A 56,768-nucleotide genomic window follows, 5' to 3' on the forward strand; every position below is an offset into this window, starting at 1 on the left:
TTATTGATTTTAAATACGTCTCTTAGTATTTGGATCAACACTTGGGAGCAGGTCAGGGCCAAAGTGTTTCCACATTTTTGAGAGAGTCTCTCAAAAATGAGAGACTCTTTAAGCGTTCCATCTTGAGACAAAATACAGAAAATTTCAAAAAATACCGATACATTTTCTATGAAATGGAGATTATTTCTTCTCTTTCCAATCGCCATTGCGCTTGGCTACGGTTGCGGCAAAACGACATCATCGTCAAATGTCGGCGAGGCCACGCAACTTGCATTCGTGAGTTCTGTTTTTTCAAATACGGTAACTGATTTCTCAGTCCAAGTATTTTATGAAACCGGAGCGGAACCATATACGGGCAATCTTGGATTAACCGGAAACCAAACGTGGGACATCACAAAATCCAGTTTTACTTCTCTTTTTAGCACGCACACGGGGCGAACTATAACAGTACCGTCAACCATAGCGCAAATGACTTTCATTGGGTCACAAAATCAAAGTTCCTGGAGTGGCCAGCAGCTTATAAGCCTTGGGCAAACATATTTACAATCTTCAAGCTCATCTCAAATCAAGGTCACTGTGATTTTTGTTAAAGGCCTTTACCAAGGCAATTCAAATATTCTGGGAGTTCATTTTACTGGATACCCTTTTGTCTTTGTTTTCAAAGATGTCGTAACTTCAGTAGGAGGAGATCCCGTCAGCCAGCGTTACATCGAACAGGCTACAGTTGTCCATGAAGTTGGCCACGCCATCGGATTAGTTAATCTAGGTCTTCCAATGGCGGCCAATCACGAAGACCAAAGCCACGCACATCACACTGTTAATTCGAATTGTGTGATGTATTGGGCCGTTGAATCCAAATCTAATATTTTAACTTCACTTGCTAACGTGATCACCGGAAACCAGTTAAATTTATTTGGAAGTGAATCTCTGAACGATGCACACGCGTATCATCCTTAATTTTCCACTCTAAATGTAATCGCTCATTCAAGACAGAGAACGGAAAATCCCTTAGATCAATATACCTAAATTGATTTACTCCCGATAATTTAAAGTGAGAGGCGGACTCGCTTGTTTTTTAAAATTGTTAAAAACCAATCAGGTTCTATTTTAAATGTTTTGCTGATTTCCGGAGTTATTATTTCGGGTGCTTTTGCCATTATGATGAATGGCGGGGAGGCACAAACGAAATTGATTCAAAAAGCTCGCTTAACATCGGCCATCACATTAACGGTGGCGCAGCTTAAAGTTTTATTACAAAATACCCAAAGCTACGATTGTCCTAATAAAGATATCAGTCAATGCAGACTTGCATCCAGCTTCCAACAATCTTTTCAAGCCATTGCAGACAATAATACAAAAAAATTATGCCCCCCCCCATTCAAAGTTGTTCTTTATCACTTAAAGACATTACTTTTAATACGGATAGCACTAATACGTTCAATGCCAAGTTATATTATTCAGGACGCATGGCCATGAAAGACGTTCAGATTACTTTTATGGTTCCTGAAAATGTTCTAAGTGCCAGTAAAATTCTTTGCAGCGAAACATCCCCGTTATTTTTAGGATTTGATAGCAATGGAAGAATAAAATGTGGCGACTTGCCACCAGGCTACGGCCCTGGAACTTACATTTCACAGATTAATGATAAAAATTTAAGTACGAGCTGTTCACCTATTGGTAGATTTGTGGACTGCACTGTGTTTACGCAGGCCCAAGCCCATTCCACCATCCGACGCCATTCGAATTATTTCCGAACTGCGATGGGCAGGAGCCGCAAATGTTACACACCAATGTAAAAATCGAGCCAATGCATTTACTTATTTTGCCTACACGCCAAATATTGCTTACCAAAACGCTCCTACACCGACATCTCCACCAGTAATACCGCCGATTACCAACAATCCCCCAACAAATCCGCCCATTGCAAGTAACCCGACACCCTCAACACCTAGTCAGCCGGCGCCAGAGGAAACAGAGTACATCCCCTCCAATAGGCGCGGCCCGTGTGCGGTTGTCCGCCGCCAGCGTCGGACTGGTCTTGTGTATCCAATTCTCCTACTTTGTCGGGAGCTTATTGGAAAAAAGGAACTCAATCGATGATATGCAATCAATAGGTAACAATATAAACGGTGCAAATATGATTACCAAATTAAAGAATCTACTATGCTAAAAAACAATCAAGGCCTTACATTATTTGAACTTTTGATTGCTCTGGGAATCAGTAGTATCGTAGGGTTTGTTGTTTCAACAGAGCTTGTACAGTCCAGACAGCAAGAAAAAAAGATAACAGTCATGATGGATTTAGATAGTATGCATTTGGCTTCGGTCGAACGTGCGCATTCGATAGATTTTTGGCGCACAGCTTTAAATATGTTATGGCATATAAAACTGAATTATTTTTATGAAAATCAATTCCGCAGTAGATTTTTACTTGTTGTGTGGAATATGTTTCATGCGCTGTCCTTCTTTCTTTGTGCCATTTGGTGAGCACGTTGAGCTTTATGCTCGTTGTTTTGTAGGGACTTGTAACAAAGTCGACTACGTTTGAAAAAAGACGGCACCTTCCATACCTCCAGAGAAAATGACAGGAGCTTAACTGACTATTTTGAGATTTCGGTTTATTCTCAGTTCGAGACTTGTTAAGTTATTGAAAAGGTTCAATGTTTTTTTAGACAAAAATTTAATTTTTTTTCGGCATTGATTTTTGCTTTTGTTTACTGAACGTAAACTGTGGGAATGGTGTATATGGCATGGCAACAGGCGGACAAAGATAACTGGTACAAAAAACAAACTCTTAAACGCTCGTATCAAGACGAAGTGGTCAGCCGTATTCAACAGTTACAGGCTGATTATGACGTCACTCAATATGGTGCTCTATCAGAAAATCCACAGCGTTACCCGCTTTATATTATTCGCTCGAAGAATTTTCTTCCGGATAAAAAAACTGTTTTAATTACCGGCGGCGTACACGGTTATGAAACCAGTGGAGTGCAGGGGGCGATTGCTTTTTTTAAATCCGCAGCTAAAAACTACGAGCATAAATTTAACTTTGTCTGTGCGCCATGCATCAGCCCGTGGTCTTATGAAACGATAAACCGCTGGAATCCCAAAGCTGTAGATCCTAACCGTTCATTTCGTGCGGACAGTCCATCTGAAGAGTGTGCTCTGTTTTTGCAAGCGACTGCTGGATTAAATCCGTATATCCATTTTGATCTTCACGAAACCACCGACACCGATAACACGGTATTTCGACCCGCCCTTGAACAGCGCGACGGGCAAGTGATTCCGTTTTCGCCGATTCCGGATGGTTTTTATTTAGTCGGCGATAGCGACAATCCGCAGCCGGCCTTTCAAAAAGCGGTGATCGAGGCGGTCAGCAAAGTAACCCATATTGCGCTGCCAGACGATAAAGGCGAGTTATTGGGTGATAAGTTAGTTCAACACGGGGTTATCAATTATCCGGTAAAAAAAATCTTTTTATGTGCGGGCGCATTTAGCCCGAAATATGTAACTACCACAGAAGTTTATCCGGATAGCCCGAGAGTGACGGCTCAGATCTGCATTGAGGCGCAAGTTGTTGCAGTTAAAGCCGGCTTAGATTTTGTGTTAAAAGAAACGTAGTAGCGGGGATTTGAATGAAAAGGCCTGCACGATTAGGAGTTTAAGTAATGACGGTCTTGTTGATAGCGCTGCGAATTTTAGTTTTTTTAGTCGTTGTTGCGGTGGCTCTGCTTTATTTTTTTCAGGCAAAGCTGTTGTTTTATCCTACTAAACTTGCAACGAACTTAGTTTTTAAGTTCGCCATTCCACACCAGGAAAAATTTATTGCCTACGACGGCGAGATTCTGCACACCTTACTTTTTAAAGCGTCAAATCCTAAGGCGAGGGTACTTTATTTTCACGGAAACGGTGGGGCCTTGGATACCTGGGGGCAGGTTGCCGTTGAGCTTGTCAAAAAACTTAATGTCGATGTGTTAATCGTGGATTACCCAGGCTACGGAAAATCAACCGGTGCATTGCCGAGCACAGAGCAGGCCATGTATAGAAGCGGAGAGGCCGCTTTTGCTGAATTGCTGAAAAGTACAGACGGGAATTTGCCGTTGATCGTTTATGGGCGAAGCCTTGGTTCAGCCGTGGCTTCACACTTGGCCGCGAAGCCTGAAGTGCGTGCTCTTATTTTAGAGACACCGTACACCAGCATGAAAGCCATGGCGAAAGTGGTGTTTCCGTACGTGCCATCGTTTTTGGTGCGCTATAACCTGGATAATGAAATAAATCTGCGCCAAGTGAATGTGCCGGTTTTAATCCTGCATGGCACGAATGATAATGTAGTGCCGTATTCGCAAGGAAAAGAACTACACTCGCAAAAAGCGACCTCGGATTTTATCTCGATCGACGGTGGCAGCCATAATAATTTATCAGATTACCCGCGCTATTGGGATACCGTTATAAACTTTGTCAGACAAATTTCAAACTGAGAAAAAACTCTACATCCATTCAAAAACAACGATTTCACAGCGGGTAAACCAGCGCATCGGCGGTCCCCAGTAGCCGGTGCCCTGATGGGCAAAGACCTTGATCCCTTTGATGGTTTTAAATCCGGTAACGACCGGATTAGCCAGTCTTGCAAATAAACCAAACGGAAAAATCTGGCCGCCGTGGGTATGGCCAGAAAGTATTAAATCACACTTCTGGTTTTTAAGATCAAAGACACTTCCGGGCTGATGGGCGAGTAAAATTTTATAATCAACTAGCCGATCAGTCGTTAGTGCCTGATCAGGATTTGATTCTAAGCTTCGGTGAAAGCCTCTGACCTGCCGGTCAGGCACACCGGCAATGAGTAAACTTGCGCCTTCACGGTGAATGACTTCGTGCGAGTTGTGTAAGGCATGAAAGCCGAGCTCGCGTAAGCGCTGCTCCCAGTCGCCACCACGGATATATTCGTGATTACCGGTCACATAAAATTTCGGAACCACGATCTGCGCCAGCGGGTTTAACAGCGGTGAGGCTTCTTCAAACGGGGCATCCGTTAAATCACCGGTCACCACAACCAGATCCGGTTTTGCCGAGTGCAGACGATCGACAACTTTTTTTTGTAACCACCGCTCACGTAATAACGGCATACCGACATGCAGATCAGAGATTTGTAATAGTCTTAAACCGCGCAAAGATTCCGGCCCCTGCATCTTATGGGTAATAATTTTCGGGCCGGTAAAAGTAATGCGTAACGACCAAAGTGAAATGATTAAAGTGGCCCATAAGATCCAGCTTGAATGCACGGGCAGCGAGAAAAGAGAAAAAATTAATTGCACACAGGCAAAGAAAAACGCAATGGTAAAAACGCCCATCCAGACATAGCCGGCCAGAGTAATAATCTTTAACCGCTTACGCATGGACGTCATAGTAATAATCATCGCCAGCGGCATCAAAGCTACGCCAGCACCTATCAACGCGGCTAACAACAGCGGTGGTTGCGCAAAACTCTGCGCAGCCATCGTATAGATGAACCAATTGATCAGGCCAAGTAGAGCCGTGATAATTAATAACGGAAGTATGTAACGTCGCAAAGCAGTACCTCTCAAGACCTATTACAACATAAAAAAGCGCGTCTGCGCAAACGGGGGATGTTTGAACAGACGCGCTTTAGGCAGAACTAGTCTAGACTAGGCGATGCCGAAAAAGTCTTCGTTAATATCCTGGACATTTCGAAGCCGTTCTTTTCGGTGCGCGCGTTTTTTCCATTTATCTAATTGTTTGTGTAACTGATGATTGATTTTTTGGGTGACCTCACGCAGTTTTTTTCCGCTGGCCACGGCAAAAAATTTTCCGGCCGGTGAAAAAATAGTAACGACGGCTTTGAAAGCGCGGTCACGACGGGAGAACCTAGCCTCCATACGGGCGCCGTGCGGAGCCTCTTCTTGTAAAGTTGTCATTTTTTCTTCGAGATAGTTAAGAGTAAAATCAGACGGGTGAAACCCTTGAAATTTCATTTCCATAATACAGTATCCTTTTCATGTGCTTGTGTTGCATGAATCTTAAGTTGAACGATGAGCTAGAACTATGACCTAATAGACGACGCTGAATTTTATGGTGGTGCAATGTCTTGAAAAACTTGCATGTAGTCGGGGCTATTTAAATTTTTCATAAACAGTCCTCCCTTCTTTAACTTAAAGCTGAGTCTGAATTTAAAACCGTCAAGGTCCAGGTATTTATTTTGCTGATTTGAATGGGCTCTAAATAAGAAGGGATTAAATATGGATCAGCAATCAACGCAAGCCACACAAGCAACAAAACAGTTTTTTGATGTAGCGAAATACCCGGTAGTCGAACTAACCCGCGAATTTAACGCGCCGGTTGAAAGGTTGTGGCAAGCCTGGACGACGCCACAAATCATCAAGGAGTGGTGGGGGCCAGAAACCTATTCGTGCCCACAAGCCAAAATGGATGTGCGTGTGGGCGGAAAAAGTTTACTCGCCATGAAAGGACCAGATGGAAAAATTATTTACAGTGGCGGCACTTATGAAGTTATTGAAAAAAATCAGCGACTTGTAACAACGGATTCTTTTATGGATGCATCCGGAAACATTATTCGGGCTAAAGATATCGCCATGCCCGGCGACTGGCCAGAGGCTTGTCGTTTAACTATTAAATTCAGAAGTTTGGGCGAAGGTGCATCTGAAATTCAGATTAAACATGAAGGCATACCGAAAGAGATGCATGATGACTGCGTGTCTGGCTGGTCATCATCGATAGATAAATTAGAAAATATTGTTGAACAACAGTGACAGGATCTAGACCCCATTTTTTTCGAGCGCAATATCGTCGTTTAAAACCTGGGTTAGTTGTTCCGCACCCTGGCGGGAAACACTGATCATTTGTTTTTCGTCATGCTTAACGAGATGTTGTTCAATCAACATACTCTCGTCATGCAATTTAAATCTTTCGGTCAGGCGGCTGGCATGTTCGCGCTTATAGCCAAGTTCGACCAGCATTTCTTTTGATAAATCCAGTGCCGAATCGAAAGTTTCTCGTTTGATAAAGGTGATCCCCAGATCACGCAGTTTAAAAGCATGATCGCGGTTTCTGGCGCGGGCCAGAACTTTAAGTTTTGGAAAGTGTTCGGTAATAACCTTCGCGGTCGCAAGACTGGCTTCGGCATCGTCAATGGCCAGAATTAGCAGCTTGGCATCTGCCGCGCCGGCTTTTTCCAGCATATCTATGCGTGAGGCATCGCCATAATAAACTTTATTGCCGAACTTGCGCAGTAATTCGATCTGAGACGGATCTAATTCTAAAGCGGTAAACGAAATACCCAACGAGCGTAGAATACGGCCGCTGATCTGTCCGAAGCGGCCATAACCTGCGATGATGACGTGGTTGCTTTTACTTTCGATGTCATCAAACTGAATGTCTTTCTTTTTGCGGTTGTACAGGCCTGCCAGAATCTTTTCGTTAAACGCGAGGGCAATCGGGCTTGCGACCATCGATAGCGTTACAATGAGCACCAGCATCTCGGTTGTAGCGGCCGGCAGCAATTCAACTTTTAACGTCGAGGCAAAAATAACAAAAGCAAACTCACCGCCCTGAGTGATAGTTAAACTCATGCATTTTGCAGAGTGTGATTCTAATCCCATAACGCGGGCTGCAGCTAAGGTAAGTAATCCCTTAACCACCTGATAAAGAGCGGTCAGGGCCAGAATCAATAGCGGTGAGGCAATCAGGAGAGAAATATTTACCGCCATGCCGACCGAGATAAAAAATAAACCCATCAGTAAACCCTTAAACGGTTCAAGATCGGCTTCTAATTCGTGACGATATTCAGAATCGGCCAGTAGAACGCCGGCTAAAAATGCACCAAGGCCCATTGAAAGTCCTAAGTGATGCATCCACAGTGATACGCCCAGCACAATGGTTAAGGTAATTGCCGTAAAAATTTCGCGGTTACGGATTGATGCGACCACGCGTAAAAGCGGGCGGGTTAAGTAGCGGCTGATTAAAATTAAAACGATAACTGTGGCCAAAAACCACAGTGCTGTCCAGCGGTTAAGGCCAGAATCAGCAGCCACAGTTCCTAACAGCGGAATCAAAGCCAGTGCCGGAATTGCGACAATGTCCTGCATAAGTAATATCGCAAAAGCTTTTTGCCCTGGTTCGGTTTGCAGCTGTTTACGTTCGATCAGCGTCTGCATGGCAAAGGCCGTTGATGAAAGGGATAAAGCAAAACCGATCACCATCGCCTGCGACCACGAAAAATTAAAGAACTTGGCAATTATACCCAGACCCAAGGTACAGGCTAAGATTTGCAATCCGCCAAAGCCAACCAAGTCTTTACGCATGCTCCATAGTTTTTTAGGCTGTAGTTCTAGACCGATAATAAATAACAGAAAGACCACGCCAAATTCCGCAAATGCTGACACGCTGTTTACGTCTTTTACGACGCCGAGTGCATGCGGCCCAATAATAAAGCCTGCGGTTAAATAGCCAAGCACAGAGCCAAGTCCAAGTTTGTGAAAGATCGGAACCAACAATGCAGACAGCGAAAGGTAAATAAGGGCGGGAGTTAATAAATCCATGCGGGTAGTATAGAAAGAAATACTTTACTTGCACAGCAGAAATTTAAAGTAATACTATTTATTCATGCCAGTCACACGAGCTCCATTTTTTTCAGTTCCGTCAGTACGCTACTTTTTTATTTTACTATCCGGTTTTTTTTTAACTTATCTGGCTTTTACAGCGCTATGCTATGAAAAGCGCTACGATGTGAGTTTCGCACCAGGAATGACGCTTAAGTCAGCCGCCGGTGAAATTGTGCTGGAAGAAATTGATTTTACCCCAGAGCCCGGTGAATTTCCGAAATATCAGGAATATAACACCTTTATGGCAAGACAGAGTCAGATCACGGCAATCTTAAATTCGGGCCGGATAACTGTCACTCGAGCTGATACAACGACCGACGTCAGTGCTGTTAAAAAAGAATTGGCAGATTTGCCGGCGCTTTTTTGGATTCAGGTTATCGTCGCACTGGGCGCTTTGTATATTTCTGGCTGGATCTGGGTGCTTAAACCAAAAACTCTGACGACTCAGCTGTTTTTTTTAAGCGGTTTCGGTCTGGCCATGTCAGCACTGACTTCGGCGGTGTATACGAGCAGAGCTCTGGCCTTACCGGCAGAAATTTTTCGGCCTCTTTCGTATGCTAATGCCATTGGTGCCGGCATCTTTGCATGCGCGATGTACGCCTTGTTTTTAATTTACCCGCATGCAATTAAACATGCTAAAAAATGGATCGTCGCCGGAACGTTCGTATTCATGGGCAGTGTCTTTGGCTACTGCACGCAAACCCTACCGGAAGTTCTGCATTTAAATCTGGCCATCGTTATCATGATGCTGGGAATCTGCGGGCTTATTGCAGTACAGTACGTTATCACCAAGCATGATCCGAAGGCGCGGGCGATTCTGCTCTGGTTAGGTTTATCAGTCGTGTTAGGCGCCGGATTTTTTGTCGCCTTTAATACTCTGCCGTTGGTTTTGGGTACAACGCCGTTAGAGCAGGGCTGGGCGTTTCTTTCATTTTTGATTATTTATCTGGGGATAGCCCTTGGAATTAAACAGTTTCGCTTATTTGAAGTTGGTGACTGGGCTTACGGTTTTTTATTCTATGTAGCCGGCACTGTGATTTTTGTAGCACTTGATGTGGCGCTGGTGTTTGTGCTTGGGATCGATCGGTTTCCGGCATTGGGAATAGCTTTAGTTTTTGTCGGCATTTGTTACTTGCCGTTACGTGATTTTTTTTGGCGTATATTTAGCCGCAAAAAAGAATTGCCCTCACACGAGCTTTTAGGCGAAGCCCTACGTGTGGCGCTGGCTCCGACGGCGAGCCAGCGTTTACAGAGATGGGAGAGCTTGCTGAACCGTCTTTTTGAACCATTAGAAATGAAAACGCACGACCATAATTGTCATGATGTCGAAATCGAAGATGAAGGTGTGGTGCTTATCCTGCCGCCGATTGCCGACATTCCATCGCTGCGTTTGGCGTATCCGTGGTCGGGACGTGCGCTTTTTAGTCCGCGCGCAGTGCAAACTGCAAGACAAGTGGTTAGATTTATCGAAGAAGCCGAAAGCAGCCGTCAGGCCTATGACCGTGGAGTGAGCGAAGAGCGTATGCGCATTGCCCAGGATTTGCATGACGATGTCGGAGCACGTCTGTTAACGGGTTTGCACGGGGAGAATTCAGATTTACGCTCGACGATTCAAGGGGCGATGACGGATATTCGTACCATCATTAAAGGTATTGCCGGCGAGCGGGTGCCGTTATCAACACTGCTTGCCGATTTGCGAAGTGAAAGTCAGAAACGTTTGCAAGCGGTGGGTATAGACTTAGATTGGCAATTTAATGAAACAGAAAATTCCGATCCAACCATAGATTACCGTTTACATAAAACCATTGGCTCGGCGATTCGTGAAATTGTAAGTAATGCGATTAAACATTCGCTGGCAAAAAAACTCACGGTGCGCATATCTTTGAACCATGAACAAATCGAACTCAGTATTTCTGATGATGGCCAGGGTTTTTCAGATAATGTTCTGCGTGGTCAATTTGGATTTGGTCTTACGGGTCTGCATAAAAGAATTAAAGATTTACGGGGAACTCTGGCTTTAAAAAACCAGCCAAATGCATCAGTCGAGATCATCTTGCCTCTCACTTGAGTAATTTTGCCCCCTTAAATAGGGGGGTATTTTATCTCAAAAGTAAATAAAGATTGTCCTAAACTCGACAAGCTCGGTGAAGTTTGTTGAAATAGATTTTATGAACGGTAAATCCTGTCTCATCGTTGAAGACCAAATCGCGACGTCGAGTTACTTAAATAAAATTGTTACTATGGCGTTTCCGGGGATTGTGACCTTGCATGCTCTGGATTTAAAATCGGCGTTGTCGTTCATTAATAACCCGGCCACTTTTAAAGAAAAACCGCTAGGGCTTTGTATCGTGGATTTAGGTTTGCCTGACGGCTCGGGCGTTGATGTTATCCGAGCTGTAAAAGAAAAATATTCTGATGTGCCATCAGTGGTCGCGACAATTTATGATGACGATGGTTTTCTTTTTAAAGCTTTAGCTGCCGGTGCTTTTGGCTATTTACTGAAATCAGACGATGAAAATCAGTTGGTTGATTTGTTACGGCAAATTAAAAACGATAATCCGCCATTGTCGCCGGCGATCGCCCGCCGTCTGCTGCAACAACACTTTAAAGACACTAATGCGCCAACGGCAAACGACGTAAAGTTAAGTCCGCGTGAGCATGAAACACTGGTATTGATTGCCCGCGGCCTTACGGTGAGTGAAGTAGCTACAGAAATGAAACTAAGCGCACAGACCGTTTCTGGTTATGTTAAAATTATTTATCAGAAAATGCATGTCTCTAACCGCGTCGAATTAATCCGCGAAGCCACACGCCGGGGCTTAGTTTAAACCGAAAAAGAATCTTTAAGTTTAGCGACGATCGGATTTTCGATCTTACGTTGTGCCGTCACCAAGAATAATTCTTCATGCACACCTTTTAGCTGACCGATTTCGATCAACTCTCCGGTCGAAACGAGTTCTTTCAGTGAATTTGACACAGCCGGAAGCAGACCGATTTCGTTGCTGGCCAGTAACTTCTGTACTGAAATATCCTGGGTTTCAACAGTGATATTCATATCAATCTGATTTAGCTTGGCCCAGTGATCCAGATCCTGGCGTAATTTACTGTCGTAAGTCGGAAGAATCAACGGTGCGCCGGAAACAGATCGGGGAAAATCTTTTTTTAGATGTTTGAACTTGGGTGCGGCATAGAAGCCGACATTTTTTTTAGCGATAGCTTTCGGGTAAAGCCCCTTGGCGCTGATACCACTGGGCATAAAGTTAGTAACGATTAAATCCATGCGGTGGGCCGTAAGTTCGCGGTGAAGTTCATCAAAGCGCCCTTCCGAAAGGGTGATCTGGCAGGGAGAAATCTTTAATGCCTGCTTGGTCAGCTGGGTGACGATGTGCTTAGGCACGCCGTCGAGCGCCCCTAAATGCAGCGAAGGTTTTAAGGGTTTAAAGCGGTCATGCAGAACTTCGTACATTTCTGAACCGAGGCGAAAAATATTCTTGGCGTAATCTAAAGCGACTTTACCGTATTCGGTTAAGATCAGCTTTTTATGCTGGCGCTCAAACAGCTGCACCCCTAAGGCATCTTCAAATTGTTTAAGCTGCGCCGATAAGGTCGGTTGGCCGATGCGCAGCTTTTCTGCGGCTTTTGAAACGGTGCCCTCTTCGGCAATCACTTTAAAATAAAATAGATGATGATAATTTAACCAGGGGTTCATTGACTTTATATATCGCTAAAAGCGATACTAAACAAGGTTTTTATCTATTTGAGTGATGCAATGAAATCACCGATATATAAAAGAACCCACAAGGAGTATGTTGTGATTCTGTTTCCATTTGCTGATTATTGGTGGTTCTATGCCGGGTTTACCTTATTTGTGTTAGCGATGCTGGCACTGGATCTGGGTGTATTTCATAAAAAATCTCATGTTGTCAGTTTTAAAGAATCTGCAGCCTGGACCGCGGTGTGGATCAGTTTAGCCCTGGTGTTTAATGTAGTATTTTATTATTACGCCAAGCACCTGTTTTCGACCGATGCCAGATTCCTGGCGATTCCGGGGTTTGACGCTGCCGAACAGGCGAAGACGTCAGCCCTAGAGTTTTTAACAGGTTTCGTGATCGAAAAGTCTTTGGCGATCGATAATATTTTTGTCTTTGCGGTAGTGTTTGCCTACTTCGGTATACCTAAAATATATCAGCACCGTGTTTTATTCTGGGGTATTTTAGGTGCGTTAGTGTTCCGTGCGATTTTTATCGCAATGGGTTCGGTGTTAATGCAGTACCACTGGGTGATGTATTTCTTCGGCGGTCTATTGATTCTTACCGGTATTAAAATGTTTTTCGCAGGTACAGACGAGCAGGATTTGGAGAACAATTTTATTGTTCGCCAGTTAAAGAAAATTTTTCGTGTCCATCCGGCTATTGAGGGTCCGAAATTTTTCTTAAATAAAAATGGTCTTACGTATGTTACCCCTCTCTTCTTGGCTCTAGTCTTCCTTGAAATGAGTGACATTATCTTTGCTATCGATTCTGTACCTGCGATTTTTGCTTTAACCAAAGAGCCGTTAATCGTATTTACATCAAACATTTTTGCCATCATGGGCTTACGTTCGATGTACTTTATGTTGGCCGGGGTGATGGATAAATTCGCATATATTAAGTACGGCTTAGCAGCAGTACTTATTTTCGTCGGTCTTAAAATGACGTGGTTAAACAACGTTTTCGGTGGCAAATTCCCGATCACGTGGTCACTGGGTATTATCGCCGTCTTAATCGGCGGCTCGGTCGTGGCTTCGTTAGTGCTTGGCGATAAAAAAGAAAAAGCGAGCTAAAGCTCTTCGGCAAAAATCTTTTCGGTAATTTTCCAGTACTTGTCCTGTTTTCTGGCGATGATAAAGGATGGTCGTCTAAACAGGACCTGGTATTTAACGGCCTGGCTCGGGTGATCGAGCTCGACCGCAAGTTCTGGCCGGCGTAAATGTGAACGTAAAAAATTAATATTAAATTTTTTAATCGCCGTCGGATTATTGAAAAAATGCGCTTCGCTGATGTACTGGCCATCTAAATCGTAATAGCGGATCTCAAGGTAGGGGTTGCCATTTTTGTCTTTACGCTCATCAAAAACAACTTTATCAGGCGTCATCACATGTGCGTTTTTTGAAAGCCTTGCCTGTTTTAATTTGGCATCGGCATCAATCAGGACCGCTTTGCAGTTTTCGCAGGCTTTGGCGGTAATATCGTTTTCTTGCCCACATGAATGACAGATCTTCGATCTGAATCTGTAACCGCACGGTACAATCTCAAACGTTGTCGGGTGCTGTTTGGCGCCCCGGCATTTACGGCCAAAGTGTTCGTAGACAACACCGTCTTCATCGGCATAGCCCCAGAAATCGTTCACGTGTTCGCACACCGGGCAGGGCACCTGCACCGGCACAGAGTCTTTGGCTGGCCTGCGGTCGCTGATTTCTGGCGTGAAAATATCGTGTCCCATGCCGGCATAATCCAGGATATAACAATCTTTTTTTTCTGGTGATAGGCGCAGGCCGCGGCCGACGATCTGTTGGTATAAGCTGTTTGATTCGGTCGGGCGCATGATAGCAATCACGTCAACGTGAGGTGCATCAAAGCCGGTGGTTAATACCGAAACGTTAACCAGGTATTTAAATTTTTTCTTTTTAAAATCTTCGACAATGGCATCACGTTCTTTGATGTCGGTATCTCCGATGACGATACGGGCATCGCCTTCGGGTAAATGCGACATGATTTCTTCAGCATGTTTAATGGTGCTGGCAAAAATCATCACACCTTTGCGGTGGTAGCGCTCGGTAATATCAATAATGTTTTTTATAATCAGCGGTGTTAGGCGCTTTTGGCTTTTGATGATCTCTTCAACTTCAGCCATGGTGTAGGAGCGGTTACGGTCGGTAAGTTCTGAGAAATCATAGCAAGTGACCGGAATATCAACTTTTACCGGTGGGGTTAAAAACTGATTTTTAATCATGTATGACAGTGGTAACTCATACACACACTGTTTAAAAAATCTTGGCTGCTCGGTTTTAAGTTCGCCTAAATTTGAGTATTCATAGATCCAGCCTAAACCCATGCGGTACGGGGTGGCGGTTAAGCCCAAGATGCAGATTTCTGGATTTTTTTCTTTTAGTTTGGTGATGACATCCTGGTACTGGGTAGAACCCTCTTCCGCCACCCGGTGACATTCGTCGATCACCACCAGCGAGAAATTTTCGAAGAAGGCCTTTGGCGCACGCGCCACTGACTGAACGCTACCGAAGATGGCTTTCTGATCCCAGTCTTTTTTGCCTAAGCTGGCCGAAAAAATGCCGGCCTCTAAACCGTAACTTTTGTATTTTTCGTAGTTTTGCTCGACCAGTTCTTTTACGTGCGCAAGGACCAGCACGCGCCCTTTGGCAATCCGGGCAAGTTCGGCGATCACTAAACTTTTACCGGCACCAGTCGGAAGCACGATAACAGCCGGCACACGTTTTTTCTGAAAAAACTTAATCGTGTTATTAACAGCCTGTTGTTGGTAATCGCGCAGTTTGTACATTATAAAGGTTTTTCGATTTTATAGATGTAAGATTTTTTCGGCGGTCCGTATGAAATGCTGACTTCTTCAATGCCGGTATTTATCGCGCCGATTTTTTCCATCGCCTTTTGTGAGCGCCGGTTGTTAAGTCCGACCTGAAACAGGCAGGCCTTTACAAACTGTAGTGAATAATTAATCACTAATTTTTTTAAATCACGGTTATAGATTCCGCCCCAGTACGGTCGAGCGATAAAAGTATAGCCGATGGTGATCGTCGATTTGTTTTTGTCGTAATCGTAAAAACGGGTCGAACCGATAAGTTTTGCGGTTTTACGCTCAACGATTGCCATGCCGCCACCGGATTGAATGGCTTCGGCAAAAAACTTTTCGAACACTTCGGGTTTCCAGCGGTCAGATTGCGGGTGCTGTTCCCAGATCAACGGATCAGACGCCGCTTTTAAAAGATCTGTATAATCTTCAGGGGTAAGAGGTCTAACTTCTAAAAGCTCGCTTAATAGCGTAGGCTGGATATTCATGGCTTTCAAAATATTTGAACTTTACAGTTAATTCAAATACCTTTTTAGAAGCAGAGGTAAATCATGGACGAAAAAGACTTCGAAGGCACATTAGTTCTGGAAAAAATGGCAGAAATAAATAAAGTAGATGCTTTTATGGAGGCTATAGATACTGACGACTTCGGCAAGGCTCAGTCTTTGATGAAAAAAGCGGGTGTTGAACCTAAAACTATTGCTATCGTATTAAAGAAAATGCACGAAGCTTCAGGTGAACACTAAGTATCTCAAAATGCGAATCTCCGGAGAGACTGTCTAAGATCTATCTATTTACTGGGATAATTTTTTTACGATATTTCCCGTCTTCTCATTAATATTCACTTAATTGCAAAAATTAGATTTTTTTTCTGACCATTGTTATTCTTTAATCAAGTTAATGATCGACAGGAGGTCGGGTATGAAAAATCATTTACGGATGATAATGGTCATTTCAACAGCTGCCGCGGTGGTGGCGTGTTCAAGACAAGGTTCTATAGATACATCAGGTAATGCTTATTTAAGTAGTTACCCACAGGAAAAAACGGATAACTTGCGTGTGAGTATGACAGATGCTCCATCGAAAGATTTAAAAAGCGTTTTTGTAAATGTGGCTCACGCCGAATTATTGGTAAGTAACGGCGGCAAAAGCAGTCGTATAATCGTTGCCCAGAATTTAGGGTTAGTGGATTTACTGACATTGCGTAATGGCGTGTTGTTACCCATGCAAGATTATAGCCTTCCTGAGGGGGTCGAAATTACGGGCATCCGTTTGGTACTCAAAGGCGATGATAATCACGCGATCAAGAAAAACGACGAACGTTGTGAAATGCAAACGCCAAGCGGACAGCAATCAGGTATTAAGGTTCATTTAAGCGCACCTTTCGTCATTGAAGAAGGCAAAGACTATTCAATGATTATGGATTTTGATGCGGAAAAATCTGTTGTTATTAAGGGAAACGGTGAGTGTTTATTAAAGCCTGTTCTTAAAGTCTTAACAGTTACAAGCAAAGACAGCGATGATGACAGCAGCGAAGAAGCTAGCGAGCAGCCAATTACTGACGGCAATGACAGCAACACGAGTGATACTGCATCGGGTGGCAGTGATACGTCATCTGACGTTGTAAGCGGATCGACAACTGTTGATGCGACCAGTGATGGTATAGATAGCAGCGACGAACAAACTGGTTTCGAAGAGCCAATTGATGAATCGCAAGAACCCCCATTGTTAACCGAAGAAGAGTTCTTTCAGGTCGGATAAGCGAAAATAAAAAAAGGGTGAGCAGATTTCTCTACTCACCCTTAATCAGTTTTTAAAGCTATTTTTTAGCAACGATATTTAACGTTAATTCAAATTCGTCGTTGATAACTTTGTTAGCCGCTAAATCTTTGAATACGTTGCCAGAGTTGTATTTTAAACCCCACTTCGTACGGTCGATTTTAACAGTGCCTTTGCCGGTAGCCGTGCCGTTGGCAAAAGTTACAGTTGCAGGAAACTCGATCGGGTGCGTTTGGCCGATCATGGTGAAATCACCTTTGATGACGACTTCGTCTTTACCTTTACCTGGAGTAACCGAAGTTAATTTAAAAGTGGCCGTTGGGTTTTTAGTAACGTTGAAAAAATCTTCGCTAGATAGGTGGCCGACCAGATCTTTGTTTTTACCGGCATCTTTAAGATCGATGTTCGAGATGGTTTTCATATCCGCAACAACATTACCTGATTTAAGGGCGTTGTTTTCAACCATAAATTCACCGGATTGAACTTTAACGTTACCGTTATGGAAGCTGCCAAGCTTTTTGGTGCCTTTCCATTCAATGGTGCTGGCCGCGGTATCAACTTTGTAAGTTTCGGTTGCCGCCGCTGCCGCTGCTTTTTTATCGGTTTTCTTAGCGTCAGCTGCAAAAACGTTTACAGACAAAGCTAAGATGCTTAATGCGAGTGTGATTTTTTTCATGGGGTGATTCTCCTTAAAATGATGGTTACTTATCTTATTATTAAAATTTTATTTACGACAAATGTTTCTTCAACAAGGCCAACAATGGCTAGTTTAACAAACCGACCTTAGACGCGTAGAGCTTTGCCATGCTTTTCGTTTGGCGCAGCGCTATAATAACCGCATGAATGCCCAAGCTCTGGAAGCCCAACTTCACCAGGAAATTCCGCTCAGCAAATTTATGCAGGTTAAAGTCGTGCGTGCCGATGCCCAACAGATCGAACTTGAATGTGATCTGGCCCCGAATCATAACCATGTCGGCACCGCCTTTGGCGGATCGCTGGCGACGATGATGGTTTTAGCTGCGTATTGTCAACTTTTCGAAATTATTCATAAAACCGGGCATGTGCTGTTAAAAAATACCTCAATGAATTTTATTTACCCGGTCGAACAAAAGTTGCGGGCGGTATGTCGCGCTCCGGCTCCGGAGCAGGTCAAAAAATTTACCGAGGCTTACACAAAAAAAGGTAAAGCCCGTATAGAGCTAAAAAGTCAGATCGTTCTGGATGATGGCCGGGTGGCCTGCGAGATGACCGGCGAATTTGTAGGTGTGAGCTAAACTATGGAAAAAAAAGTGTTAATGGTGTGTTTAGGTAATATCTGCCGTTCGCCAACGGCAGAAGCGATCATGCGGCAAAAAGCCAAGCAGCTGAATTTAAGTATTTATGTCGATTCTGCCGGAACGGCAGGTTACCATATCGGCGAGCCCTCAGATTTACGTTCGATCAAACATGCCGAGCGCCGTGGTTATCAAATGACGCATTTAGCGCGTCAGTTAGCAGTTAAAGATTTTGAACTTTTTGATCATGTGATTGTCATGGATGATTCGAACTACACCAATGCTTCGGCGGTGTGCCCGCCGCATTTACTGCATAAATTAGAAAAGATGGCGCACTACGATCCGCGTAAAGTGATATCGCATATTCCGGACCCTTATTATTTCGGGCCCGAAGAATTTGAGCGGGTCATTGATTATCTGGAAACATGCATTGATGGTTTTTTACAAAAACATTTTTAAAGCCTGAACTCCTGTTCGATTTTACAGTTTTGCAAAAACACTTCGTCATGCGAAATGATGATCAACGCACTGTTAAACTCGCTCACCAGTTTTTCTAAGAATTTGATATTCTCGAGATCCAGATTGTTCGTAGGCTCATCAAGAATCAGCAACTCGGGTTTTTCGGTTTGCAATAATCCCAGTGCCAATGCAGCTCTTAATCGTTCGCCGCCGCTTAAGGTGCTGACACTTTTAAAAACATCGTCGTTAATAAAGAAAAACTTGGCTAAGTTAGATCTGATATCGCTGTCACTTAAGCTTGAGTTATCTCGGATATTGGCAAAGATGGATGTTGTTTCGTTTAAGATCTCACAGCGCTGGTCAAGGTAAAGGGTACGCAGGTTTCCCGAACGTAATTCACCCCGGCTGTGGTAGTTAGAGCCGCGCAAAGCTTTAAGCAGGGTAGATTTGCCAGAGCCGTTACCACCTTTGATAGCTAAACGGATGTTTCCGCGCCAAGAAAAATTCAGATCCTCTTTGTAAAGCCAGTCGCTGAAATAAATATTAAAGTTAACCGCTTCGGCCACCAGTTTCTGTGCCGGAATTTTTTCTCCGACCAGGTCGGCGTACATCACGGGACTTATTTTTAATTCAATTAAGGCCGTGTGCGCGGCAGTCACGGCCGCCTGCGCCCGCTGATAAGAGTCTTTGTCGATTTTTCCGGTTGAAACCTGGGCTTTGCGTTTTCTTGCGCCTATCAGAATTTTCGGCATACCGCCACGTTCGCCGGCTTTAACACCTGCACGGTTACGTTTCTCCTGCCGTTCGATTTTCGCCAGACGTTCATGATAAGCCTGTTCACGCTCTCTTTCGGCTATGTCTAGCTGGTGCTGTAGATTTAGCTGTTCAGCGGCTTTGGCTTTACTGTAGTCAGAAAAATTACCGCCGAATTTATTTAAACCTTTATTCGAAAGTTCATAAATTTCGTCACACAGGGCTAAAGCTTCGCGGTCATGTGAAATTAATAAAATGCCGCCGCTGCGTTTTTTTAAAAACTGCATGAGCATTTCGCGTCCATCGCGGTCTAAGTCATTAGTCGGTTCATCTAAAACCAGAAATTGATCATTTAACGTTTTGGCCAGGCGTACCCGCATCCATTGGCCGCCGCTTAAAGTGGTGCAAAGGCTGTCGCGGTTAATTTCGCTGAGTAAACGTTCGCCCAGGGCCGGCCATGTGTAATCTGGCCCGAGATAGTCGTGTACCGATTCTGGCGGTGGCACCTCCCGCTGTGGCAGATAGGTGACCGGACCGTTGGTTTTAACTGCGCCGCCGGACGGGGAATAGATTCCGGCGATCAGCTTTGCCAGGCAGGTTTTGCCAATGCCATTAGGGCCGACTAAACCTGTTACTCTCGAGCTCAGTGAAAAATTTAAATTGTTAAATAGCGGTTGTCCGTTCGGAAGTTCAAACGAAACCGCATTAAAGATTACGGTTGCAAGCATAAAATAACCTTACGCTTCTCAAGAAGCGCCTTAAGATAGGGGTGAAATTTAATGAAATAAAATAGGTTTTATTATGCTGTTCTCATAAGTCTCTGCTTCAGGGGCAGAGAAATAACAGATTATCAAAACATATTCAGTTGTGAAACAGGAAAATAGTCCGTACGATTTTTATATATGGAAAAAACGTACTACCATGCGCATGAATCGGCTTATCAACAAATAAAATCCAACGGTTACGTAGGCTGGGGTAACGCCAAATCGCTTAATGATTTAGGCGATGCTGTCACAAAGCAGTATCTGGTTGATACAGTCCAGCGTTTTTTTCCTGAAGCTGTGGGCAAAAAAGCCCTGGATCTTGGCTGTGGTACCGGGACGACCGCATTTATGCTGGCGCGTATGGGTATGGATGTGACCGGCGTCGATATCTCGGAGACGGCTCTCGAGATGGGCCGAGACTTAGCTATGCAGCAAAATTTGAAGATTCAGTTTACCAAAGCCGATGTGTTGCAGCTTGAAAAGCTTAAGCAAAAATTTGATCTGATCTACGATAGCCATTGCCTGCACTGTATTGTTTTTGAAGACGACCGCCAAAAAGTTTTAACAGGCGCAAAAAACGCCTTAACTCCGGGTGGTGTGTTTATCTTGGATACGATGGTGGTGCCGAACGAGCCACATAATCTGGTGCAGAGTTTTGAACCATTACGTTTTGATGAAGACTATATTCTTTGGCACAAAACCAAAGCCGCTGATTACAAAGGAACCATTGAGTTAAACGGTCAGGCCTGGTGTGCCCAGCGCCGTATTTATCCGTCACACGTGGTGATGGGTGAAGTGGCCAAAGCCGGTTTTGTGGTGATCTCTGACAGGCTTGATGCACAGCCTGGTCAGCCCTCGATGTTACGTCTGGTTCTGCGGTAAATTATCTTAATGCCGCATTTCTGTTGCGGTGTATTCGGTTCGTGAAGCCATACCTAAAAATCTTACCAGGGCCTTATTGACTTCTTCAGCGTGGCTGGCAAGTAAACCGTGCGGGCCGCCTTCGATTTCAAGGTACTGGCAGCCGGGTAATATTTCTTTAAGACGGGCACCACACACTTTAAGTGGCGTGATTTTATCGGCGCTACCGTGGATGACTAAACTCGGTACAGTTATTTTTTTGATATCTTCGCGAAAATCTTCTAACCATGAATCAATACACTCTACCGTGGCCAAGCTTGAAGCTTGCATGGCCAGGTTCCAGCTGAATCTGATCATCTCATCACTGACGGCTTTTCGGCCGGCGATGGCGTGGCTGTAAAAATCTTTTAAAAAGCCGGCGATAAAGGCTGGGCGATCTTCGATACACCGTCTGATCATTTCGTCAAAAACCGAACGATCGACACCTTCGGGATTGTTTTCGGCTTTTAACAGAGCCGGTAAAATGCCGGCGATAAAGACCGCTTTTTCGATTCGTTCAGTGCCGTAGTTAGCGATGTATCTGGCCACTTCGCCGGTGCCCATGGAAAATCCGACGAGTGTGATATCTTTTAAATTTAATTTTATAATAACCTGATGCAGATCTGCGGCAAAGGTGTCGTAGTCATATCCTTTTTCGGGTTTGCTTGATTCGCCGAAGCCTCTGCGGGTGTAAGCGATCACACGATAGCCACTAGAGAGTAAAACCGGAATCTGGGCTTCCCAAGATTGTTCGTTCAGCGGCCAGCCGTGCAATAATATGACTGGTTTTCCCGAGCCGTAATCTTGGTAATGTAAATCGATGCTTCCTGAATTGTCTTTACCGACTTCAATGTAATGCATAAAGCTCTCCTGCGCTTAAAAATTCAGAAGAGCTGCAAATATTATTCTTGAATAATCGGGGAGAGATGCCCCTAGCGGGCTAAGTACTCTTCCAACTTATCAAACGAGCCTGTCCAGCCCTGAGTCATGCCGCCACGTTCTTTGATAAAGGCCTGAAGTTCTTCTGGAGTGAATTTGCCTTCAATTTCCCACTGAATAGTTACACGTGTTTGATTTTCACCTTCAGAAGTAAACATCACAGTAGTTAACATAGACTCGGGCCAAATCGGTGCGCCCGGATGGCGAGAGATGTTTTCTTTTTCATCAGCAAATTGTTGTGAATACACAAGCTTAGTCGGGGAGATTTCTTTGTACTGAACAGTGCCGTACATAGTAAAACCCTGATCGTTAAACATTTTATAGAACGATTTGCCTCCGGGTTTAACTTCAGCGCGGATAAACTGCATATCAAAACCGGCCGGTGCTAACCATTTTGAAAAGTGCTCAGGCTCGGTCCAGACCTTAAACATCGTGTGGATATCTGTGTTGAAAGATCTGTTAATCACAAAGATTTCTTTTTTCGTTTGTTCTTTTTCTAAATATTCAGCGAAACGATCCCAGGTTGAGTTTCCGCCAGCGGCTTTAATGAATTTTGCAGTTTCTTTAGCAGCTTCTTCGGTGGCAAGAGCCATCGTCATTTCGAATTGAGTTTTGTTTTTGCCTAATTCTTTAAATTCAGCCGTGACACGAAATAAGGGAGGAGTGGTTTCCGTTGCGCCGTGATCATAGACTAACCGAGAGTATTTTTCGACCTCATGATAAGTAGCAATGTTTGGCCAGTCTTTTCCATCCGGCCCATGCATGGTGTAGACCCATTGTCCGCCAGGTTTTAAATCTTTTGATTTTGTCGTAAGCGTAAAACCACGTGGTCCCCACCAATGTGCCGCCTGATTTGGATCAGTGAAAGCATCCCACACCATTTTTAATGGAGCGTCGTAAACACGTGTTAAGTATAACTCATTGGGTTTATTTTTTGCGGCCATGGTTTTTTCCCTTCGCGATTTTTTTCTTTTTCGATTGTTTTTCTTTAGCGGTAACAGTTTTTAAATATTCACCTAAACGGTCTAAACTTTCTTCCCAGTAGATGCGGTATTGTTCGATCCAGTCGGTGGCATCTTTAAGTGGGGCGCCGTTGATCTTGCACGGGCGCCACTGCGCATCTTTGGACTTTGTCACCAGGCCGGCATTTTCCAAAACCTTCAAATGTTTGGTGATGGCCGGCAGACTCATCTCTTTTAAAAATGGTTTGGCTAAATCAGAAACATTAGTTTCACCTTGCGATAAACGCGCCAACATCGCCCGACGGGTCGGGTCAGATAGAGCATGAAATGTCTGCGACAGATGATCTTGCAACATATATTAAACCTTTTGGTTAATTAACCATTTAGTTAAATATCGGCTACTCGAGTGCCAAAGTCAATAGCAGTCGCGCCTACAATTGCAAGTACTTGAAATGTATAGATTATTTTGTCTTAAAACGAATACCTAAAGGTTAAGGCCATGCCATCGCCAGTGGGAATGGCCGTCATTTCGGTGTTGGTTTTTTTATTTTGGTAGCGCTGAGAAATACTGATGCCGTAACTTGCACCGATGGCGGCCCCTGCCACGACATCATGTACATAGTGGCGGTTATCATTCATGCGGCTGTAAGCAACAGCTGTGGCCAGAACGTAGGCCGGGATCCCCCAGGTTGAGCCATGTAATTCGTTAACCGTGGCGGCAAATGCAAATGCACGGGTTGAATGCCCTGAAGGGAAAGAAGTTTTATCGCCGGCATCATGTGGACGCGGTTCGCGCACGATGGGCTTGAGAGTCTCAGTCAGTAAACTTGAATATAACGTTGATTTAAGCATCACGACAGCAAACTCGTGGGCCTCGGGTGAATCGGCGAAATACGAGTAAGCTTCCATACCAAAATAATAAAGGGCGTTAGGTACTAACTGCCCTGAGATATCGCCATACTTGCTGTAACCACCCATCGGCTTTTTTCTGACCGTGTCTTCCTGCAGCGGATCGACCGTAAATTCGCGTGTTAACAGCAGACCGCCGGTAATGGCAAAACCGCCAAATAAAACTTTTTGCCCGGTGGGATTTACAAACGGTGAGATAAAATCGTTACCGACGTTTTGCCAAAATGAATCCTCTTTGCTGAGTTTGCTTTCGGTGTCTGCCAAACAAAGTTGAGGCAGAAGTAAAAATAGTAAAAAAATATGACGCATGAAGAACTAGTGTAGCAGTTAGCACGTAAAAATTATGATCTAGAAAAAGTACAGTCCGTGAAGTAATACTAATTTGTAAATTAAAACTGATATTGAAAATAGATGGCTAAACCATCAGAAGTTGGAATCGGCATCCAGCTTGGTTGCCACACATCTTTTTTGTGTTTTATATAGCTGGCGCGCGCCCAGAACACACCCAGAGTAATGCCGGCGGTGATATCACTAATCCAATGCGCGTTTTCAGCGATGCGCGACATGGAAATTCCGGTGGCGACAGCGTAAGCCGGCACACCAACCTTCCACCCGTAGGCGTACAGCAATGAGCCCGCCGAGGCAAAGGCCGATGAAGCATGCCCTGACGGGTATGACGACGGAAACGGTAAATAATCCCCGCGGTCATCGGGGCGGTTGCGCTGAAAAATATATGACAAGGTCACATGAGTTAAGGATGTGAAAGCTAAGGCCCGTGCATGCATTAAGCCGTTTTCCGCATCCCAGAACAATTGGCCAACGGCAATGCCTACACCCAAAAATCCGCTGCCGATTTTGGCAAAATCGGACGACGTTTTTCGGTCCATCAACAGATAGTGACCGCGCTGATTGTGTTGCATGACATCGTGATCGTAGTGGTGGGCCACGACGGTTGTCAGTGCGCCGACCCCTAAAATGGTGTACCCGGAAGAATCAAGACCGAGCTTAAGTGTGGGCTTAAACTGATCTTCCCACAGCCACGGTAAAAACGGCTTACCTTGGGTAGGATCTTCAAAAGAAAAACTTTTACCGCTGAAAATAAGCAGCGCAAAAAAAACAAAGCGGCTTAACACCACAGTTTTAGTGGCGCGCAGTTTGTTAATAAGATGATAAGCCAACCACGCTAAGATTGAACCTAGCAGTGCACCGGCAATAACATCACTTGGGTAATGCACACCACAGTAAATCCGTGAATACGCAGTAAGGCCCGCCAAAGTAAAAAACAGCCAGCGTAATCTGGGAAAATAAAAACCCAAGAACACGGCGATAAAAAAACCATCAGCGGCATGGCCTGAAGGAAACGACAACCCGCCTTGCGGATCACCGCGAAGAATCACGGTAAACGGCAGTTCCGCATTAAACGGACGCGGGCGGTTAAACGCCGGTTTTATTGCACGCACCAAATGATCTAAGCCGGTCGTAAAGACCACCGCAGCCAGCACCAAGAACACGCCTCTTAACCGCACTTGCCAATAGACATAAGCCAATAGTAACGGCGCAATGACATATAAAAATATTTTAAGTTTATGAAAGTTGGTCCACACCGGTAAAAAGGCATCAAACCACGCATTACTTAAAGTGGTATTGATTAAATAAAATAGTGAGTAATCAAACTCTAAAAATTTCTCAAGCATACTAAAATAATAAAATCCCCACTGTGGCCTGCAGGCTGTAAATAGTTGAATTATCTTTTACGGCCTGGCTGTTGATGGCGACCGGCGTCTCGCCGTCGACCATCACATCGTCCCGGTGTTTAATCCACTGGGCCGTGCCGTTTAATTCGGTGAACCACACTTTGCCTTTATTGGTGCGGTAGATTCGCCCAAAACCAAGGCCGGCGGCTGGCCCGTCCATGTGCAGGCGGGCCGTGTCTTTACTGAAAGTGGGTTCGGTTTGTCCGAGTTCAATGACCAAAACACCGGCGCCACCGAAGGCACGAAAGTAGTAATCTTCTAAGCGGTAGCGAAGCCCGAGCGTGAGCAGTGTATCCCAGATTAAATCTGAATTTAGGCGGTTAAATTTAACACTGGCACTGGATTCAATGGCCCAGTCATGGCTGAAAAACCAACCGACATCGGTTTTAAAATTTACACCCAAACCTAAATCGTCACGGCGTGAGTTGGATTGGTAGTTCGACGAATTTATGCCGAAGCCGGCAAAAATATGCAAACCTTCACTCCAATCATCGGTTAAAAATTCTTCGCCGGTTTCAAGCAGCTGCGCCTTGAGATGCAGCGGCAGAATAAAAATTAAAAGTAAAATTAACTTTTTCATTCAAACTCCCAGCCGATTTGTAAAGCGATGTAGTCCGAATGATATTCGACACTGCCGATGATTTCTGAAGTCGGCGGCAGTAGGGTAAACGGATTTAAAATATAACCGGTTAAATGTCCGAGCCAGGTTTCGCTATTGTGCAAAGCTTGTGATAATTTTTCTACGCCAACGCCTAAGACCGTACCGTAAACGGGTGTTTGGTACAAATCCTGATAGCTCGGACGTTCAGTGACGGTTTCAATGGTAAATTCAAAAGCAAAAGAAGAGATGGCCGACCAGATAAAGGCATTTTGTTCAGAGTAATCGCGTGAACGGTAGAATAAATAATAATACTGACCGGCCAGCGTGTGGCGGTAGAGATTATACTCGAAACTGTCGCGGTCGTAGTGTGGGTTACGCGGGTAATTTAGCCAGTTTCCAAATTCGCCGTATTTTTCGATTTCTTTTTTCTGAACCACCAAATAATACGTCCACTGCGCAGCGTAGACCATTAAGAAATTAGCGGTTTTTTCTTTCGTTGTGACATGCACCGGTAAATTCAATGAGTCATTCTGGGCATGCGCCAGGGCACAAAAGCAGGTGATCAGAATATAGAGGTATAAGCTTCTTCCCATATAGCCATCTGTTAGAACTTTGATCATGGTGCAATTAAACGGCCCAAATTTCTGCGATGGTCAAAAAAACTCTGAAGATGGTCTGAATTTCGCAGCTGCAGCTCTTTAGAAAGTGAGTTCTTTGGCGCGAGGTGACATTAGCAAGCCAAACCAAATCCTAATCAAAGGTCTAGGTTATGGGTCACCAAAGTTTTTCTAATTTCGTTTGCTGCGAAAAACTTGCTAGCGTCTAGACAACAGCTAAGTTCCACGGAAGGAATGTAAATGTTGAAAAACATTACCAGCGTTTTTTTAATATTGTTTTCAAGTCATCTGGTCTACGGCTGGGGAGCTAAAGGTCATCAGATCGTGGCTTACGTTGGCGCAAATCTCACCACGGACGGCGCACCTTTCTGGCAGGCCAATCTTGAACCACTCCGCAAATTAACGACTGTTCCCGACCGTGTATGGAAAGCACCCGCGACTAAAAATGAAGAAGCTAATACGCATTGGTTTCAGGTCGACGCCTACTACGAACCACAAGATTACAATCAGATCATCCGCTTTCCGAGCAGTTACTCAGACGCTGTCACCAAATATGGCCAGAACATGATCGCTATTAACGGCGTTGCCCCGTGGCGTATCCGTCAGTTGTATCAACTGGCTTTTTTAAGCTTTATCAATAATGACATGAAAAAAGCCCTCGAGTATGTCGGTGTCATGACCCATTACATCGGCGATCTGTCGCAGCCTTTACACGTCAGTGAAAATTACGATGGACAGCACACCGGCAACAAAGGAATTCATGCATATTTTGAAGCCAGTATAATTAAAGATGAAATAAAAATCCGTGCTGATGTGGAAAAACGTGCAAAAAACCTGTTGCGTGACCCGAATTTTTTAAGTCAGTTTAACGGTAACCTGATGGATGCCATTTTGCTTGAGATCGAACGCTCGGTCGAAAAACGTGATCAGGTCTTACAAAATGATGATAAATACGGTCGTAATAAAAACGGGGCAGCGATTCAGTTAGAACTAGCCAAAGAACGTATGGCCGATGCCGCAGCAACGACGGCGCTGATCTTAAATCAGCTATGGCGTGAGACCGGATTAATCGCAAATGCCACGCCGATGACGGTGCAGGATCCGAAATGGGTCAGACCTGATTTTAATAATCTTCCCGAAGAGCGCATGACGCCGCTACAAAAAAGATTTTTAACTGACGAAGAAGACTGCGCGTTGTAAGTTTGCTAATGATCGAGAGTGCTCTCAGGCAATGGCAGCGGTTGCGACTGCAGGCGTGGTTTTCCGTACTGAGTCCATAATTTCATTAAGCTGGCTTCGTTTAAAGTCTCGGTTTCCCGCAGGATTTTGACTGCCTCAAGAATAAAGGCCTTATTGCGGATTAAACAGTCTTTTGCGCGGGTAAAACTCTTGTCTAATATACTGCGCACTTCCTGATCGACTTCTGAAGCCGTGCGGTCACTGAGTTTACCGCTACCTTCAAACTGTCCCTGCAAAAAAACAGCGCGTTTATTTTCAAGAGCGACCATACCGATTTTCTGACTCATACCGAATTGTGTAACCATGGACCGAGCCAGGTCTGTGGCTTTGGCTAAGTCATCACTGGCGCCAGTCGAAACTTTTTCACAGAAAATTTCTTCGGCACAGCGGCCACCCAGAAGAACCGCGATTTTATCCAGCAGTTCATCTTCATCTAACACGTAGCGATCTTCGGTCGGGCGCTGAATCGTGTAGCCGAGTGCGCCCATACCGCGCGGGATGATACTGACTTTATGAACTTTTTCAGTCGTGCTTAAGGCGAGACCAACGGTGGCATGCCCCATTTCGTGATAAGCGATGCGTGCTTTTTCTTTTTCGCTCATCACTTTGCTTTTTTTCTCTAAGCCAGCGACCAGGCGCTCGATGGCCAGGGTAAAATCATCTTCGCTGACGTGTTCAGCGTTGCGACGAGTGGCCACGATGGCCGCCTCATTCACAAGATTGGCAAGATCAGCGCCGGAAAATCCTGAAGTGAGTGAAGCGATATGATTTAAATCAACTTTCGGGTCAAGCGTGATCCGTTTTACATGCACGTTTAAAATCTGTAAGCGCCCATGCTGATCAGGCGGGCTCAGCAAGATCTGGCGGTCAAAACGCCCGGCCCGCAGCAGCGCCGGATCTAAAATTTCGGGGCGGTTAGTAGCTGCAAGCATAATCACACCTTCTGAGCTGTCAAAACCATCCATCTCTGCCAACAGCTGATTCAGCGTTTGTTCTTTTTCATCATTACCGCCGCTGCCGATGACACCGAGAGCCCGTGATTTTCCGAGGGCATCGATTTCATCAATAAATAACAAACATGGGGCCTGGTTACGGGCCTGTTCAAATAAATCCCTGACCCGCGCGGCGCCGAGACCAACAAACATTTCAACAAACTCTGAACCGTTAATCGAAAAAAATGTAACTTTAGCTTCGCCGGCGACAGCTCTGGCCATTAAAGTTTTTCCTGTGCCGGGCGGCCCGACGAGCAGTACACCTTTCGGGGCGCGGCCGCCTAAGCGGGTGTAGCGCTGCGGGTCCTGTAGAAAGTTAACGACTTCGGCCAGTTCTTCTTTGGCTTCGTCGACACCAGCCACATCGGCAAAGGTGGTTTTAACGCCTTTTTCCATGTAGATCTTCGCGCGTGATTTTGTCAGTGAAAGTATGCCGCCGGCCCCGCGGGTCATGCCCTTGGCGGCCAGGCTAAAGAGAAAATAGATAAATAAAATCGGAATCAGCCAGGCAAAGGCGACCCGCCAGAAGGGGTCTTTGAATTCGCTGCGAAAAGTAATATTTTTATCATGCAGTTTCTGCACTAAGCTTTCGTCAGGAACGATATTAGTCGAAAAAAATTTGGTGTTTTTAGGGTCAGCATTGGCAGCGGTGGCTTTGATTTCGCCGCTGACCGAACTTTCGCTGATCACCACATTGTTGATCTGGTTTTTATCCAGCAGCTGCAGAAATTCGCTGTAAGGAATAGTTTCGGCCCGGCTGCGAAAGATGATGTTATTAAAGATAATAACGCCCATTAAAACCAGAAACATGATGCCGAAGTTCATTTTATTATCGCCAGGTTTAAATGGTTTTGTTTGATCATCTTGCATGCCACGTCATTAAGGTTCAATTTTTATTCCATGCGCAGCTGCTCATTAGCGGCAAAGACTGTGGTAACTTGGGGCATATTGTATTACCATGAGCTAAAATGTCTTCGGTTAATAAATATCCTACCTTTAATTATTCGCAGCCGGCTGATTACCACTTCAGTCATGATTCTGTTTTTCTCGCACGCGCAGTCTTTGAACGGCACGGCGAACAGCTGACCCAGGGCGATGTGCAGATTCTGGATCTGTGTGCCGGCTGTGGCATTGTCGGTATGGATCTGGTTTTTCACCAACTGAAGGAAAAATCATTTTCCGGACAGGTCGATTTTTTAGAAGTGCAGGAGATTTATCACGGTCATTTTGTCCAGAACCAAGAAATCATGCAGGGTTATTTTCCAGAGCAGGCTCTTAAATTTAACTGGCTTCAGAAAAATTACGCAACCAGCATAGACAGCAAAAAATATGATTTAATTGTTTCTAACCCGCCGTATTTTGTGGTCGGCACCGGTAAGTTATCACCGAATGACTTTAAGAACCGCTGCCGCTTTTTTGTGGATTCTGACTGGCAGACGTTGGTCCGCTTTATGCAAAGTTCATTAAAACCAAAAGGCCAGGCTTATTTCCTGGTGCGGGAAGAGCTTAAGTCAGTTATCGAACAGCAATTTTCAGACAGCGTCACTTTTCCGTTTCAGGTACGTGGCACATGGGTGGGAAATATTTCATGAAAACCGCAGTCGTTATTGGTGCTACCGGTCTTGTCGGAACCGAACTGGTGCAGGCTTTATCATTTAACCAGAATTACAATAAAATATTTACTATCGTCCGCCGGCATATTGAATTTGCAGACAAAAAAATTGAACCGGTCGTTGTAAATTTTGACCTGCTTGAGCAGCAGGTGTTTCCGGATGGTGCAGACTATTTTTGTGCTCTGGGAACCACCATCAAGCAAGCCGGATCCGAGGCGGCATTTCGCAAAGTCGATCATGACTATGTGGTGAGTTTTGCCAAGATCGCAAAAAAATGTAACGCCAATTCATTTCACATGGTTTCAGCCTTAGGTGCTGCGCTAACCTCGGCTAATTTTTATTCGCGTGTTAAAGGTGAGGCCGAACAAGATGTGAGCGCATTGGGTTTAAAAAAGTTACGCATTTACCAGCCCAGCTTATTGATCGGCCCACGCGACAAACTGGGGCAGCAGCGCCGTTTTGGCGAAGAGCTAGCTACGGTTGTTTATAAAAATGCCAGATTTTTATTTTCTGGCTTCATGAAAAAATATGAGCCGGTTCAGGCCGAAAATGTCGCTTTGGCGATGGTTAAAAATGCGCTGGCCGACACTGATCACGAGAAAATGATTATTTCAAACAGAGACATGCACTAAATAATCACGGGCGGGTCATCAGAGATCTCAGAAGACTATCTAGTGTCGCTGCGACAGTACGATAAGTAACCCGATCAAAGACGAGATAAACATCACGGCAGCGGTAGGCAGACTGCCGCTGACATTGAGCATGCCGACGCCGGCACTGGCTACTGAACCCACACCTAATTGCAAAAATCCTAAGAGGGCTGATGCTGCACCCGCATTTTTTTCAAACGGCTCAAGAGCTAGGGCTGCGGCATTCGGGTAAGTAATGCCGGCACATAACAATAGAAAAAATAAAATAACCACGGTCGGAACCAGCGTTAACCAGTTGTTGTAAACGCCGGTCAGAAAAATAGCGCCCATCATGACCTGAAAGAACAGGGCCACTTTAAAAATCTGCGGGCTTTTAAATTTTCTGGTAAATAATAAGTTTAACTGTCCGCCACCGATCATGCCGACGGCGAGGATTGCAAAAATGATTCCGTAGGCTTTGGCACTGACTTTAAAACCTTCCATAAACATGGCCGGCGAACCCGCGATATACACAAATAATCCAGCGAATGAAAACGAGCCGGCAAAAGTAAAAATTGAAAACTGGCGCACCTTTAAAATTTCTTTATAGCCCAATAAGATAGATTTTAAATTGAGCGAAGTGCTGCCGTCGGGTTGGTACTTATTCGGCAGCATAAAATACACCAGGGCAAAATTAAGTAACCCAAGCCCGGCCAAGGTAGCAAAGATCGTACGCCAACCAACAGCTTCTACCATATAGCCGCCGATGGTCGGTGCCAGTAGCGGTGATACGCTTAAGACGAGCATCAACATCGAAAAAACTTTAGCACTGTCTTCAACCGGAAAAAAATCCCGTACCATGGCCAGAGCACCGACCGAAGCGACACAGCCGCCGATGGCCTGTAAAAAGCGAAGTGCTAAAAACCATTCAATCGAGTTGCAGTTAGCCAGGGCGATCGACGAAAAAATATAAATGCCTAAGCCGGTGTATAACGGTTTTTTGCGGCCAAAATGGTCTAACAGCGGACCGTAGATAATCTGGCCTAAGGCAAAACCGATAAAGTAGGTCGAAATCGAAAATGAAACCTGCGCAGTGGTTGTCTGTAAATCCTTGGCGATCTGAGTGAAGGCGGGAAGATACATATCTATCGAAAAAGGCGTTAAGGCCTCAAGGGAACCTAAAATTAAGATTAACAGCGCGTAGAGTTTTTTATCTTGCATGCGCGCATAATTACACACTTTGCCTACTATTTACCAGTGTGTTTATTCATGCTTATATTATTTATTAAACAAGAACATATATCAAATGAGGCATGCATGTTAACCTGGGAAAAATTATTCGAAGCAAAGATTGCAACAGTAGCCTCAAGTGAGGATCCGGCGCACGATTTAAATCACTTTAAGCGGGTTGTGAGTATGGCTAAACGCTTGTGTCAGAGTGAGCAGGGTAAAATGGAAGTCGTGGTGCCGGCCGCCTGGTTGCATGATCTGGTGATTGTGCCAAAAAACTCGCCGTTACGAAGTCAGGCCTCAAAGATGTCGGCCGAAAAAGCGATCGAGTTTTTACGAGAAATAAATTATCCCGCTGAATTTCATCATGATATTGCGCACGCAATCGAAGGACACAGTTTCAGTGCCAATATCGCCGTAAATACACTGGAAGCCCAGATCGTGCAGGATGCAGACCGTCTGGATGGACTTGGGGCGATCGGTATTGCACGCTGCTTTGCCACCGCTGGGTTAATGAAGCGTGCATTCTACCAAGGTGAGGATCCGTTTTGTGACAACAGACCCCCGGATGATCAGCATTATACGCTAGATCATTTTTACAAAAAACTTTTCAAAACTGCTGAAACCCTAAAAACCAAATCAGGGCAAATTGAAGGGGTGGCGCGTATTCAGTTTATGCAAGAGTATTTGCAGGTTTTAAAAACAGAAATTAGCTGACATTATTACCAACTCAGACGACCATTATGCTTATGAAATATTTTTTACTGATAACTTTAATTGCATCGACAGCCTTTGCCACGCAGACGCTGTCACCTAAACATCTGCCGGCGCAGACACAACAAAGTAAACCGATGCCGTTGCAGGCGTCAGAAAAATCCCGCTTTATCTACCGTGAATTTTTGGCTAACCGCGAAGATTCGTTTTTAATTCAGGCCATTAAATGTAATCCCGACGCCAAAAGCGAACTCTGGGTCGAACAATTTAGGACCAATCAAAAGGTTGTGGGCGGTGAAGTTCATACCTTGCATATATACGCGCGCGCCGGTGATTGTAAGCAATCCAAAGCTAGCAGCGTATGGTTTGAAACCATTAAAATTCCTAAATCAGATAAAATGACTCATGTTTATATAACCATCTTATCAGACAATATTACGGTGCTCTAATGTCAGTCGAATCTACGCATTTAACAGGTAAATTATCTTTCGCGGTAAAATCACACGAATTTACCGTTAACGTCGATGTGGTCGAAAAACTGGGCGGTGAAAACACAGCTCCTGACCCGCATCAATACATGGAAATCGCTCTGGCAAGTTGTACATCGATGACCGTGATGATGTACGCCAAAAGAAAAGGTATTCCATTAGAAGATATCAGCGTCAGTATTCATATCACCGCCGAAGGTGAAGTAAATGCGATCTCGCGCGGGGTGAAATTGATCGGGGCAAATCTTACACCGGAACAAAAAGACAATTTAATGAAGATCGCCGATAAGTGCCCGATTCATAAATTTTTGTCGCGTGGGGCACAGATCACGACAACTCTGAAAGAAGCCTAACATGTTAGATCACGATATTTTAATCAGCGGAAAGAAAAAAGATCTGGGCGGATTTATCGTGAGCCGCACTTTACCTAATATCAAACGCCGTAATGTCGGGCCTTTTGTGTTTTTAGATCATATGGGTCCTTTGCAGGTCGACCACGAACATTTAATGAGTGTGCGCCCGCACCCGCATATCGGCCTTTCGACAGTGACTTATTTATTTTCCGGCCGTGGTTTGCACCGCGATAGCCTGGGTTCAAAACAGGTCATTGAACCTGGAGATCTGAACTGGATGACCGCTGGGCGCGGCATTGTTCACTCTGAGCGAACCCCGGTTGAGGATTTATCCGCTCACCCTAAAAAAACCATGCACGGTATTCAGATCTGGGTGGCTTTGCCGGTTGAAGAAGAAGAGTGCGAGCCGAACTTTACCCATTACCCGAAAGAGACCTTGCCGGTTTTTACGCTGGCTGAAAATTTTTCGGGAAAACTTTTGATCGGCAATTATAAAAATACAACTTCGCCGGTAAAATGTTATTCGCAGACTTTTTTTGCCGATATCACTGTGGAAAACGATGTTGATAGTGTGCTAAACATTCCGGAAGAAGAGATCGGCGTGTTTTTATTAAACGGTAAAGCGACGGTCAATAACCAGGAATTATCCACAGATGATTTATTGCTGGTTGCAAACCCCAGCGAAATTAAAATTCAGGCCACGCAAAATACACGCCTGATTTTTATCGGCGGCAAAGCGTTTGCTGAGCCCAGATATATCTGGTGGAATTTTGTTTCGTCACGCAGAGAACGTATCAGAGAAGCAGCCGAGCAGTGGAAAAAACAACTCCTCGGACAAGTGGCCGAGGAGTCTGATTATATTCCGTTACCGGAAGACCCGCTGCCATAGCGGCAACGGGCTATTTACATCGGGTTGGTTAAGCGGCCCATTTTACCGCTGTTAAAATCATCGAACGCCTGACGAATTTCTTTTTCAGTGTTCATCACAAACGGACCATAACCAACAATCGGCTCATTTAACGGTTCACCGCCCAAGAACATCATTTTCGTGTCTTCTAAGGCTTCGATGGTAAATTCGCTGCCGGCAGTTTCCATTAACGCAAGCTCGGCTGCGCCGATAACTTTATCGTCATTTAATTTAATACTGCCGCTTAACACAAATACCGATGCGGTATGGCCGGCAGGAACGGTAAAAGTATTCTTGCTGCCTTTATTTAGACGCAGGTCCCACATATTAATCGGCGAGTGAGTCAGTGCCGGACCGTGAGCCGTTAAATAATCACCGGCAATCACGCGAACTTTGCCGCCGTTAATATCAACTGCGGGAATTTGCGCGTCTTTAATACCTTGGTAACGGGGTTTATTCATTTTATCTTTAGCCGGTAAATTCACCCACAGCTGTACCATCTCAAAGAGGCCGCCGCTTTTAGAAAAATCTTCACCGTGCTTTTCTTCGTGCACCAGCCCTGAAGCCGCAGTCATCCATTGCACGTCTCCGGATTGGATTACACCGCCACCGCCGGCTGAATCCCGGTGCTCAACCTGACCTGAGTAAACGACCGTAACGGTTTCAAAACCACGGTGCGGATGTTCGCCAACACCGCGGCGGTGTTCACTCGGGGCAAACTCGGCAGGACCTGCATAGTCCATTAATAAAAATGGAGACATGTATTTGGCCAGATCCTGATAGTGAAAAATAGTGCGAACCGGAAATCCGTCGCCCACCCAGTGAGGAGTGTCGCTTCGTTGGATGTGTAATATTTTTTTCATAAAAACTTCCTCTGTTGTTTGTACCTATAGTACGGCACAATAAGGGTGTTTGAATAGATGGTATAATATAAATTCATTGTTCTATCTAATAGACAATAAAAAGAAAGGATAGACTTTGACCTCTATCCTTTCTAAAACTTTGACCGCCTGTCTCTTTATAAAACTATCTGCGGATAACTTCGATATCGATACGACGATTTTGGCTACGACCATCCTCAGTAGCGTTATCAGCTACCGGTTGTGCTGCACCCATGCCGGCAACCTCGATGCGATCAGCGGATATACCCTGACCGACAAGTGATTGCTTTAAGGCTTCAGCACGATCCATAGAAAGTTTTTGGTTTGCACTGGCCACTCCCACATTATCGGTGTGACCGACAATACGAATGCGTGCAGTTGGATATTGATTTAATAAGGCCGCCAGCGCGGTCGCTGTTGCTGATCCCTCGGTGCTGATGGCTGCAGAACCAGTCGGAAAATTTAATTCACGCAGCGAGAACGCCCGCGGGGCTACGGCTGCGGGGTTTGCAAGAAACTGCGATAGCTCCCCCATGACTGATTGGTCGCTGGCGGCGAAAGTTGTGGTACCTTCGGGAGTCGGAACGGTTTGTATATTTGTCTGCGGGGCTGTGATGACGGGAGCGGTGTTTCTCCCCTGGCTCCACCAGATAATCCCGATCGCAACGGCAAGTAATAACCATGGCCAATATTTTCTTAAGGTGCTTTGGCCTTGTTTGCTGTCAGCCGTACCTGGCACATCAATTCCGGTCTGTGTGGCAAACTGTTTGGCGGCGCCTGAAAGATCCGGCATGATGCCGCTACCCTGGCCGAGAATATTGGCAAAAGCCGCTGGCGCAAGGGTTCCGCCTTTCATTTTTGAACCGATAAAAGTAAAGACAGCAGCGCTTGCTGCGCCTAAGAGTTTTGAACCCTGTGAAGAGTTCACACTTGCCGCGCTGGTGATTTTTCCAAGCAGCGAATCGGTATTGCCGCCCAGTACGCGATTTAATAAATCCTGACCCTTATTGATCTGCAGAGTTACATTCGAGGCGTCGCTGGTCACACTGGCAGGGTTGTCAAAACCACTGTCATGAATGGCGGCGGCGACATTTTGAATGCCTTCTGGGCCGCGAACTTTTTTTTGGATTTCGCTAAAAACCGCAGGGATTGCGGTCATCATTGTTGCTTTGGTTTTATCGACCGGAATGCCTAACGTTTCGCTGATTTTATTAAAAAATCCCGACGGTAGAACATGTGAAAACGAATTTAAGGCATCTGCTGTAAGTTCCATAAACTACTCCTTTTTTGAGGTAAAATGACATCCTTGTGCACTCGGGTATTTAATAAGCAAACTGGGTGCCGTAAGGCGAAAATTAGGCATTCCCAAGCGGGGCATTCTGGGGTATTACATGGCCATGGGAAAAATAGAGATTCTCAGATTAATGGCTGGTTTTAAAAAATTCCGCGATAAATATTTCGCAGGAGAGCATCCACTTTATGAACGTTTAAATTCGTTCACTGGCCCCGGACAAACACCAAAAACGTTAATTATTGGCTGCAGTGATTCACGCGTTGACCCGGCCTTAATTACCTCAGCTTCGCCAGGCGAGCTATTCATCGTGCGTAACGTGGCAAATCTTGTACCTCCTTTTGAACGGGGCGGTAAATTTCACGGGGTGAGTTCGGCGATTGAATTTGCAGTGGTAAATTTAAAAGTTGAAAATGTTATTGTGCTTGGTCACCGTCAATGTGGCGGTATCCGCGCGTTGATGTTAAATGACTTAACTGATCCAGGCGAGAGTTTCGTGAACCGCTGGGTGAGTATCGCTAAAGATGCGAAAGAGCGCGTATTGGCAGCTCATCAGGGTGAAGATGATGAAAGTCTTTGCCGTCACGGAGAACTTGAAGCGATCGTAACTTCGTTAAATAACTTACGAACATTTCCGTTTGTGAAAACAGCGATTGAAGAACGTGGCCTGTCTTTGATGGGTATATACTTTGATCTGGAATCAGGCCATCTGCTTGAATACGACGACGACGCGAACAACTTCCGCTGTGTCGAATTATAAAAAGTCTTAAGGCGAAGGACGGTGTTCTTCGCCCTGTCTTTGTGTCAGCCGCTGCCGCTCGTAATGGCCGGTAATCTGCGCAGTTTTTAAAATATGATTTTTCATAGTTTCATGAATGGTTTTAAGATCGGCCCGTGCCGGTCCCAGGTTTTCGATATCTAGCGCAAATAACGTAAATATATAGCGGTGAGCCAGATCACCTGACGGCGGTTTCGGGCCGTCGTAGCCAATGCTTCCGAACGAATTTACGCCTTGATCGATGCGAAGCGGGTCATGCAGCTCTTCTTTTTTCTCTAAACCTTCATGCAGGGCTGTTATTGATGGGTTGATATTGTAGACCACCCAATGCGTAAAGGTGGGGTCTTGCGGCGATTTTTTTGGCGAATCAATATCCTCGCACAGCAGGGCTAAACTTTTACAACCGCTCGGTACATCTGACCATTCTAGTGCCGGCGAGATATTTTCGCCATCACCTGTAAAGCGTTGAGGTATTTTGCCATAGTCATCAAATGCTGAACTGTTTAATCGCATGGGGAATCCTTTCCGTATGTTCAATTAGAGGTTTCAGCAAAAAGATTGCAAAGCTTAAGCCACCAAAGTTCTTGTCGATATGCAGTTTTGCTTAATATGATATCAATACAACAAGGAGATATCATCTATGACAGCAAAACTAAAATGTTTCATGCAGCCTTACGCTTTACCTAACTGTGCATCAACCGCGCTTTTAATAGTTCGTTTGGTGATGGGTGTAGCCATGATCTTGCACGGGTGGGGAAAAATCCAGGCCCCGTTTAACTGGATGGGACCTGATTCACCGGTTCCGGGCGTTTTACAATTCTTAGCCGCTCTTTCCGAGTTCGGCGGCGGCATCGCCCTGATCATTGGTTTATTAACTTCATTAGCGATGTTCGGTTTGGCTTGTACCATGGCGGTTGCGATTTACGTGCATGCCGGTATGAAAGGCGACCCGTTTGTTGGCGGTTATGAGTTGGCCACAGTGTATCTGGCATTATCGATTATGTTTATCTTAATCGGCCCGGGTAAGTTTTCGTTTGATAATAAAATTTTTGGCAATAAGACCTGCTAGAGAGAAACACTATGGCTAAAGCTTCAAAGTATATTGATATTTGTATTCAGCCGATTCCGAAAAAAAACTTAGCCGCTTACCGTAAGACGACTAAGTTAATCGGGCAGATTTTAATTAAACACGGGGCTTTAGCCAGCCGCGATTATGTCGGCGAAGATAAAAACGCCACTTCATTAACCGCTCCTTTTGGTAAAGCGGTAAAATTAAAGAAAAATGAAGTGGTGATTTACGCAGTTGCCGAATTCAAATCAAAAAAGCACCGCGAACAGGTTTTTACAAAAATGATGAAAGATCCAAAAATGGCAAAAATCGCTTTCATGATGGACGAAAAAAGAATGTTAATGGGCGGTTTCCAGTTACTGGTAGCGGTTTAATAAACTGCTACCAATATTTCCTGGCGATGCCAATCTTAGAAAATGAAAATCACCGTCGTCGTTAAGCCCAACAGCAAAAAAGAATCTGTCGAACTACAGGCAGATGGTTCTTATGTAGTTCGTGTTAACTCGCCGCCGGTTGAAGGCAAGGCCAACGAGCGGGTGATTGAACTGTTATCAGAACATTTCAGGCAGCCCAAGTCATTGATTGCACTGGTCAGTGGACAAAAAAGCAAAAAGAAAATTTTTGCTATCGGGACCAAATAAATGGTGATACACATACGCTCATTATGAAATACTGGGTTTTTGATTTAGACGGCACATTAGTTGATTCATTCGGTTTTTATTTTACCACCGTAGAAAAGATCATGGGTAAAACCATGACCACAGACGAACGTAAACACTGTGTAAGTTTACATGCTTCGGATTTATTTAAACATCACCTGGGCGAAGAAAAAGCCAAAGCAGCTTTACTGGAGCTTAAAAAAATCAACTTACAAGACACCTGGGATACGCAGAAATTCTCAGCGATTGATGAATTACTGTCGTATTTAAAAGAAAAAGACTGTTCGATTTCTATTTTTACCAGTCGCGATCTTAACTCAGCTAAATTTACCGTTGAGACAACCGGCCTTGCCAAATACATCGATCATTTAATCTCTGGTGATTGTGTAGCGGTAAAAAAGCCAAACCCTGAGGGATTACATCGCTTACAACAGCTTTATAACTGTACCGCTGAAGAAATGGTGATGATCGGTGATCACGAGTGCGACGTGCAGGCCGGAACTGCCGCCGGAGCTTTTTCAGTGCGGGCCAGCTGGCACCCGCACTGGGAGCATGAAGTGTGCACAATTGGGCATAAGCAGTTTCATTCAGACCACCAGTTTTTATCGTGGGTTAAAGCCACTCTCTAGATCGGGCAAAATTCCTCAGATCCCTATGGCGGCGTGATTGCACTAACTGGTGGGTCGGAGCAATCATGCCGTTAGGTTTATTTAAAATTTCTGCAGTATTCAGTCTTGCCTTTGTTTTTCTTCAGGCTTCAGCGTCGGCGCAAGCCGCAGAGCCGGTTAGAAATCATACCGATGCTAATCTTGAACAGCGGGTGAATGAACTTGAAGAGCAGCTTAAGTCGATAAACGAGTGGTACACTAATTATTACGTGCTCGGTAAAGGCCGGGTGTCACCGCTGTTGACTCAGTCGCTTTACTTAGGTGGCTATTTTGAAACAGCCGCTACGCACCTGCAGGGGCCGGATATGAAGCGGCAAACATCTGTAAATTCACACACGTTAGCGCTAAACTTAACCGCACCGTTTAATGAGCAGATGAAGTTTGTCACGCAATTGTCTTCTCGTCTTGAAGTTCCGCTGGCCAATGTTGACAATAATCCCAACCTCAATCCGCCGAAGCGCCAGTTTGCAGGTGCAAACTATTTTTCGGTACCGGCCCATGGCTATTTTGAATATGCGTTGAATGATTACTTCAACGTGCAAGTCGGGCTGGGATTTACTCCGTTTGGCATCATGTATCTTAATTATGAACCGGAATTATTCCGCTTGCGCGGTGGTTCGCAGATGCTGGCGTATGATTTCACCGATGGGTCGACTATCGGTATTGCGTCGCCTATTTGGACCGGTTTGCATATTTATGGCAGCTTTTCTGAAGCAAAAAATAGCGGGTACCATCTGTACTCTTTGACGACAATTCATGCTGTGGATTCTGTCGGTGTTGGTGCGCGGCTGTGGTACCGATTAATGGAAAACGCAACCATTGGAACATCAGTGCAGACCGGTAGCTTGCCGGTTGGTCAGTATTTGTCACACGGATTTGATATTGATCTCAGATTTGCACAATTCGGAGTTATTTCTGAATACGCGTACTCGAGAAACTCAGACGGCGTATTGGATAATGAAATATATTATATCGAACCGTATATGAATCTGACCGAGCAGTGGGTTATTTTTTTGAATACTGAATATATCGACACTCCGGCGCGAACTGATTATTTTACCGGTATACCCAATCCGGTTAAAAAGTGGCGCTGTGCGGCCGGTTTTAACTGGTTGCCGATCGCCAATGCCCGTTTTCGCGTAGTTTATCTTTTTCATGATTACATCGATGAAGCTGATTCTATTGCCGGACAAGAACGCGATTACCAAGCGATAGATTTGTCAATGGCCGTAGCCTTTTAAAGCTGGGGAAATAAGCCACCCGCGTGGATTAATGCTTCGCTTTTTTTTCTGAATTCCAAGGCAGTTACCTCTGTCGATGGCTAATTTTTTGCAGCTTTTTAATTAATTCGGAGTAATCGATGAAGACAGATCGCCATTTTATTTTTTTGGTCGAAGATAATGCTGACGATGAAGCGCTGACTTTGCGCGCTCTTAAAAAGAACAAAATCAGCAATCAGGTGGTTGTGGCCCGCGACGGAGTTGAGGCCTTGGATTTTTTATTCGCCCGCGGAAAGTTTGCTGATCGTGATATTTCTGTCCAGCCGCAAGTCATGTTGCTGGATCTGAATTTGCCTAAGATTGATGGCTTAACAGTTTTGAAGCAACTGCGGGCCAACGAAGCAACTAAGCTAATTCCAGTGGTTATTTTAACCTCATCAAAAGAAGATCAAGATTTAATTGAAGGGTACAGTCTCGGAGCAAATAGTTATGTTCGCAAGCCTGTGGATTTTAATGATTTCAGCGAAGCAGTACGCAATCTGGGTTTATACTGGTTACTTCTTAATGAAGTGCCAAAACCACCACAGACTGAACACATGGCACAGATCAATCGTGCGCCATCGGCAGAGTCTGCAACCCCAAAACACTAGCTGAAGCTTTTTTAGGAATGATGATGATTGTAAAAAACATTATTCTTATTCTTACGGCGTTGTTCAGCCTGCAACTGGCGCGGGCAAAGGCGGGGAAGGTTGTATTTATTGTTAATAGCGACAATGCAGCCGAGTCGATAACGGTTACTGAACTGCGTGACTACTATTTTAAACGCAAGCGTCGCTGGCCTGATGGTGAGAGTGTTCGCTTTATGGATCGAACGGCAGGGCCGTTGCGAGATGCTTTTTTAAAAGATTTTATCGGCAGATCTAACTCAGATATCGAATTACACTGGATCGGGCAAAAACTCTATTCCGGCGACAGCGCACCGATTAAAGAAAGCTCTGATTCGACAACCATGAACTTTGTAGGCGCACTCAAAGGAAGCATCAGTTACGTCTCAGAAGCAACCGTCTTAAAAAAGAACGTAAAGGCAATAAAAATAGAGATGCCAGGAGATTAATATTAACTCACTGACGCAGACTAAATCCATCACCAGAAGTTTAACGATTACCATTGTGGGAATTTCGTTATTACTTTTGTTCGAAGCCGGAGGAATATGGCTGGCCAGCCGCAATTCGCTACAGGCTTTATCAGAGATGAACCGCACGATACATGTGATTAATGAAGTGCGAAACCTCCGTCAGGTTATTGCCACGCGCACCCAGTTTTTAAAAGAGTTTGCCAGCGATCATAAGTTAAGTGCTGAAGAGGCGGTTATCCTAAATAAAGCTGAAGCGCAGATGCACGGCCTGTTTCAGCTCTGTCTCGAGTTAAGCCAGTGGCATAAAGATGTGCATGCCCTTATTAGTGAGGCCAAACAAAAACTTGCGGAAGAAAGAGCGCTTTCACTTGATATGCTGAGTGATCCGAACAAGAAATTTGAGCCGGTGATTGTCGATCAGCTCATTCTCGAAGCGCAGGATTCGCTGGGAAAAGTTCAGTTGGTTTTATCTGATAACTCTGAAAACGTCTTTTTGCATTTATATGAAAACCGGTTTGTGCCACTCACCGTAGCTTTGGTTCTTGCGGTGGTGTTTTTGCTGTTTGCCCTGTGGTTAGGTTCGCGCTTAAAAAAAAGAATTAACCAACCCATCATCAATTTGATCCAAAGTACACGGCAACTTTCTGAGGGCAATCTACGGGCCCGCGCTACGATTTATGATATCGATGAGTTTGGTGTTTTAGCACAGGCATTTAATGCAATGGCGGCCAATCTTGAACAGAGTACAGTTTCGCGAAGTTATATTGAAAATATTCTTGAGTCGATGCTTAACTGTGTGCTGGTCGTGGATGAAAACGGTAAAATTATGACGGTAAACCGTCTGACAGTGCAGACGTTCGGTTATTCAAAGTCTGAACTGATCGGCCTATCTGTATATGAGATTCTGCATGATGATATGCGGCTATTGAAACCGAATACCAATATTGAAACCGAAGCTTTTACCCGCAGCGGAAAAAAAATCGCAGTGCAGTTGTCGGTTGCCTCATTGCATGAGCAGGCAAAAATGCCATCAAATTTACGTGTATGTGTCATTAAAGATATTTCTGAGCGAAAGCGCTTAGAAAACGAAGTCAGAGAAAGAAACTTGGCTTTAAGTGCGGCCAATCAGGAGCTCGAAGCCTTCAGTTATTCGATTTCACATGATCTTCGCGCGCCGCTTCGGATAATCGATGGCTTCAGCCAGGCCCTGGTAGAAGATGTCGGTGATCAATTACAGGGTGATGCGAAAATTCACCTTGAGCGCATCCGTGCAGGTGTTCAGAGAATGGGCCAATTAATTGATGCCGTATTAAACCTATCGCGGCTGACCCGTACAGCGATGACGATCACAGTTGTGGATTTAACAGAAATGGCAAAAAATATAATCGCCGAACTTCGTCATCTGGAGCCACAGCGAATAGTTGAAGTAAACATCCATGAAGCGATGAAAGCTTCGGCCGATGCGCTGTTAATGAAAGTTACCCTTGAGAATTTACTTGGCAATGCCTGGAAATACAGTTCTAAAAAAGAAGTGGCTAAGATTGAGTTCGGAAAAATGTCAAAAGACGGTCATGAAGTCTACTTTGTAAGGGACAACGGTGCCGGTTTTGATATGGAGTACGCGAAAAAGCTTTTTACGCCGTTTCAAAGGTTGCACACACAAAGTGAATTTAGCGGTACTGGCATCGGACTGGCCAGTGTCAAAAGGATTATCCACCGCCATGGTGGAACGATCTGGGTTGAAAGCGAAGTCGATAAGTGCACAACTTTTTACTTTACGTTGGGGACGCCGGCTCAGGTGGTCGGCGCTTAGAATCTGTCGCACGGTATCTGGCGATACATTCGACCAAGGCGCGTTTAGTAATTGGTTTTGAAAGAAAGTCGGTAAAGCCGATATTCAGACAACGTTCTCTTTCGTCTTCAAAAGCGTGCGCTGTAAATGCGATAATCGGTTTTTTATAGCCTTTTTTGCGCAATTTGGCCGTGGCAGTATATCCATCCATAACCGGCATCTGAATATCCATAATAACAAGATCATGGTCGCCGCTTTCAGCTTTTTTCATACCTTCTTCGCCGTCTGAGGCAAGATCGACTTTGACGCCTTCCATTTCTAAAAAGTTTTGCACCAGTAGCTGGTTATCAAGCGAATCTTCGATAAGTAATACTTTAAAATCAGTTAGGATCGCTTCAGGCAGCGGCGGTTGCGGGGTTGAGTCAATAAGATCCACCGGTTCTGCCAGTAAGTTTGTAAAGCTTCTGATCGTCGGGGATTTAGCGATATCGCCGGCTTTAACTGTGGCAACAAATGTACTGCCTTCACCGGGCTTACTTGTCGCTAAAAACACATCACCGCCAAGAGCCTGCGCCAATTGTTTTGCCAGCGTAAGTCCAAGGCCGGTGCCACCAAAGCGGCGGGTCATAGAACTATCGACCTGTGTGAAAGGCTCGAAGAGATGTTTGATTTCTTCTTCAGACATGCCAATGCCGGTATCGCTTACAATAAACTGCATGACAGCATCGGTTCCAGCCAGATCTATTTTAACTTTAAGGGTGACAGAGCCGTGATTGGTAAATTTAATGGCATTTCCCAATAAGTTAAGCAGAATGTGCTGAAGTTTCGTGGAGTCGGATGTGATCATCGACGGAATCTTGTCTTCAACTTCAAATTTCAGCTCAAGCTTTTTCTCGTTGGCCAGCGGTGAGAGAATCGACTTCACCTGCGCAATCACCTGCGGAACAGAAAAACGCGTAAACTTTAATTGTAACTTACCAGCTTCAATTTTTGACAGGTCCAAGATTTCATCGATAACTTTTTTTAAGTGCTGGCTGTTACGGGTAATTTTTTTTAACCAAAGTATTCTGTCCTTCTCATCTTTGTAATTGGTCTGCAGTAATTCTGATAAACCCATGATTGCATTTAACGGCGTACGGATTTCGTGGCTCATGTTGGCTAAAAATTGTGATTTGGCATTATTAGCTGCTTCGGCATCTCGCTTTGCTTCTTCTAATTTGACTTCGTACATTTTTGCTTCGGTTATGTCAGTCATTAGACAGACATAACCGCGCACCGAGCTGTTTTCGATTTCTGGTGCCAATGTCAGATTAACGTAGCGTTTACTGGACGAATTGTTGAGCGTGCTTTCAAAACTTATATGTTCACCGCTGTTAAGTGAAGGAAGAGATTTTTTAATCTGTTCAGCAATCCGTGTTCCGAAAATACTTTCGACACTTTCGTTTTCAAGATTTTTATTAAACCACTCTGAGCTGACTTTGTTGGCAAAGGTAAACTTCAGGTCAGGGGTGATGTAAGCCAGAGTGGCCGGTAAGATATCAGTGATGGCTTTTAGCTGCTTTTCATTCTGGCGCAGGCGTTCTTCGGCAACGAATTTTTGCTGTTGCGATTGCATCAGATCAAGAGCGATTTTAATGGCTGATGGCAAGCGCACGATCTTGTCTTTGATCACATAATCAACGGCGCCTTTTTTCAGACACTCAACAGCCATTTCATCCGAAAGGGTACCAGTGACGATAATAAGCGGGATGGCCAGTTTTTTTTCGTTCAGAATGTCCAGGGCCGCCAATGCGCCAAACTGCGGAATTGAATAGTCACACAAAATGATCGTGGGTTTAAAGTTTTCAAGAGCATCAAGAAACGCAATACGAGTATCAATGGCGATCGAGGTGTAATTTAAATCAGACTTACTTAAGGCCCGCTGGACCAGCAGTTGGTCTAGCTGGTTGTCTTCTACAATCAGAATTTTAAGGCTTTTGTCGCGAACCTCGTCCATATTCTATTTTTATCACGCGTGCGAATAAAGAAATATACATTTATGTTTTAACAAAATGCTCGCGGAAATTTTGGACGGTGTTGCATAAATTTTTCGAGATAAAAAGCAAATCTGACACTTTTTACTTGCTGAAAAAAAAGTTGAACTTTACACCGCGGCTTTAGTCCTAAAACGGTACATTTTCGCTCTGAAAATGCCGATAAATGCACTGTGATAAAAACCAACGCAGACCGTAAATGGATCGTACTCATAGTGATTTTGCTGATTGCAGAAGTGCTGTGGCTATTAATGGATCTGCAGGTGATCAAAGCTCCGTTCTTTACAAAAAAACAACTGACGCCAAATACCACCGAAGCCGGCTACATTATCACCAGCAAAAAAGACTTAAAGCGTCGCGGGGCAAATAGTCTTATCTGGGAAGACACCCAACCTAAAGATACGTTGTTCTACCATGACTCCGTATTAACGCTATCGCAAAGTTCGGCCAAGCTTTATCTTAAAGATCAAACTGATCTCGAGCTTTCAGAAAATACGCTGGTTACACTCGAAGAGCCGGAAGATAAAACCAAATCAGAAATTCGCCTGCGCTTTGCACGCGGTGATCTGCGCGCCAGAAATCCTTCTTATAAAACCTCGGTTGTCGGTGATGACTGGGTGGTAAATCTTGATAAGGGATCAGATATCGTGCTTCGTAAAGATCAGGATTCGTATGAATTTGAAGTCGTTTCCGGCTCGGCAACTTTACAGACACAGAGTGGCCAGCAGAACTTAACTCAGGATAAACTCATTAAACTTAATAACGATAAACAAATCGAAGCCGTCAGCAAAAGTGAAGATTTACAATGGGCCGAGAAAAAGCCGGTGCGCATTTACACGCTTGATGATGCGGCAAATATTCCGCTACAGTGGACTGGTGATGCCCAAGAGATGGTTATCAATAAATCGGGCAGTGAGGAAAAAAACCAAGTGCTTGGTCAGGCCCGTAACACGGCTTCGGTTAAACTGGATCATGGCAGTTATAAAATTCGTCTAAAGAATAATAAGGGAATTTCTGAGGCAAAAACTGTTGAAGTGTGGAAAGCCCCGCGTATTTATTTAAAAAAGCCGCTTCCGCGCGACCGTTTAAAAACCAACGAAGCCCATGAATTTATCTGGACAACAGAAAGCGGTGTAAAAACCTACCGTGTGCAGTTTTCAGCAAAAGGTCAGCCTGCGCACCACGAGCTTGTTGATCAGAATTTTAAATCGTTAAAGTTTGATAAAGAGCAGGATCTGCAGTGGCAGGTGCAAGGCGAAGATGAAGACGGTTTTGTGATTCCGCCGTTATATCACAATGAAATCTATCTGCGTGATGAACCGCTGCAGGCCCCGAGATTAAAAACACCGGATGTCAAAAAAGAAACTTTGCCAGCTGGCGCAAGCCACCGCTACAAATGGCAATGGCTGGCCGCTGCCGTTTTTACGCCGGCACTGGCCAGACAAGAAAATTTCGAAGTTAATTTTGCCTGGGAGCCGGTTACCGGAGCGGATCAATATGTTTTAGAAGTGTCGTCAACGCCAGATTTCCGTAAGCCTGAGTTGATTAAAACGCTAAGTGCAACTTCGTATCTGTGGAAAAATGTAAAATATAAAAAATACTACTGGCGTGTGGCTTCGGGAAATGTCAAAGGCCGCATGGGTCTGTTTTCAGAGCCGATGGAACTGCAACTGGATGAAATCAAAGTGACGGCGCCGGTAGAAGCGATGGTCACTAAGCCAGTTGAAGTGGAAAAGTCAGTAATCGACGCACCAGCCGCGGCAGAGCCGGTAGCTGTGAACGAAGCAGATGTTACACGCAGTGAAACACCGGTTGAATTGGTATTGCCGCAAATTCCGTCGGGATTAGGTTTTGCTTTTGCGCCGGGGTTTAAATATGCAAAGACCTCCGGCGCCCAAGAGACGAATATAGATTTACAAGGGGCGGTATTGTTAGGTGTCCAGCTAAGCTATAAGTCGTCCTGGATTAACAAACACAATTACCACTTTAATCTGTGGACCAGCACGCAAACCTGGAAACCGCAGCCTGCCGATGATTATCCGCTGCAGGATAATCTAAAAATCCGGGAGTCGATCATTACTTTCGACCGCGGAAGCTTAAAGCAAAAAATGCGCTGGGGTGTGATTGCCCATGAAACTTTTATTCCGCAGCGTCTATCTAACGAAACTGTTGCAGTTAAATCGCAACTTGCTTTCGGGGTTCGCACCACACGTATATTCGACGTCACTGAGCACTGGCAGAATAATCTGGGAATTTCGCTATTGAGCTCAGGCCAAATGCACGAGGTGATGTTCGATGCGCAGACTAAGATATATTTTTCGCAGCCGGATAATAACTACCGTTGGCTGCTGGGCGTGGGTGGCAAGGTCGTAAATCAAAGCTTTAACGATGGCGGCGGTTTACAGAGTGATGTTATTTTCTTGCTCGGGCTCGAACAGTTTTAGGTTTTCTTAACTGCCACGCGAGCAGCAGCGGTGCTAATAATAGAGAGACAACCCAAGGTAAAGAATCGGGCGGCATATTTTTAACCAGGCCGCAGCCGCTGCTTTTAAAACTGAAGTTTTCCTGAATTCCCGGGTCATAAGTGATATTCACGTCGTCGACAAAGGTTGGATTTAAAGCATCTGAATTATTCAGACTTAAGCGGAATTTGATATAACGTTTTTTGCTGATGCCGGAGATTGCTGCGGCATTAATCCAGCCGGAGTCATCAGTAACGAAATTATCATCACTTCCGGACACCTGAATGGTGATATCTGAACTTGCAGAATCAGCAGCGATAGATTGATAACTAACAAGATTTGAGCCGGTATCAAAACTTCTACTGGTTGCCGTTTGTACCGTACCCGAGACGAAGCCGGCCAATCCATCCGATGTTATCACATTGTTGGTAATTGATCCGTTGTTAATCAAAGTTCCTACGCCAAGCCATGTCCGTCCCGGTGCGCCGAAGCCGCCCTTACCATTGGGAGCAACCTGCGACGTGCTGTTAGCGCCAAGTCCGTGACTGGCCGAGATCGTGCCGCCGGCTTGGACATCAAGAGTTGCGGGTGTGAGTATTCTGATGTTGCCACCGGCACCACCACCACCGCCGCCGCCGGAAATTCCGCTGCCGCCGTCACCGCCGGTCGCAAGAATAGATCCACCAGCTGTCACAACAACACTGCTTACGGCGTGAATGACAACAGTGCCACCACCGGCGCCGCCGCCACCGCCGCCTTCGCTGCCGGATCCTGTACCGCCGCCACCGCCGCCACTGCCATTAAAATTTATAAATTCATCATCATTAGTGCAGGCTCCGTTTGCGCCACCGAGATTTGTAATAGTGCCGTTGTATCCTGCTTCGCCCTGATTGCTGCTATCATAGTATGAACCACCGCCGCCGCCACCGGCACCGGAAACAGCGCCGCTGAAAAGTCCTCCCAGGCCGCCGGTGATTGTTCCCGTAGTTGGTAACCCGTCATTGCCGGATGCACCTGCTGCGCCACCGGCACCGCCGGAAAAACCGCCGCAGCGGCCAGTACCGCCGCTACCGCCGCTACCACCAGCGGCACTGCTGCCATTGTTACCATTACAGGTAATAACGCCGTCGATGATCACAGTCGATAAACTGTGAATGACTAAGGGGCCATTAATACTTGATAAAGTATGGCTAGCATCAAGATGAAAACGCGTAACTTTTAAGACCGGAAACTGATTGGCATCAACTGTAATGTGATTGCCAACAACGGTTCCAAACTGCGCGTAAGTACTGGGTTCGAATGCGCCATCACTGCCATCGCTGACACTGAACGTGGTATGACTGGTTCCTGTAGCGCCATAGTCATAAACAAGAGGACTGGGATGTAATCTTCCCAATTCGGTATTCCAGACCAGTGTTGAACTGTCTTTGTTCGCTGTTGAAGTAAATGATTCGTTGATCACGCGGGCATTGGCGCTAAGTGAAAAAAACAAGATGAGCCAACTTAAGCGTTTCATAAAAATCTATCCGGTCTGGGCCGAATCCTCGGTAAGTTTTAAGGCGTGAAATACCTTATCGCGTAAAATCTCAGAGCGAAACGGTTTTATAATATAACAATCAATCGCGTGACGTTTGGCACTGGTGATCTTCATGCGTTCTTGCGATTGCTGACTGGTCACCATGATAAACGGTGTTGCATAGCGGGTATTATGGGCCCGCACGGCTTTAAGCAGCGACAGGCCATCGGTACGTGGCATTTCCCAGTCCGAAATAATCAAATCAATGCGCTGGATCGTATCTAAGACGAAACGATAAGCTTCAGCACCATCACGCGCTTCGATAAAGCTACGGAAACCAAACATAGTTAAGTAGTCTTTAATGATTCCGCGGACTTCATCATCGTCATCGACGATCATGATAGTCATGCGACTAATATGAGCCTTACTCATGATCTCCCTCTTGTTTAATCGGGATCTTGATCGTTACTTCAACGCCCTTGGCAGGGTGGTTGCTTAACGAAAATTCACCCAGATGTTCAACTTCAATAATCTCTTTACAGATCGGTAAACCAAGGCCTGTGCCTTTGTTGCCTTTTGTTGTGTAAAACGGATTCATAACATACGGTAATACATCCTGCGGAATACCCGGCCCGTGATCGCGGATCTTAATTTCAACCCATGAATCCGGCTGGTTACCTTCGGGATTTGCGCATTTTGCTACCGAGATATCAATCTGGCCAGACGGCGACATCACATAAGCCGCGTTCGTAAATAAATTAATAAATACCTGTACCAGTGAATGGTGATTCGCTTCAACTTCACATTGATGATACTTAATTTTAGTGACTTTAATATTTCTTTTACTGAAGTCATGCGCCATTAAATCAAGTGCTTCATCGATACTGGCATTTAATTTAATACTTGCCAGCTCCGGAGTAACTTCGACGTTGTTCATTTTTTTAAACTTAGACAACACACTCGAAGCAGTTTCGCCGGCTTTGAGGATTGTTGTTAAAGCGGTACGCATTTGTGCAAGATCGCCTTTCATCAAAGCAATTTCAGCGTGACCCACGATATGCATCAGTAAGTTACCGAATTCGTGCGCAACACTGCGGCCAACTGCTGCAACGGTGCTGTTGCGCTCATTTTGGCGTAATAGCTGTGAGGCTTCAGACAGTTGTTCGTCCTGAAGCTTTTTTTGTTCCTTTAAATTCCAGAGCGAAACGGCATTACGGGCTTTCTGCAGAATGGCCCCGTCAGTAAACGGCTTATTCATATAATCCCAGCGGTCGGATTTGTTTGGCCCTAAAATCTGGTTGATCGAATCTACGGTACGGTCATGATAAGCTGTTACAAATACGGCGTGAATTTTCGGGTCCATTAAATGGATCTGGCGGACCAACTCGATACCGTCAATTTCACTACCCAATAAAACGTCGAAAAAACCCATCGCAAATGGTTTACCGTTTAAAATCGAAGTTTTGATGTGATGCAAAGCTTCGGTCGGATTTTTTGCCCACACCACTTCAAATTTATCTTTTTGTACGTCGTTCGGTGTGCCCGCTGGTTTATTCGGAGGTGCCGAGCGACTGGACCGGTTGATCGGGACAACAGCTGCCGGTGCCGGAGCGATAATTGATTTGATTCCCTCAGCAATCGCCGGTTCGTCTTCGACGATAAGCACGCGCCAATTGTATTCGTAATCTTTCTTGGCTTGTGGCAGTTCGACGATGTTTAGTTTTTTCGCAGCTTGACTCATGCAGCACCTTCTTTAATTTCGTTTATGTCTAATTGTTTCTTTAATTTAATTGGTAATAGAATTTTAAAAGTAGTCTCTTTAAACGGCACTGATCCGTAAAAAGCGATATCGCCACCATGTGCACGGATAAAACGGCGGCTGATCCCCAGGCCAAGACCAGTGCCTTCGTCGGCGGATTTAGTGGTAAATTGTTTTTCAAACAACATCGGCTGGTGCTCTTCTGAAATCCCGCTGCCGTTATCAGTAATAGAGATAATGATATTTTCATCTGTTAACTCAGTTGAAAGTTTTAAAATATGTTTGTGCTGTTTACCTAACATGGCGTGCAGTGAATTTCGCATCAGATTGGTAGCTGCTTGAATAAATTCATCACGATCGATTGAAACTTCGTCGTAGCCGGCGGCATAGGATTCAATCACATCAATATCCTGCTGCATAAAAAGATCAGCCATAATATTTTTACAATCCTTCACAAGCTGACGGGCAGAGTACGTTTTAATATCTGAATGTAAGCGGCTTAATTTTCTCATGCCATCGACGATTTTTCCGATGCGACGACTTTCATTGATCAAAAACTGCGTATCTGACTCGATATTCTGGGTTAATTGGGTAAAGGCCTCGTGCACTGAATCCAGGTTGTGCATATCTTCCTGCCAAAGTGTCCATGCCTGATCAACCTGAGATGGCTGCTGCCAGGCCGTTGCCAGGGCCTCAAAGCCGCCACTGTTATGGTCGTTTTTCCACGAGGTAAAAATATCTTTCATTAAATCGAGCTGCGGTTGGATCTGGTTATGCAGACGTCTTTCAACACCGCTTAAGCGGGCTAAAATTCCGGTCAGAGGGTTTAACACTTCATGCGCCGCACGGCCGGCAATTTCACCGGCAGAAGCAAGACGGGTCGTCTTTAGCAGAGCCTCCTGTGCGTCTTTAACTGCCTGATTTTGCACTTCTAATTGTAAGGTACGTTCTTTGACTTTGCGGTCTAACTCGCGGTTGATTTCTTGTAACTCATCGCGGGATTGTTTTAAATCAGAAATCATCTGGTTAAACGAACTTGCCAGCATACGGGTTTCGTCCCGGGTATCTACTTTAATCTGTGTGGATAAATCACCGGTCGAAACTTTTTCCATACCGTGCACCAGAATAGAGATCGGTTCGGTTAACGAACGTGATAATAAAAACGCAAATAACAGAGATAACGTAATAACGATCAAAGCAAACGATAATGACCGCGAAACCAGCTCAGTCACCGCAGAAAATGCATGATCTTTGGAAACTTTAGATAGAATAACGATCTGCCCCTGGTAAGTTTTTGCAAAAGCCCCAAGAAACTCTTTGCCGTCATCCTGGGTTGCAGCAACGCTGAGATTGACCTTGGCCTCTCTGGCTTTCTGAAACAGGGCATTGTTCTGTAAATTTTTCGCCTGCTTCATCCAGTCAAAATTTGAATGCAGCAGTATTTTTCCCGAGTTGTCGACGATTGAAACTTCGCTCATTTTAACGACGTTTAAAATTTTTAAAATTTTATCCGCCTGTATGTAACCGACCACGGCTAAATGATCTGTCGGAATTCCTTTTTGATCTTCGATAACCACATTACGCCCGTAGCCGATCAGCGGCGTTCCGCCTTCGATTGAAGCGTTCCAGAAATATTCGCCGTTTTTTAAAATTTCATTAAAAGGAACAGCGCGCTGGCCTAAAAGCGTCGTTGTGAAAAAATCATTCGCAAGCCCATAGGTCTCAGCATACTTTTTGTCGCTGTATGTTTTGATCGCGATACTTTGTTCCTGACGGTAAAGAGAAGCAAAAACGACCGGTGAGTTTTCGCCGAAAACCTGATCGGCATAGGTTTTAGTCGCCGGATTGGTTGAAAGGGTTGCAAACAATCTGAACTTGTCAGAGACGCCTTTAAATTCAGTTTCAATTTCAGCGGCTAAGTTAGACACCATGCTGCGATTTAAATCGAAAACTAATTCTGTCTTATCGGTTTTAAAAACTTCTACGGCAATCAATAGATACACCACGAGACAGGCCATGAGTAACGCACTCATAACACCGAGAAACTTGGTTCGTATTGAAAAAAAGCCCTTCATTATATCTCCGTAAAAGACCACTTCTTATCGGCCAAGCCGATGAATTTACTTAGGAAAAACCTAAAATTCGGTGATTTTTACGGGCTAAACTATCGTAGAGTCCTGAAGGCGCGCTCGTCACTGACCGCATTTTGCCCTCCTGGCGTAGTTGATATCGCTTTAACGCTATAAAGGGTATTCGCCGTTAAACCGGTAATTGTTAAAGTATGGTGCTGGACCAAAGTTGCATCAACCGCGCTCGTTCCGGAAACGCCGGTGGAAACCTGTTTCCACCAGCCCTGGCTGGTTGACGGAATATTTGTGGTCCATACCAATGTGATACGGTCGCGCTGTACATTCGAGATTGTAAAGTTGCTGATCGCCAAAGGCTGCTCGGTTGGCACACAGGGATTTTCGGCTTGATCCGGAAAATAATAGTTCGCATTTTCTAAAACTTTCCAGTCGCGCGCCAACAGTTCATAGAAAGGCTGTTTGGGTTCAACCGGATTTTTCGTTGAATCAAAGAATAAACTGTTGCCTTGTTTGCCGCAAAGCGGGTCAACCACAGTCTGACTTACACCATCCGGCCAAGGGCGCCACATGCTGACCAATGAAATATGATAACGCGGTCCCTGGTAATAATCGATCATCACCGGAATTTTGGTATTGTGATCCAGATAGATCGGCTCTGTAGCACAGGCCATTTTAGTCGCGTGAGTTCCGTCATTGTTGACAATCACTTTCCAGCCGCCATGACCATCCGGAATTTTGATTATCGCACCGTCGTCGGCAAGAGTAGCTAACTGGTAATAACCCGCCGGTTCATGGGCTGCCAGTTGCAGTTGCGACTCCATATGTAAGCCGAAATATTCATACAGTGTGGTGCCGCTGGCATTGGTAATCAACGATCCCGATTGCGTGTAAAAACCACGGTCAAACGGGCGGGTCGGAATAAACAAGCGGTCTAAGTAAATATTGGCTTCGGCGACATGGGCGTTATCCATAAAATCGGCTAGATTGTTATAGCGGGGCTGATCATCTGATAGAAAAAATAAGTTACCGATTAAGCCGCGGTCACGGGCCTGCGGAGAATTGGTTTTAAATGGATCACAGACTGTATGTTCTGGGCTGGCTGAAGGATTTGAAGGCGGAGTGTCGTCTGGCTCAGAGACTACCGTACTTCCACTTTCGCTTCCGGTTGTGGGTTCAGTTAAACAGCCGGAAATAAAAACCGTGGAAAGAGATAACATTAATATGACTAATACACCTGTAAACGTCCGCATGACTTAATTTTAACAAATGTGTTTATTTTGTGTTGAAAAATACCCACCTTTCTCAAGCTGATTCAGCCCACTGTTTCAGAGTAGGAAAACCAGACCTGACATTGAGGTTTTTTTGACTACAATAAGAGTTATCATGAGAAAAGTTCTTGTTTTTCAACATGTCGCCAATGAGATTCTGGGTACCTTAAATCCAGCTTTGAAACAACAGGGGCTAAATATCCGCTACGTTAACTTTGAGCGTGACCCAGATGCGACACCGTCGATTGGCAAGTACAATGGTTTGATCGTGCTCGGCGGATACATGGGGGTATACGAAGCAGACCAGTACACCCATATTAAAACCGAACTGAAACTGATTGAAGAGGCGATTAAAAAAGATGTGCCGGTGTTAGGAATCTGCTTAGGGGCCCAGTTAGTAGCGCACGTGCTTGGCTCTGACGTCCGCAAAGCTCCGGAAAAAGAAATGGGCTGGTACGATATCGAACTGACCACAGCCGGAGAAAACTCACCGCTGTTGTCCCACTTTAAAAAAACAGAAAAAATATTTCAGATGCACGGGGATACCTTTGATATCCCGAAATCCTGTGAACATCTCGCATCTTCGAAAATTTGCCCGGCTCAGGCTTTTAGTTACGGCACTAAGGTTTTCGGATTGCAGTTTCATCTTGAGGTCGATGCCGCTATGATTTCGCGCTGGTTAAATAATCCGCGAAACCAGCAGGATATTCTTGCCAGTAACGGTAAGGTCAGCGCCGAGCAAATGCAGGCCGATACGGCGCTTTATTTGCAAAATTCACTGAACCTAAGCCAGCAGACATTTAAAAAATTTATTGATCTTTTTTCTCTGAAAGAGCGCCCGATAATTCTAAAATCAAAATAAAACTAAAGGATACGGTCTTCGACGTAGTTCTTGCCGGACATCATCGCCTGAAAGCTCTGAATCGCGACGGCCTCGGCGTCGAGTTTAAGCGAATACTCAGAAAAACTCTGGCCTTCGGCAACAGGTTGCATTGACGTCACAATGATTCCCTGGTCTTTCAGTTCATGTCTTAAGCCGGTTGCAAATGTATGGAC

The 56,768-nt window shown here is 44.9% G+C and carries 59 protein-coding genes (1 of these 59 running past the window's edge); 32 read left to right on the plus strand and 27 right to left on the minus strand.

Features of this window, described 5'->3' with window-relative positions; all coding sequences use genetic code 11:
• Positions 1–168 precede the first annotated feature (168 nt).
• The 5 genes from AC04MM_RS10465 to AC04MM_RS10485 all read left to right on the plus strand — a co-directional run bounded on the left by AC04MM_RS10465 (position 169) and on the right by AC04MM_RS10485 (position 4,478).
• Positions 169–957, plus strand: coding sequence for a hypothetical protein (locus AC04MM_RS10465; RefSeq protein WP_475380305.1), 789 nt, complete (start codon positions 169–171; stop codon positions 955–957).
• Between the two features lie 111 nt (positions 958–1,068).
• Positions 1,069–1,476, plus strand: a complete 408-nt coding sequence (locus AC04MM_RS10470; RefSeq protein ID WP_475380306.1) for a hypothetical protein — start codon at positions 1,069–1,071, stop codon at positions 1,474–1,476.
• A gap of 687 nt (positions 1,477–2,163) precedes the next feature.
• Positions 2,164–2,487, plus strand: coding sequence for a prepilin-type N-terminal cleavage/methylation domain-containing protein (locus AC04MM_RS10475; protein ID WP_475380307.1), 324 nt, complete (start codon positions 2,164–2,166; stop codon positions 2,485–2,487).
• Positions 2,488–2,745: 258 nt separating this feature from the next.
• The gene (locus AC04MM_RS10480; RefSeq protein ID WP_475380308.1) at positions 2,746–3,621 is read left to right on the plus strand and encodes a M14 family metallopeptidase; all 876 of its coding nucleotides are present in this window, start codon (positions 2,746–2,748) and stop codon (positions 3,619–3,621) included.
• 47 nt (positions 3,622–3,668) lie between these two features.
• Positions 3,669–4,478, plus strand: coding sequence for an alpha/beta hydrolase (locus AC04MM_RS10485; protein ID WP_475380309.1), 810 nt, complete (start codon positions 3,669–3,671; stop codon positions 4,476–4,478).
• A gap of 9 nt (positions 4,479–4,487) precedes the next feature.
• Here AC04MM_RS10485 and AC04MM_RS10490 read toward each other — a convergent pair whose 3' ends face one another.
• Together AC04MM_RS10490 and AC04MM_RS10495 are read right to left on the minus strand one after the other, a co-directional pair.
• Positions 4,488–5,567: a metallophosphoesterase gene (locus AC04MM_RS10490; RefSeq protein WP_475380310.1), complete on the minus strand. Its 1,080-nt coding sequence runs from the start codon at positions 5,565–5,567 to the stop codon at positions 4,488–4,490.
• Between the two features lie 96 nt (positions 5,568–5,663).
• Positions 5,664–5,996: a hypothetical protein gene (locus tag AC04MM_RS10495; RefSeq protein ID WP_475380311.1), complete on the minus strand. Its 333-nt coding sequence runs from the start codon at positions 5,994–5,996 to the stop codon at positions 5,664–5,666.
• A gap of 258 nt (positions 5,997–6,254) precedes the next feature.
• On the opposite strand from AC04MM_RS10495, the gene AC04MM_RS10500 reads away from it, so the two are divergent.
• Complete coding sequence (locus tag AC04MM_RS10500) at positions 6,255–6,785, plus strand: SRPBCC family protein (protein WP_475380312.1); 531 nt, start codon at positions 6,255–6,257, stop codon at positions 6,783–6,785.
• Positions 6,786–6,791: 6 nt separating this feature from the next.
• On the opposite strand, the gene AC04MM_RS10505 is transcribed toward AC04MM_RS10500, so the two are convergent.
• Positions 6,792–8,573, minus strand: coding sequence for a monovalent cation:proton antiporter-2 (CPA2) family protein (locus AC04MM_RS10505; RefSeq protein WP_475380313.1), 1,782 nt, complete (start codon positions 8,571–8,573; stop codon positions 6,792–6,794).
• A gap of 64 nt (positions 8,574–8,637) precedes the next feature.
• Between AC04MM_RS10505 and AC04MM_RS10510 the strand changes: the two genes are divergently transcribed.
• Together AC04MM_RS10510 and AC04MM_RS10515 are read left to right on the plus strand one after the other, a co-directional pair.
• Complete coding sequence (locus AC04MM_RS10510; protein ID WP_475380314.1) at positions 8,638–10,704, plus strand: sensor histidine kinase; 2,067 nt, start codon at positions 8,638–8,640, stop codon at positions 10,702–10,704.
• A gap of 76 nt (positions 10,705–10,780) precedes the next feature.
• Entirely contained in the window at positions 10,781–11,464 is a 684-nt protein-coding gene (locus tag AC04MM_RS10515) for a LuxR C-terminal-related transcriptional regulator (RefSeq protein ID WP_475380315.1), read from the plus strand.
• Here the strand turns inward: AC04MM_RS10515 and AC04MM_RS10520 are convergent.
• Positions 11,461–12,345 carry a LysR family transcriptional regulator gene (locus tag AC04MM_RS10520; protein WP_475380316.1) on the minus strand — a complete coding sequence of 295 codons (885 nt, stop codon included), beginning with the start codon at positions 12,343–12,345 and terminating at the stop codon, positions 11,461–11,463. The genes AC04MM_RS10515 and AC04MM_RS10520 overlap by 4 nt on opposite strands.
• 102 nt (positions 12,346–12,447) lie before the next feature.
• On the opposite strand from AC04MM_RS10520, the gene AC04MM_RS10525 reads away from it, so the two are divergent.
• Positions 12,448–13,458 (plus strand): TerC family protein, encoded by a 1,011-nt coding sequence (locus AC04MM_RS10525; RefSeq protein WP_475380317.1) that lies wholly within the window; start codon positions 12,448–12,450, stop codon positions 13,456–13,458.
• On the opposite strand, the gene radD is transcribed toward AC04MM_RS10525, so the two are convergent.
• Complete coding sequence (gene radD / locus AC04MM_RS10530) at positions 13,455–15,191, minus strand: DNA repair helicase RadD (protein ID WP_475380318.1); 1,737 nt, start codon at positions 15,189–15,191, stop codon at positions 13,455–13,457. The genes AC04MM_RS10525 and radD overlap by 4 nt on opposite strands.
• Positions 15,191–15,706 (minus strand): GNAT family N-acetyltransferase, encoded by a 516-nt coding sequence (locus AC04MM_RS10535; protein ID WP_475380319.1) that lies wholly within the window; start codon positions 15,704–15,706, stop codon positions 15,191–15,193. Before AC04MM_RS10535 ends, radD begins: the two co-directional genes overlap by 1 nt.
• Positions 15,707–15,769: 63 nt before the next feature.
• Between AC04MM_RS10535 and AC04MM_RS10540 the strand changes: the two genes are divergently transcribed.
• Together AC04MM_RS10540 and AC04MM_RS10545 are read left to right on the plus strand one after the other, a co-directional pair.
• Entirely contained in the window at positions 15,770–15,964 is a 195-nt protein-coding gene (locus tag AC04MM_RS10540) for a hypothetical protein (RefSeq protein ID WP_475380320.1), read from the plus strand.
• Positions 15,965–16,139: 175 nt separating this feature from the next.
• Positions 16,140–16,979: a DUF4382 domain-containing protein gene (locus tag AC04MM_RS10545; RefSeq protein ID WP_475380321.1), complete on the plus strand. Its 840-nt coding sequence runs from the start codon at positions 16,140–16,142 to the stop codon at positions 16,977–16,979.
• A 58-nt stretch (positions 16,980–17,037) separates the two neighbouring features.
• On the opposite strand, the gene AC04MM_RS10550 is transcribed toward AC04MM_RS10545, so the two are convergent.
• Positions 17,038–17,673, minus strand: a complete 636-nt coding sequence (locus tag AC04MM_RS10550) for a YceI family protein (protein ID WP_475380322.1) — start codon at positions 17,671–17,673, stop codon at positions 17,038–17,040.
• 163 nt (positions 17,674–17,836) lie between these two features.
• On the opposite strand from AC04MM_RS10550, the gene AC04MM_RS10555 reads away from it, so the two are divergent.
• The gene (locus AC04MM_RS10555; protein ID WP_475380323.1) at positions 17,837–18,271 is read left to right on the plus strand and encodes a YiiD C-terminal domain-containing protein; all 435 of its coding nucleotides are present in this window, start codon (positions 17,837–17,839) and stop codon (positions 18,269–18,271) included.
• Between the two features lie 3 nt (positions 18,272–18,274).
• Complete coding sequence (locus AC04MM_RS10560; protein ID WP_475380324.1) at positions 18,275–18,730, plus strand: low molecular weight protein-tyrosine-phosphatase; 456 nt, start codon at positions 18,275–18,277, stop codon at positions 18,728–18,730.
• Here AC04MM_RS10560 and AC04MM_RS10565 read toward each other — a convergent pair.
• Positions 18,727–20,211: an ATP-binding cassette domain-containing protein gene (locus AC04MM_RS10565; RefSeq protein ID WP_475380325.1), complete on the minus strand. Its 1,485-nt coding sequence runs from the start codon at positions 20,209–20,211 to the stop codon at positions 18,727–18,729. The two genes, AC04MM_RS10560 and AC04MM_RS10565, sit on opposite strands and share 4 nt — an antisense overlap.
• 174 nt (positions 20,212–20,385) lie before the next feature.
• Between AC04MM_RS10565 and AC04MM_RS10570 the strand changes: the two genes are divergently transcribed.
• Entirely contained in the window at positions 20,386–21,129 is a 744-nt protein-coding gene (locus tag AC04MM_RS10570) for a class I SAM-dependent methyltransferase (protein WP_475380326.1), read from the plus strand.
• 6 nt (positions 21,130–21,135) lie between these two features.
• Here AC04MM_RS10570 and AC04MM_RS10575 read toward each other — a convergent pair whose 3' ends face one another.
• The 7 genes from AC04MM_RS10575 to AC04MM_RS10605 all read right to left on the minus strand — a co-directional run bounded on the left by AC04MM_RS10575 (position 21,136) and on the right by AC04MM_RS10605 (position 26,932).
• Complete coding sequence (locus tag AC04MM_RS10575; RefSeq protein WP_475380327.1) at positions 21,136–22,008, minus strand: alpha/beta fold hydrolase; 873 nt, start codon at positions 22,006–22,008, stop codon at positions 21,136–21,138.
• Between the two features lie 71 nt (positions 22,009–22,079).
• Complete coding sequence (locus tag AC04MM_RS10580) at positions 22,080–23,030, minus strand: SRPBCC family protein (protein ID WP_475380328.1); 951 nt, start codon at positions 23,028–23,030, stop codon at positions 22,080–22,082.
• Positions 23,014–23,400, minus strand: coding sequence for an ArsR/SmtB family transcription factor (locus AC04MM_RS10585; protein ID WP_475380427.1), 387 nt, complete (start codon positions 23,398–23,400; stop codon positions 23,014–23,016). Before AC04MM_RS10585 ends, AC04MM_RS10580 begins: the two co-directional genes overlap by 17 nt.
• Positions 23,401–23,519: 119 nt before the next feature.
• Entirely contained in the window at positions 23,520–24,266 is a 747-nt protein-coding gene (locus tag AC04MM_RS10590; RefSeq protein WP_475380329.1) for a phosphatase PAP2 family protein, read from the minus strand.
• 80 nt (positions 24,267–24,346) lie between these two features.
• The gene (locus AC04MM_RS10595) at positions 24,347–25,651 is read right to left on the minus strand and encodes a phosphatase PAP2 family protein (protein WP_475380330.1); all 1,305 of its coding nucleotides are present in this window, start codon (positions 25,649–25,651) and stop codon (positions 24,347–24,349) included.
• Between the two features lies 1 nt (position 25,652).
• Entirely contained in the window at positions 25,653–26,291 is a 639-nt protein-coding gene (locus AC04MM_RS10600; RefSeq protein WP_475380331.1) for a hypothetical protein, read from the minus strand.
• A complete protein-coding gene (locus AC04MM_RS10605) occupies positions 26,288–26,932 on the minus strand; it encodes a DUF3943 domain-containing protein (RefSeq protein ID WP_475380332.1) in 645 nt (214 codons plus the stop codon). The genes AC04MM_RS10600 and AC04MM_RS10605 overlap by 4 nt, the downstream gene beginning before the upstream one ends.
• A 237-nt stretch (positions 26,933–27,169) precedes the next feature.
• On the opposite strand from AC04MM_RS10605, the gene AC04MM_RS10610 reads away from it, so the two are divergent.
• A complete protein-coding gene (locus AC04MM_RS10610; protein WP_475380333.1) occupies positions 27,170–28,129 on the plus strand; it encodes a S1/P1 nuclease in 960 nt (319 codons plus the stop codon).
• A gap of 5 nt (positions 28,130–28,134) precedes the next feature.
• Here AC04MM_RS10610 and ftsH read toward each other — a convergent pair whose 3' ends face one another.
• The gene (gene ftsH, locus AC04MM_RS10615; protein WP_475380334.1) at positions 28,135–30,030 is read right to left on the minus strand and encodes an ATP-dependent zinc metalloprotease FtsH; all 1,896 of its coding nucleotides are present in this window, start codon (positions 30,028–30,030) and stop codon (positions 28,135–28,137) included.
• Positions 30,031–30,128: 98 nt separating this feature from the next.
• Between ftsH and AC04MM_RS10620 the strand changes: the two genes are divergently transcribed.
• Positions 30,129–30,752 (plus strand): methyltransferase, encoded by a 624-nt coding sequence (locus AC04MM_RS10620; protein WP_475380335.1) that lies wholly within the window; start codon positions 30,129–30,131, stop codon positions 30,750–30,752.
• Positions 30,749–31,405 carry a Rossmann-fold NAD(P)-binding domain-containing protein gene (locus tag AC04MM_RS10625; protein WP_475380336.1) on the plus strand — a complete coding sequence of 219 codons (657 nt, stop codon included), beginning with the start codon at positions 30,749–30,751 and terminating at the stop codon, positions 31,403–31,405. Before AC04MM_RS10620 ends, AC04MM_RS10625 begins: the two co-directional genes overlap by 4 nt.
• Positions 31,406–31,444: 39 nt before the next feature.
• Here the strand turns inward: AC04MM_RS10625 and AC04MM_RS10630 are convergent, their stop codons facing one another.
• Positions 31,445–32,623, minus strand: coding sequence for a multidrug effflux MFS transporter (locus AC04MM_RS10630; RefSeq protein ID WP_475380337.1), 1,179 nt, complete (start codon positions 32,621–32,623; stop codon positions 31,445–31,447).
• Positions 32,624–32,719: 96 nt separating this feature from the next.
• On the opposite strand from AC04MM_RS10630, the gene AC04MM_RS10635 reads away from it, so the two are divergent.
• From AC04MM_RS10635 to AC04MM_RS10650, 4 genes are read left to right on the plus strand one after another with little or no spacing between them, the layout of a single operon-like run.
• A complete protein-coding gene (locus AC04MM_RS10635) occupies positions 32,720–33,349 on the plus strand; it encodes an HD domain-containing protein (RefSeq protein ID WP_475380338.1) in 630 nt (209 codons plus the stop codon).
• A 32-nt stretch (positions 33,350–33,381) separates the two neighbouring features.
• Positions 33,382–33,795, plus strand: a complete 414-nt coding sequence (locus tag AC04MM_RS10640) for a hypothetical protein (protein ID WP_475380339.1) — start codon at positions 33,382–33,384, stop codon at positions 33,793–33,795.
• Complete coding sequence (locus AC04MM_RS10645; protein WP_475380340.1) at positions 33,795–34,187, plus strand: OsmC family protein; 393 nt, start codon at positions 33,795–33,797, stop codon at positions 34,185–34,187. The genes AC04MM_RS10640 and AC04MM_RS10645 overlap by 1 nt, the downstream gene beginning before the upstream one ends.
• Position 34,188: 1 nt before the next feature.
• Complete coding sequence (locus AC04MM_RS10650) at positions 34,189–35,076, plus strand: pirin family protein (RefSeq protein WP_475380341.1); 888 nt, start codon at positions 34,189–34,191, stop codon at positions 35,074–35,076.
• A gap of 14 nt (positions 35,077–35,090) precedes the next feature.
• Here AC04MM_RS10650 and AC04MM_RS10655 read toward each other — a convergent pair whose 3' ends face one another.
• Positions 35,091–35,957, minus strand: a complete 867-nt coding sequence (locus AC04MM_RS10655) for a pirin family protein (RefSeq protein WP_475380342.1) — start codon at positions 35,955–35,957, stop codon at positions 35,091–35,093.
• 163 nt (positions 35,958–36,120) lie between these two features.
• Positions 36,121–37,248: an OmpA family protein gene (locus AC04MM_RS10660; protein ID WP_475380343.1), complete on the minus strand. Its 1,128-nt coding sequence runs from the start codon at positions 37,246–37,248 to the stop codon at positions 36,121–36,123.
• A gap of 124 nt (positions 37,249–37,372) precedes the next feature.
• On the opposite strand from AC04MM_RS10660, the gene AC04MM_RS10665 reads away from it, so the two are divergent.
• Positions 37,373–38,026 (plus strand): carbonic anhydrase, encoded by a 654-nt coding sequence (locus AC04MM_RS10665; RefSeq protein WP_475380344.1) that lies wholly within the window; start codon positions 37,373–37,375, stop codon positions 38,024–38,026.
• 6 nt (positions 38,027–38,032) lie between these two features.
• Here AC04MM_RS10665 and AC04MM_RS10670 read toward each other — a convergent pair whose 3' ends face one another.
• Positions 38,033–38,557, minus strand: a complete 525-nt coding sequence (locus AC04MM_RS10670; RefSeq protein ID WP_475380345.1) for a YbhB/YbcL family Raf kinase inhibitor-like protein — start codon at positions 38,555–38,557, stop codon at positions 38,033–38,035.
• Positions 38,558–38,684: 127 nt separating this feature from the next.
• Between AC04MM_RS10670 and AC04MM_RS10675 the strand changes: the two genes are divergently transcribed.
• From AC04MM_RS10675 to AC04MM_RS10710, 8 genes are all read left to right on the plus strand, one after another.
• On the plus strand, positions 38,685–39,113 hold the full coding sequence (locus tag AC04MM_RS10675) for a DoxX family protein (protein ID WP_475380346.1): 429 nt from the start codon (positions 38,685–38,687) through the stop codon (positions 39,111–39,113).
• An 11-nt stretch (positions 39,114–39,124) separates the two neighbouring features.
• Entirely contained in the window at positions 39,125–39,487 is a 363-nt protein-coding gene (locus tag AC04MM_RS10680) for a DUF1428 domain-containing protein (RefSeq protein WP_475380347.1), read from the plus strand.
• Positions 39,488–39,529: 42 nt separating this feature from the next.
• Positions 39,530–39,754: a DUF167 domain-containing protein gene (locus tag AC04MM_RS10685; protein ID WP_475380348.1), complete on the plus strand. Its 225-nt coding sequence runs from the start codon at positions 39,530–39,532 to the stop codon at positions 39,752–39,754.
• 23 nt (positions 39,755–39,777) lie between these two features.
• Positions 39,778–40,401, plus strand: a complete 624-nt coding sequence (locus AC04MM_RS10690; RefSeq protein ID WP_475380349.1) for an HAD family hydrolase — start codon at positions 39,778–39,780, stop codon at positions 40,399–40,401.
• Positions 40,402–40,466: 65 nt separating this feature from the next.
• A complete protein-coding gene (locus AC04MM_RS10695; protein WP_475380350.1) occupies positions 40,467–41,681 on the plus strand; it encodes a hypothetical protein in 1,215 nt (404 codons plus the stop codon).
• Between the two features lie 119 nt (positions 41,682–41,800).
• A complete protein-coding gene (locus AC04MM_RS10700; protein ID WP_475380351.1) occupies positions 41,801–42,310 on the plus strand; it encodes a response regulator in 510 nt (169 codons plus the stop codon).
• 17 nt (positions 42,311–42,327) lie between these two features.
• Positions 42,328–42,774 carry a hypothetical protein gene (locus AC04MM_RS10705; RefSeq protein WP_475380352.1) on the plus strand — a complete coding sequence of 149 codons (447 nt, stop codon included), beginning with the start codon at positions 42,328–42,330 and terminating at the stop codon, positions 42,772–42,774.
• A 55-nt stretch (positions 42,775–42,829) separates the two neighbouring features.
• The gene (locus tag AC04MM_RS10710) at positions 42,830–44,608 is read left to right on the plus strand and encodes a sensor histidine kinase (RefSeq protein WP_475380353.1); all 1,779 of its coding nucleotides are present in this window, start codon (positions 42,830–42,832) and stop codon (positions 44,606–44,608) included.
• On the opposite strand, the gene AC04MM_RS10715 is transcribed toward AC04MM_RS10710, so the two are convergent.
• Positions 44,571–46,583 (minus strand): response regulator, encoded by a 2,013-nt coding sequence (locus AC04MM_RS10715; protein ID WP_475380354.1) that lies wholly within the window; start codon positions 46,581–46,583, stop codon positions 44,571–44,573. The two genes, AC04MM_RS10710 and AC04MM_RS10715, sit on opposite strands and share 38 nt — an antisense overlap.
• 210 nt (positions 46,584–46,793) lie before the next feature.
• Here AC04MM_RS10715 and AC04MM_RS10720 point away from each other — a divergent pair, with 210 nt between their 5' ends.
• The gene (locus tag AC04MM_RS10720) at positions 46,794–49,064 is read left to right on the plus strand and encodes a FecR family protein (RefSeq protein WP_475380355.1); all 2,271 of its coding nucleotides are present in this window, start codon (positions 46,794–46,796) and stop codon (positions 49,062–49,064) included.
• Here the strand turns inward: AC04MM_RS10720 and AC04MM_RS10725 are convergent.
• From AC04MM_RS10725 to AC04MM_RS10745, 5 genes are all read right to left on the minus strand, one after another.
• Positions 49,033–50,598 (minus strand): hypothetical protein, encoded by a 1,566-nt coding sequence (locus tag AC04MM_RS10725; protein WP_475380356.1) that lies wholly within the window; start codon positions 50,596–50,598, stop codon positions 49,033–49,035. The genes AC04MM_RS10720 and AC04MM_RS10725 overlap by 32 nt on opposite strands.
• 6 nt (positions 50,599–50,604) lie before the next feature.
• Positions 50,605–51,030, minus strand: a complete 426-nt coding sequence (locus AC04MM_RS10730) for a response regulator (protein ID WP_475380357.1) — start codon at positions 51,028–51,030, stop codon at positions 50,605–50,607.
• Complete coding sequence (locus tag AC04MM_RS10735; protein ID WP_475380358.1) at positions 51,023–52,339, minus strand: hybrid sensor histidine kinase/response regulator; 1,317 nt, start codon at positions 52,337–52,339, stop codon at positions 51,023–51,025. The genes AC04MM_RS10730 and AC04MM_RS10735 overlap by 8 nt, the downstream gene beginning before the upstream one ends.
• Complete coding sequence (locus AC04MM_RS10740) at positions 52,336–54,432, minus strand: ATP-binding protein (protein WP_475380359.1); 2,097 nt, start codon at positions 54,430–54,432, stop codon at positions 52,336–52,338. Before AC04MM_RS10740 ends, AC04MM_RS10735 begins: the two co-directional genes overlap by 4 nt.
• Before the next feature lie 89 nt (positions 54,433–54,521).
• Positions 54,522–55,694 (minus strand): fibronectin type III domain-containing protein, encoded by a 1,173-nt coding sequence (locus tag AC04MM_RS10745; RefSeq protein ID WP_475380360.1) that lies wholly within the window; start codon positions 55,692–55,694, stop codon positions 54,522–54,524.
• Between the two features lie 133 nt (positions 55,695–55,827).
• Between AC04MM_RS10745 and AC04MM_RS10750 the strand changes: the two genes are divergently transcribed.
• Entirely contained in the window at positions 55,828–56,574 is a 747-nt protein-coding gene (locus AC04MM_RS10750; RefSeq protein ID WP_475380361.1) for a type 1 glutamine amidotransferase, read from the plus strand.
• 2 nt (positions 56,575–56,576) lie between these two features.
• On the opposite strand, the gene AC04MM_RS10755 is transcribed toward AC04MM_RS10750, so the two are convergent.
• On the minus strand, positions 56,577–56,768 hold the end of the coding sequence (locus AC04MM_RS10755; RefSeq protein WP_475380362.1) for an SDR family NAD(P)-dependent oxidoreductase. Its footprint extends 504 nt past the window's final position; 192 of the gene's 696 nt are visible here — the last part of the coding sequence; its start codon lies beyond the right edge, outside the window; the stop codon is at positions 56,577–56,579.

The organism is Bdellovibrio sp. SBM16 (genome assembly GCF_056175625.1).

What these genes read in the sequence shown, in the direction of transcription:
- AC04MM_RS10465 (WP_475380305.1), top strand. Translation starts at nt 169, where the DNA reads ATGAAATGGAGATTATTTCTTCTCTTTCCAATCGCCATTGCGCTTGGC.
- AC04MM_RS10645 (WP_475380340.1), top strand. Translation starts at nt 33,795, where the DNA reads ATGTCAGTCGAATCTACGCATTTAACAGGTAAATTATCTTTCGCGGTA.
- AC04MM_RS10510 (WP_475380314.1), top strand. Translation starts at nt 8,638, where the DNA reads ATGCCAGTCACACGAGCTCCATTTTTTTCAGTTCCGTCAGTACGCTAC.
- ftsH (WP_475380334.1), bottom strand. Translation starts at nt 30,030, where the DNA reads ATGCAAGATGATCAAACAAAACCATTTAAACCTGGCGATAATAAAATG.
- AC04MM_RS10655 (WP_475380342.1), bottom strand. Translation starts at nt 35,957, where the DNA reads ATGAAAAAAATATTACACATCCAACGAAGCGACACTCCTCACTGGGTG.
- AC04MM_RS10570 (WP_475380326.1), top strand. Translation starts at nt 20,386, where the DNA reads ATGGAAAAAACGTACTACCATGCGCATGAATCGGCTTATCAACAAATA.
- AC04MM_RS10480 (WP_475380308.1), top strand. Translation starts at nt 2,746, where the DNA reads ATGGCATGGCAACAGGCGGACAAAGATAACTGGTACAAAAAACAAACT.
- AC04MM_RS10660 (WP_475380343.1), bottom strand. Translation starts at nt 37,248, where the DNA reads ATGGAACTTACAGCAGATGCCTTAAATTCGTTTTCACATGTTCTACCG.
- AC04MM_RS10565 (WP_475380325.1), bottom strand. Translation starts at nt 20,211, where the DNA reads ATGCTTGCAACCGTAATCTTTAATGCGGTTTCGTTTGAACTTCCGAAC.
- AC04MM_RS10475 (WP_475380307.1), top strand. Translation starts at nt 2,164, where the DNA reads ATGCTAAAAAACAATCAAGGCCTTACATTATTTGAACTTTTGATTGCT.
- AC04MM_RS10610 (WP_475380333.1), top strand. Translation starts at nt 27,170, where the DNA reads ATGTTGAAAAACATTACCAGCGTTTTTTTAATATTGTTTTCAAGTCAT.
- AC04MM_RS10535 (WP_475380319.1), bottom strand. Translation starts at nt 15,706, where the DNA reads ATGAATATCCAGCCTACGCTATTAAGCGAGCTTTTAGAAGTTAGACCT.
- AC04MM_RS10640 (WP_475380339.1), top strand. Translation starts at nt 33,382, where the DNA reads ATGAAATATTTTTTACTGATAACTTTAATTGCATCGACAGCCTTTGCC.
- AC04MM_RS10520 (WP_475380316.1), bottom strand. Translation starts at nt 12,345, where the DNA reads ATGAACCCCTGGTTAAATTATCATCATCTATTTTATTTTAAAGTGATT.
- AC04MM_RS10630 (WP_475380337.1), bottom strand. Translation starts at nt 32,623, where the DNA reads ATGCAAGATAAAAAACTCTACGCGCTGTTAATCTTAATTTTAGGTTCC.
- AC04MM_RS10665 (WP_475380344.1), top strand. Translation starts at nt 37,373, where the DNA reads ATGGGAAAAATAGAGATTCTCAGATTAATGGCTGGTTTTAAAAAATTC.
- AC04MM_RS10700 (WP_475380351.1), top strand. Translation starts at nt 41,801, where the DNA reads ATGAAGACAGATCGCCATTTTATTTTTTTGGTCGAAGATAATGCTGAC.
- AC04MM_RS10575 (WP_475380327.1), bottom strand. Translation starts at nt 22,008, where the DNA reads ATGCATTACATTGAAGTCGGTAAAGACAATTCAGGAAGCATCGATTTA.
- AC04MM_RS10560 (WP_475380324.1), top strand. Translation starts at nt 18,275, where the DNA reads ATGGAAAAAAAAGTGTTAATGGTGTGTTTAGGTAATATCTGCCGTTCG.
- AC04MM_RS10540 (WP_475380320.1), top strand. Translation starts at nt 15,770, where the DNA reads ATGGACGAAAAAGACTTCGAAGGCACATTAGTTCTGGAAAAAATGGCA.
- AC04MM_RS10705 (WP_475380352.1), top strand. Translation starts at nt 42,328, where the DNA reads ATGATGATGATTGTAAAAAACATTATTCTTATTCTTACGGCGTTGTTC.
- AC04MM_RS10725 (WP_475380356.1), bottom strand. Translation starts at nt 50,598, where the DNA reads ATGAAACGCTTAAGTTGGCTCATCTTGTTTTTTTCACTTAGCGCCAAT.
- AC04MM_RS10600 (WP_475380331.1), bottom strand. Translation starts at nt 26,291, where the DNA reads ATGAAAAAGTTAATTTTACTTTTAATTTTTATTCTGCCGCTGCATCTC.
- AC04MM_RS10550 (WP_475380322.1), bottom strand. Translation starts at nt 17,673, where the DNA reads ATGAAAAAAATCACACTCGCATTAAGCATCTTAGCTTTGTCTGTAAAC.
- AC04MM_RS10745 (WP_475380360.1), bottom strand. Translation starts at nt 55,694, where the DNA reads ATGCGGACGTTTACAGGTGTATTAGTCATATTAATGTTATCTCTTTCC.
- AC04MM_RS10625 (WP_475380336.1), top strand. Translation starts at nt 30,749, where the DNA reads ATGAAAACCGCAGTCGTTATTGGTGCTACCGGTCTTGTCGGAACCGAA.
- AC04MM_RS10750 (WP_475380361.1), top strand. Translation starts at nt 55,828, where the DNA reads ATGAGAAAAGTTCTTGTTTTTCAACATGTCGCCAATGAGATTCTGGGT.
- AC04MM_RS10670 (WP_475380345.1), bottom strand. Translation starts at nt 38,557, where the DNA reads ATGCGATTAAACAGTTCAGCATTTGATGACTATGGCAAAATACCTCAA.
- AC04MM_RS10740 (WP_475380359.1), bottom strand. Translation starts at nt 54,432, where the DNA reads ATGAAGGGCTTTTTTTCAATACGAACCAAGTTTCTCGGTGTTATGAGT.
- AC04MM_RS10635 (WP_475380338.1), top strand. Translation starts at nt 32,720, where the DNA reads ATGTTAACCTGGGAAAAATTATTCGAAGCAAAGATTGCAACAGTAGCC.
- AC04MM_RS10555 (WP_475380323.1), top strand. Translation starts at nt 17,837, where the DNA reads ATGAATGCCCAAGCTCTGGAAGCCCAACTTCACCAGGAAATTCCGCTC.
- AC04MM_RS10650 (WP_475380341.1), top strand. Translation starts at nt 34,189, where the DNA reads ATGTTAGATCACGATATTTTAATCAGCGGAAAGAAAAAAGATCTGGGC.
- AC04MM_RS10690 (WP_475380349.1), top strand. Translation starts at nt 39,778, where the DNA reads ATGAAATACTGGGTTTTTGATTTAGACGGCACATTAGTTGATTCATTC.
- AC04MM_RS10605 (WP_475380332.1), bottom strand. Translation starts at nt 26,932, where the DNA reads ATGATCAAAGTTCTAACAGATGGCTATATGGGAAGAAGCTTATACCTC.
- radD (WP_475380318.1), bottom strand. Translation starts at nt 15,191, where the DNA reads ATGTACAAACTGCGCGATTACCAACAACAGGCTGTTAATAACACGATT.
- AC04MM_RS10680 (WP_475380347.1), top strand. Translation starts at nt 39,125, where the DNA reads ATGGCTAAAGCTTCAAAGTATATTGATATTTGTATTCAGCCGATTCCG.
- AC04MM_RS10505 (WP_475380313.1), bottom strand. Translation starts at nt 8,573, where the DNA reads ATGGATTTATTAACTCCCGCCCTTATTTACCTTTCGCTGTCTGCATTG.
- AC04MM_RS10590 (WP_475380329.1), bottom strand. Translation starts at nt 24,266, where the DNA reads ATGCGTCATATTTTTTTACTATTTTTACTTCTGCCTCAACTTTGTTTG.
- AC04MM_RS10595 (WP_475380330.1), bottom strand. Translation starts at nt 25,651, where the DNA reads ATGCTTGAGAAATTTTTAGAGTTTGATTACTCACTATTTTATTTAATC.
- AC04MM_RS10735 (WP_475380358.1), bottom strand. Translation starts at nt 52,339, where the DNA reads ATGAGTCAAGCTGCGAAAAAACTAAACATCGTCGAACTGCCACAAGCC.
- AC04MM_RS10495 (WP_475380311.1), bottom strand. Translation starts at nt 5,996, where the DNA reads ATGGAAATGAAATTTCAAGGGTTTCACCCGTCTGATTTTACTCTTAAC.
- AC04MM_RS10485 (WP_475380309.1), top strand. Translation starts at nt 3,669, where the DNA reads ATGACGGTCTTGTTGATAGCGCTGCGAATTTTAGTTTTTTTAGTCGTT.
- AC04MM_RS10620 (WP_475380335.1), top strand. Translation starts at nt 30,129, where the DNA reads ATGTCTTCGGTTAATAAATATCCTACCTTTAATTATTCGCAGCCGGCT.
- AC04MM_RS10580 (WP_475380328.1), bottom strand. Translation starts at nt 23,030, where the DNA reads ATGGCCGCAAAAAATAAACCCAATGAGTTATACTTAACACGTGTTTAC.
- AC04MM_RS10545 (WP_475380321.1), top strand. Translation starts at nt 16,140, where the DNA reads ATGAAAAATCATTTACGGATGATAATGGTCATTTCAACAGCTGCCGCG.
- AC04MM_RS10695 (WP_475380350.1), top strand. Translation starts at nt 40,467, where the DNA reads ATGCCGTTAGGTTTATTTAAAATTTCTGCAGTATTCAGTCTTGCCTTT.
- AC04MM_RS10675 (WP_475380346.1), top strand. Translation starts at nt 38,685, where the DNA reads ATGACAGCAAAACTAAAATGTTTCATGCAGCCTTACGCTTTACCTAAC.
- AC04MM_RS10715 (WP_475380354.1), bottom strand. Translation starts at nt 46,583, where the DNA reads ATGGACGAGGTTCGCGACAAAAGCCTTAAAATTCTGATTGTAGAAGAC.
- AC04MM_RS10730 (WP_475380357.1), bottom strand. Translation starts at nt 51,030, where the DNA reads ATGAGTAAGGCTCATATTAGTCGCATGACTATCATGATCGTCGATGAC.
- AC04MM_RS10500 (WP_475380312.1), top strand. Translation starts at nt 6,255, where the DNA reads ATGGATCAGCAATCAACGCAAGCCACACAAGCAACAAAACAGTTTTTT.
- AC04MM_RS10685 (WP_475380348.1), top strand. Translation starts at nt 39,530, where the DNA reads ATGAAAATCACCGTCGTCGTTAAGCCCAACAGCAAAAAAGAATCTGTC.